General features: G+C 75.6%; 51 protein-coding genes, 8 pseudogenes and 1 riboswitch (1 of these 60 running past the window's edge). Of the genes and pseudogenes, 24 read left to right on the plus strand and 35 right to left on the minus strand.

Annotated elements, in window-relative coordinates; genetic code table 11:
- Positions 1–69, minus strand: partial view of a YbjQ family protein gene (locus tag QMQ26_RS29110; protein WP_100839642.1) — the 5' end (the start) only. The gene continues 303 nt to the left of window position 1, outside the view; 69 of the gene's 372 nt are visible here — the first part of the coding sequence; it begins with the start codon at positions 67–69; its stop codon lies beyond the left edge, outside the window.
- Positions 70–211: 142 nt separating this feature from the next.
- On the opposite strand from QMQ26_RS29110, the gene QMQ26_RS29115 reads away from it, so the two are divergent.
- Both QMQ26_RS29115 and QMQ26_RS29120 read left to right on the plus strand, forming a co-directional pair.
- A complete protein-coding gene (locus QMQ26_RS29115) occupies positions 212–1,129 on the plus strand; it encodes a hypothetical protein (RefSeq protein WP_159073294.1) in 918 nt (305 codons plus the stop codon).
- A gap of 17 nt (positions 1,130–1,146) precedes the next feature.
- Positions 1,147–1,935, plus strand: coding sequence for an aminoacyl-tRNA hydrolase (locus QMQ26_RS29120; RefSeq protein ID WP_282203291.1), 789 nt, complete (start codon positions 1,147–1,149; stop codon positions 1,933–1,935).
- A 111-nt stretch (positions 1,936–2,046) separates the two neighbouring features.
- Here QMQ26_RS29120 and QMQ26_RS29125 read toward each other — a convergent pair whose 3' ends face one another.
- Together QMQ26_RS29125 and QMQ26_RS29130 are read right to left on the minus strand one after the other, a co-directional pair.
- Positions 2,047–2,379: an amidase family protein gene (locus QMQ26_RS29125; protein WP_282203292.1), complete on the minus strand. Its 333-nt coding sequence runs from the start codon at positions 2,377–2,379 to the stop codon at positions 2,047–2,049.
- 71 nt (positions 2,380–2,450) lie between these two features.
- Entirely contained in the window at positions 2,451–3,788 is a 1,338-nt protein-coding gene (locus QMQ26_RS29130; protein WP_282203293.1) for an amidase, read from the minus strand.
- Positions 3,789–3,918: 130 nt separating this feature from the next.
- Here QMQ26_RS29130 and QMQ26_RS37550 point away from each other — a divergent pair, with 130 nt between their 5' ends.
- A complete protein-coding gene (locus QMQ26_RS37550; protein ID WP_318552073.1) occupies positions 3,919–4,272 on the plus strand; it encodes a LacI family DNA-binding transcriptional regulator in 354 nt (117 codons plus the stop codon).
- Positions 4,272–4,937, plus strand: coding sequence for a substrate-binding domain-containing protein (locus QMQ26_RS29135; protein WP_318552074.1), 666 nt, complete (start codon positions 4,272–4,274; stop codon positions 4,935–4,937). The genes QMQ26_RS37550 and QMQ26_RS29135 overlap by 1 nt, the downstream gene beginning before the upstream one ends.
- On the opposite strand, the gene def is transcribed toward QMQ26_RS29135, so the two are convergent.
- Both def and QMQ26_RS29145 read right to left on the minus strand, forming a co-directional pair.
- Positions 4,916–5,545, minus strand: a complete 630-nt coding sequence (gene def / locus QMQ26_RS29140) for a peptide deformylase (RefSeq protein ID WP_404814222.1) — start codon at positions 5,543–5,545, stop codon at positions 4,916–4,918. The two genes, QMQ26_RS29135 and def, sit on opposite strands and share 22 nt — an antisense overlap.
- Before the next feature lie 119 nt (positions 5,546–5,664).
- On the minus strand, positions 5,665–6,264 hold the full coding sequence (locus tag QMQ26_RS29145; protein WP_282203295.1) for a superoxide dismutase: 600 nt from the start codon (positions 6,262–6,264) through the stop codon (positions 5,665–5,667).
- 320 nt (positions 6,265–6,584) lie between these two features.
- A riboswitch (cobalamin riboswitch) is annotated at positions 6,585–6,808 on the plus strand.
- Between the two features lie 47 nt (positions 6,809–6,855).
- On the opposite strand from QMQ26_RS29145, the gene QMQ26_RS29150 reads away from it, so the two are divergent.
- Positions 6,856–7,959 carry a Nickel transporter NicT gene (locus tag QMQ26_RS29150; RefSeq protein ID WP_282203296.1) on the plus strand — a complete coding sequence of 368 codons (1,104 nt, stop codon included), beginning with the start codon at positions 6,856–6,858 and terminating at the stop codon, positions 7,957–7,959.
- 7 nt (positions 7,960–7,966) lie between these two features.
- Here QMQ26_RS29150 and QMQ26_RS29155 read toward each other — a convergent pair whose 3' ends face one another.
- The 5 genes from QMQ26_RS29155 to tsaD all read right to left on the minus strand — a co-directional run bounded on the left by QMQ26_RS29155 (position 7,967) and on the right by tsaD (position 13,016).
- Complete coding sequence (locus tag QMQ26_RS29155; RefSeq protein WP_282203297.1) at positions 7,967–8,437, minus strand: Fur family transcriptional regulator; 471 nt, start codon at positions 8,435–8,437, stop codon at positions 7,967–7,969.
- An 81-nt stretch (positions 8,438–8,518) separates the two neighbouring features.
- On the minus strand, positions 8,519–11,176 hold the full coding sequence (alaS, locus tag QMQ26_RS29160; protein ID WP_282203298.1) for an alanine--tRNA ligase: 2,658 nt from the start codon (positions 11,174–11,176) through the stop codon (positions 8,519–8,521).
- 33 nt (positions 11,177–11,209) lie between these two features.
- On the minus strand, positions 11,210–11,416 hold the full coding sequence (locus tag QMQ26_RS29165) for a hypothetical protein (protein WP_282203299.1): 207 nt from the start codon (positions 11,414–11,416) through the stop codon (positions 11,210–11,212).
- Positions 11,413–11,970: a GNAT family N-acetyltransferase gene (locus tag QMQ26_RS29170; RefSeq protein WP_282203300.1), complete on the minus strand. Its 558-nt coding sequence runs from the start codon at positions 11,968–11,970 to the stop codon at positions 11,413–11,415. Before QMQ26_RS29170 ends, QMQ26_RS29165 begins: the two co-directional genes overlap by 4 nt.
- Positions 11,967–13,016 (minus strand): tRNA (adenosine(37)-N6)-threonylcarbamoyltransferase complex transferase subunit TsaD, encoded by a 1,050-nt coding sequence (gene tsaD / locus QMQ26_RS29175; protein WP_282206639.1) that lies wholly within the window; start codon positions 13,014–13,016, stop codon positions 11,967–11,969. The genes QMQ26_RS29170 and tsaD overlap by 4 nt, the downstream gene beginning before the upstream one ends.
- A gap of 174 nt (positions 13,017–13,190) precedes the next feature.
- Between tsaD and QMQ26_RS29180 the strand changes: the two genes are divergently transcribed.
- Positions 13,191–14,114, plus strand: a complete 924-nt coding sequence (locus QMQ26_RS29180) for a MucR family transcriptional regulator (protein WP_282203301.1) — start codon at positions 13,191–13,193, stop codon at positions 14,112–14,114.
- Positions 14,115–14,801: 687 nt separating this feature from the next.
- Here QMQ26_RS29180 and QMQ26_RS29185 read toward each other — a convergent pair.
- Both QMQ26_RS29185 and QMQ26_RS29190 read right to left on the minus strand, forming a co-directional pair.
- Positions 14,802–15,385: pseudogene (locus tag QMQ26_RS29185) on the minus strand (iron-containing redox enzyme family protein); the annotation flags it as partial.
- A gap of 44 nt (positions 15,386–15,429) precedes the next feature.
- The gene (locus QMQ26_RS29190) at positions 15,430–15,717 is read right to left on the minus strand and encodes a GlsB/YeaQ/YmgE family stress response membrane protein (RefSeq protein WP_100839635.1); all 288 of its coding nucleotides are present in this window, start codon (positions 15,715–15,717) and stop codon (positions 15,430–15,432) included.
- A gap of 285 nt (positions 15,718–16,002) precedes the next feature.
- Between QMQ26_RS29190 and QMQ26_RS29195 the strand changes: the two genes are divergently transcribed.
- A complete protein-coding gene (locus QMQ26_RS29195) occupies positions 16,003–16,476 on the plus strand; it encodes a hemerythrin domain-containing protein (protein WP_282203302.1) in 474 nt (157 codons plus the stop codon).
- Positions 16,477–16,866: 390 nt separating this feature from the next.
- Here the strand turns inward: QMQ26_RS29195 and QMQ26_RS29200 are convergent, their stop codons facing one another.
- Positions 16,867–17,757 (minus strand): helix-turn-helix domain-containing protein, encoded by an 891-nt coding sequence (locus tag QMQ26_RS29200; protein WP_282203303.1) that lies wholly within the window; start codon positions 17,755–17,757, stop codon positions 16,867–16,869.
- Positions 17,758–18,180: 423 nt separating this feature from the next.
- Between QMQ26_RS29200 and QMQ26_RS29205 the strand changes: the two genes are divergently transcribed.
- Together QMQ26_RS29205 and QMQ26_RS29210 are read left to right on the plus strand one after the other, a co-directional pair.
- The gene (locus tag QMQ26_RS29205; RefSeq protein WP_282203304.1) at positions 18,181–18,465 is read left to right on the plus strand and encodes a carboxymuconolactone decarboxylase family protein; all 285 of its coding nucleotides are present in this window, start codon (positions 18,181–18,183) and stop codon (positions 18,463–18,465) included.
- A gap of 25 nt (positions 18,466–18,490) precedes the next feature.
- Positions 18,491–19,341, plus strand: a pseudogene (locus QMQ26_RS29210) (aldo/keto reductase).
- 103 nt (positions 19,342–19,444) lie between these two features.
- Here the strand turns inward: QMQ26_RS29210 and QMQ26_RS29215 are convergent.
- Positions 19,445–20,425: a site-specific integrase gene (locus tag QMQ26_RS29215; RefSeq protein WP_282203305.1), complete on the minus strand. Its 981-nt coding sequence runs from the start codon at positions 20,423–20,425 to the stop codon at positions 19,445–19,447.
- A gap of 487 nt (positions 20,426–20,912) precedes the next feature.
- Between QMQ26_RS29215 and QMQ26_RS38425 the strand changes: the two are divergent.
- Positions 20,913–20,957, plus strand: a pseudogene (locus QMQ26_RS38425) (hypothetical protein); the annotation flags it as partial.
- 384 nt (positions 20,958–21,341) lie between these two features.
- On the opposite strand, the gene QMQ26_RS29225 reads toward QMQ26_RS38425, so the two are convergent.
- The 5 genes and pseudogenes from QMQ26_RS29225 to QMQ26_RS29245 form a co-directional block, all read right to left on the minus strand.
- A complete protein-coding gene (locus QMQ26_RS29225) occupies positions 21,342–21,761 on the minus strand; it encodes a hypothetical protein (RefSeq protein WP_282203306.1) in 420 nt (139 codons plus the stop codon).
- Positions 21,758–21,895: a hypothetical protein gene (locus QMQ26_RS29230; protein ID WP_282206709.1), complete on the minus strand. Its 138-nt coding sequence runs from the start codon at positions 21,893–21,895 to the stop codon at positions 21,758–21,760. Before QMQ26_RS29230 ends, QMQ26_RS29225 begins: the two co-directional genes overlap by 4 nt.
- 143 nt (positions 21,896–22,038) lie before the next feature.
- Positions 22,039–22,854 (minus strand): ferritin-like domain-containing protein, encoded by an 816-nt coding sequence (locus QMQ26_RS29235; RefSeq protein ID WP_282203048.1) that lies wholly within the window; start codon positions 22,852–22,854, stop codon positions 22,039–22,041.
- Positions 22,855–23,062: 208 nt separating this feature from the next.
- Positions 23,063–23,647, minus strand: a pseudogene (locus tag QMQ26_RS37555) (ferritin-like domain-containing protein); the annotation flags it as partial.
- A 192-nt stretch (positions 23,648–23,839) separates the two neighbouring features.
- Complete coding sequence (locus tag QMQ26_RS29245; protein ID WP_282203307.1) at positions 23,840–24,082, minus strand: chaplin; 243 nt, start codon at positions 24,080–24,082, stop codon at positions 23,840–23,842.
- Between the two features lie 580 nt (positions 24,083–24,662).
- Between QMQ26_RS29245 and QMQ26_RS29250 the strand changes: the two genes are divergently transcribed.
- Together QMQ26_RS29250 and QMQ26_RS29255 are read left to right on the plus strand one after the other, a co-directional pair.
- On the plus strand, positions 24,663–25,613 hold the full coding sequence (locus QMQ26_RS29250; RefSeq protein ID WP_159073291.1) for a hypothetical protein: 951 nt from the start codon (positions 24,663–24,665) through the stop codon (positions 25,611–25,613).
- Positions 25,614–25,688: 75 nt separating this feature from the next.
- On the plus strand, positions 25,689–26,273 hold the full coding sequence (locus QMQ26_RS29255; RefSeq protein ID WP_404813982.1) for a sortase domain-containing protein: 585 nt from the start codon (positions 25,689–25,691) through the stop codon (positions 26,271–26,273).
- Between the two features lie 483 nt (positions 26,274–26,756).
- On the opposite strand, the gene QMQ26_RS29265 is transcribed toward QMQ26_RS29255, so the two are convergent.
- Together QMQ26_RS29265 and QMQ26_RS29270 are read right to left on the minus strand one after the other, a co-directional pair.
- Positions 26,757–27,314, minus strand: a complete 558-nt coding sequence (locus tag QMQ26_RS29265) for a GNAT family N-acetyltransferase (RefSeq protein WP_282203309.1) — start codon at positions 27,312–27,314, stop codon at positions 26,757–26,759.
- 2 nt (positions 27,315–27,316) lie between these two features.
- A pseudogene (locus QMQ26_RS29270) lies at positions 27,317–27,520 on the minus strand (tRNA (adenosine(37)-N6)-threonylcarbamoyltransferase complex transferase subunit TsaD); the annotation flags it as partial.
- 165 nt (positions 27,521–27,685) lie between these two features.
- On the opposite strand from QMQ26_RS29270, the gene QMQ26_RS29275 reads away from it, so the two are divergent.
- The 3 genes from QMQ26_RS29275 to QMQ26_RS29285 all read left to right on the plus strand — a co-directional run bounded on the left by QMQ26_RS29275 (position 27,686) and on the right by QMQ26_RS29285 (position 30,225).
- Complete coding sequence (locus QMQ26_RS29275; RefSeq protein ID WP_282203310.1) at positions 27,686–28,537, plus strand: MucR family transcriptional regulator; 852 nt, start codon at positions 27,686–27,688, stop codon at positions 28,535–28,537.
- A 134-nt stretch (positions 28,538–28,671) separates the two neighbouring features.
- A complete protein-coding gene (locus QMQ26_RS29280; RefSeq protein WP_282203311.1) occupies positions 28,672–29,331 on the plus strand; it encodes a hypothetical protein in 660 nt (219 codons plus the stop codon).
- Between the two features lie 168 nt (positions 29,332–29,499).
- Positions 29,500–30,225 carry a YcnI family protein gene (locus tag QMQ26_RS29285; RefSeq protein WP_282203312.1) on the plus strand — a complete coding sequence of 242 codons (726 nt, stop codon included), beginning with the start codon at positions 29,500–29,502 and terminating at the stop codon, positions 30,223–30,225.
- 100 nt (positions 30,226–30,325) lie between these two features.
- Here QMQ26_RS29285 and QMQ26_RS29290 read toward each other — a convergent pair whose 3' ends face one another.
- The 3 genes from QMQ26_RS29290 to QMQ26_RS29300 all read right to left on the minus strand — a co-directional run bounded on the left by QMQ26_RS29290 (position 30,326) and on the right by QMQ26_RS29300 (position 32,969).
- Complete coding sequence (locus QMQ26_RS29290) at positions 30,326–31,225, minus strand: alpha-N-acetylglucosaminidase C-terminal domain-containing protein (RefSeq protein ID WP_282203313.1); 900 nt, start codon at positions 31,223–31,225, stop codon at positions 30,326–30,328.
- A gap of 473 nt (positions 31,226–31,698) precedes the next feature.
- Positions 31,699–32,322, minus strand: a complete 624-nt coding sequence (locus tag QMQ26_RS29295; protein WP_282203314.1) for a phosphatase PAP2 family protein — start codon at positions 32,320–32,322, stop codon at positions 31,699–31,701.
- Positions 32,319–32,969 carry a DedA family protein gene (locus tag QMQ26_RS29300; RefSeq protein WP_282203315.1) on the minus strand — a complete coding sequence of 217 codons (651 nt, stop codon included), beginning with the start codon at positions 32,967–32,969 and terminating at the stop codon, positions 32,319–32,321. Before QMQ26_RS29300 ends, QMQ26_RS29295 begins: the two co-directional genes overlap by 4 nt.
- A 184-nt stretch (positions 32,970–33,153) precedes the next feature.
- On the opposite strand from QMQ26_RS29300, the gene QMQ26_RS29305 reads away from it, so the two are divergent.
- From QMQ26_RS29305 to QMQ26_RS29315, 3 genes are read left to right on the plus strand one after another with little or no spacing between them, the layout of a single operon-like run.
- Positions 33,154–33,831, plus strand: coding sequence for a response regulator transcription factor (locus QMQ26_RS29305; RefSeq protein WP_100839617.1), 678 nt, complete (start codon positions 33,154–33,156; stop codon positions 33,829–33,831).
- On the plus strand, positions 33,824–35,359 hold the full coding sequence (locus QMQ26_RS29310; protein WP_282203316.1) for a sensor histidine kinase: 1,536 nt from the start codon (positions 33,824–33,826) through the stop codon (positions 35,357–35,359). Before QMQ26_RS29305 ends, QMQ26_RS29310 begins: the two co-directional genes overlap by 8 nt.
- Positions 35,356–36,120, plus strand: coding sequence for an ABC transporter permease (locus QMQ26_RS29315; RefSeq protein ID WP_282203317.1), 765 nt, complete (start codon positions 35,356–35,358; stop codon positions 36,118–36,120). The genes QMQ26_RS29310 and QMQ26_RS29315 overlap by 4 nt, the downstream gene beginning before the upstream one ends.
- A 59-nt stretch (positions 36,121–36,179) precedes the next feature.
- Here the strand turns inward: QMQ26_RS29315 and QMQ26_RS29320 are convergent, their stop codons facing one another.
- The 6 genes and pseudogenes from QMQ26_RS29320 to QMQ26_RS29345 all read right to left on the minus strand — a co-directional run bounded on the left by QMQ26_RS29320 (position 36,180) and on the right by QMQ26_RS29345 (position 43,402).
- A complete protein-coding gene (locus QMQ26_RS29320) occupies positions 36,180–36,689 on the minus strand; it encodes a hypothetical protein (protein ID WP_100839614.1) in 510 nt (169 codons plus the stop codon).
- Between the two features lie 146 nt (positions 36,690–36,835).
- Positions 36,836–37,249, minus strand: a pseudogene (locus QMQ26_RS29325) (Uma2 family endonuclease); the annotation flags it as partial.
- A gap of 83 nt (positions 37,250–37,332) precedes the next feature.
- Positions 37,333–38,796 (minus strand): FAD-binding protein, encoded by a 1,464-nt coding sequence (locus QMQ26_RS29330; RefSeq protein WP_282203318.1) that lies wholly within the window; start codon positions 38,794–38,796, stop codon positions 37,333–37,335.
- Positions 38,797–39,138: 342 nt separating this feature from the next.
- On the minus strand, positions 39,139–41,004 hold the full coding sequence (locus QMQ26_RS29335) for an AfsR/SARP family transcriptional regulator (protein WP_282203319.1): 1,866 nt from the start codon (positions 41,002–41,004) through the stop codon (positions 39,139–39,141).
- A gap of 286 nt (positions 41,005–41,290) precedes the next feature.
- A complete protein-coding gene (locus QMQ26_RS29340) occupies positions 41,291–41,641 on the minus strand; it encodes a hypothetical protein (protein ID WP_282203320.1) in 351 nt (116 codons plus the stop codon).
- Between the two features lie 402 nt (positions 41,642–42,043).
- Positions 42,044–43,402, minus strand: coding sequence for a helix-turn-helix domain-containing protein (locus tag QMQ26_RS29345; RefSeq protein WP_282203321.1), 1,359 nt, complete (start codon positions 43,400–43,402; stop codon positions 42,044–42,046).
- 507 nt (positions 43,403–43,909) lie between these two features.
- On the opposite strand from QMQ26_RS29345, the gene QMQ26_RS29350 reads away from it, so the two are divergent.
- Both QMQ26_RS29350 and QMQ26_RS29355 read left to right on the plus strand, forming a co-directional pair.
- Entirely contained in the window at positions 43,910–44,320 is a 411-nt protein-coding gene (locus QMQ26_RS29350) for a spore-associated protein A (protein ID WP_282203322.1), read from the plus strand.
- A gap of 207 nt (positions 44,321–44,527) precedes the next feature.
- Positions 44,528–44,998: a hypothetical protein gene (locus QMQ26_RS29355; protein ID WP_100839609.1), complete on the plus strand. Its 471-nt coding sequence runs from the start codon at positions 44,528–44,530 to the stop codon at positions 44,996–44,998.
- Between the two features lie 64 nt (positions 44,999–45,062).
- On the opposite strand, the gene QMQ26_RS29360 is transcribed toward QMQ26_RS29355, so the two are convergent.
- The 4 genes from QMQ26_RS29360 to modA form a co-directional block, all read right to left on the minus strand.
- Positions 45,063–46,004 carry a DMT family transporter gene (locus QMQ26_RS29360; RefSeq protein WP_282203323.1) on the minus strand — a complete coding sequence of 314 codons (942 nt, stop codon included), beginning with the start codon at positions 46,002–46,004 and terminating at the stop codon, positions 45,063–45,065.
- Between the two features lie 276 nt (positions 46,005–46,280).
- Positions 46,281–47,387, minus strand: coding sequence for an ABC transporter ATP-binding protein (locus QMQ26_RS29365; RefSeq protein WP_404813983.1), 1,107 nt, complete (start codon positions 47,385–47,387; stop codon positions 46,281–46,283).
- A 23-nt stretch (positions 47,388–47,410) separates the two neighbouring features.
- The gene (locus QMQ26_RS29370; protein ID WP_100839606.1) at positions 47,411–48,259 is read right to left on the minus strand and encodes an ABC transporter permease; all 849 of its coding nucleotides are present in this window, start codon (positions 48,257–48,259) and stop codon (positions 47,411–47,413) included.
- Positions 48,256–49,050, minus strand: a complete 795-nt coding sequence (gene modA / locus QMQ26_RS29375; protein WP_282203325.1) for a molybdate ABC transporter substrate-binding protein — start codon at positions 49,048–49,050, stop codon at positions 48,256–48,258. Before modA ends, QMQ26_RS29370 begins: the two co-directional genes overlap by 4 nt.
- Before the next feature lie 280 nt (positions 49,051–49,330).
- Between modA and QMQ26_RS29380 the strand changes: the two genes are divergently transcribed.
- Positions 49,331–50,716 carry a cytochrome P450 gene (locus tag QMQ26_RS29380; RefSeq protein ID WP_282203326.1) on the plus strand — a complete coding sequence of 462 codons (1,386 nt, stop codon included), beginning with the start codon at positions 49,331–49,333 and terminating at the stop codon, positions 50,714–50,716.
- A gap of 109 nt (positions 50,717–50,825) precedes the next feature.
- Here the strand turns inward: QMQ26_RS29380 and QMQ26_RS29385 are convergent, their stop codons facing one another.
- On the minus strand, positions 50,826–51,407 hold the full coding sequence (locus tag QMQ26_RS29385) for an LppU/SCO3897 family protein (RefSeq protein WP_282203327.1): 582 nt from the start codon (positions 51,405–51,407) through the stop codon (positions 50,826–50,828).
- 614 nt (positions 51,408–52,021) lie between these two features.
- Between QMQ26_RS29385 and QMQ26_RS29390 the strand changes: the two genes are divergently transcribed.
- The 3 genes and pseudogenes from QMQ26_RS29390 to QMQ26_RS38435 all read left to right on the plus strand — a co-directional run.
- The gene (locus QMQ26_RS29390; protein WP_282203328.1) at positions 52,022–52,804 is read left to right on the plus strand and encodes an MHYT domain-containing protein; all 783 of its coding nucleotides are present in this window, start codon (positions 52,022–52,024) and stop codon (positions 52,802–52,804) included.
- Positions 52,805–53,202: 398 nt separating this feature from the next.
- Positions 53,203–53,967, plus strand: a pseudogene (locus tag QMQ26_RS38430) (nitrate- and nitrite sensing domain-containing protein); the annotation flags it as partial.
- A gap of 839 nt (positions 53,968–54,806) precedes the next feature.
- Positions 54,807–54,953, plus strand: a pseudogene (locus QMQ26_RS38435) (hypothetical protein); the annotation flags it as partial.
- Positions 54,954–55,093: the final 140 nt, after the last annotated feature.

The following is a 55,093-nucleotide window of genomic DNA, read 5'->3' on the forward strand; positions in this document are numbered from 1 at the left end:
GTTCGTGGTCACCACCAGTACGCCGCCCGACGGGTCCTGCCCGCCGCCGAAATCGTTCAGTTCGCTCATGCCACCAGCCTCCCGCCCGGACGGCCCGCCGGCCGCCCCGGCGCGCCGGGCGATCGCGCTCCGCGCCCGCGCGCCACCGCCGCCGGGCACCGGATCACGAGAGCTGATGGACACCGGGCACCGGGTTTGTCAACCTTGTCGCATGGGCGAGCGAAGCGATCATCCACAGGGGCCGCACGCGGCGGAGGAATCCGGCGCGCAGGAGATCGAGGCCACGGTGGTGCTGGGGCTGCGGATCACCGACTGGCCGGCACTGCGGGCCGCCGCGCGGGCGGCCGTCGAGGAGCTGGACTTCGACGGCATCGATCCCGAGGGCCAGCGCGCCCAACTGCTGCGCGAGGTCGCCGAGGACCCCAACGCGGCCCTCGGCGCGCTGCTCCACCCCGACCGGCTGGTGGCGTCCCTGCCCGGCATCGAGGCGCTCGGCGGCACCCTGGAGATCAGCGTCACCGACGACTTCGCCCCCGACTTCGCCGAGCTGTTCCCGCTCGACGACGACGGCGACACCGGCGACTGGACGCTCACCCCGCGCACCGCCTGCCTGCTGCACACCCAGCTGATCGGCCTCGCCGACGCCGCCTACGAAGACCTGGAGGACCACGGCGACGACCCCGTCACCGTCGCCGACGAGGGCGAGTGGACGGTCCTCGGCCGCCTCCCGCAGCGCACCTGGAACCTGCACCGCGGCTGGCGGCGCGCCTTCGCCCGGGCCTTCGACGACCTCGCCGACGACCTCGCCATCGGCGAGTGGCCGCTGCCCCGCTGCCCCGCCGAGGACGTCGCGCTGCGCCTGGCCCTGGCCGACGCCCGCGCCCTGCTCGGCGCGCAGCCCGAGTCGGTGGCCGACATGATGGGCGACCTGCCCGCCGACCTGTACGACTACGACTGGGACGGCTGCGGCGACGAACTGTTCGGCGTCTACGGACCCGACGAGGAGGACAGCGACCTCGACGCGGACCAGCGGATCGACCGGCTGCTGGCCGCCACCCACCCCGAGGGCTGGTTCCTCGGCTACGAGGACGCCGAGGAGCGCGACCCCGGCCGGGGCTACCGCCGCTGAACTGGCATGCTGGACGGGTGAGCTCACCCTTCGACCTCCCCGCCCGGCAGCCCGAACCCTCCGCTTCCGCCGCCCCCGCTCCCGCCGCCCCCGCCGTCGGTGGGCACGCGGAGGACCGCGACACCCGCCCGCAGTACGTGCTGCCGCTGGTGGTCCGGCTGGAGCGGGCCGACCCGCCCGCCCGGACCGACGCGCTGGAGACCTCCGCGCGCGCCGTCCTCACCCTGCTCGCCGACCCCCGGGTCACCGACGCGGACGGCGAGTGGGCCGAGCGGGTCGCCGCCTGGGAGGACGCCCGGATTCGCAAGGTGGTCCGGCGCGCCCGCGGCGGCGAGTGGCGCAAGGCCGCCGAACTCCCCGGCATCACCGTCACCGGGGAGAGCGCCGACGTACGGGTGTTCCCGCCGATCCCGCTGGACGGCTGGCCCAAGGAACTCGCCAAGCTCCAGGTCTCCGGCACCGACCTCGACGACCCGCGGCCCCCCGGCCCCGCCCCCGAGGGCGTCCCCGTGCTCTGGCTCAACCCCGCACTCGAGATGAGCGCCGGCAAGACCATGGCCCAGACCGGCCACGCCGCCCAACTCGCCTGGTGGGAACTGGACACCCCCCAACGCGAGAAGTGGGCCGCCGACGGCTTCCCCCTGGCCGTCCGCACGGCCCCCGCCCCCGCCTGGCCCACCCTCACCGACGGCCGACTCCCGGTGGTCCGCGACGCCGGCTTCACCGAGATCGCCCCCGGCAGCGCCACCGTCGTCGCCGACCTCGGCGAGCACTACCGCCCCGCCCCGCGCCTGCGGCGGCAGTGAGCGGACCACGCTGACCCCGGCCCGGCAACGTGGCAGGCGAGGTGTGCCCGGGCGGGCCTCCGGAGGAGGCGGGCCACGGCCGGGTGGGGTGCCGCGCCCCGGCAGGTGCGGCTACTTCGGTGCGGCGGGCAGGCGCGGGGTGCGCGGTGGTTCGGTGCGGCGGGTGCCGGTGGCCTCGAAGGCGGCGGCGAGGGTGAGCAGGGTGTTGTCGTCGTAGGCGCGGCCGGCGAAGGTGAGGCCGACGGGCATGCCGGTATCGGCCATGCTGCCCATCGGCACCGTCACGGTGGGGATGCCGAGGTGGCGGGGCACCAGGTTGCCGTTGGCGACCCAGACGCCGTTGCGCCAGCCCAGGTCTGCGGATTCGGCTCGGACGTCCATGTCGGCGGGGGCGACGTCGGCGACGGCGGGGAAGACCACGGCGTCCAGGCCGAGCCCGTCCATCCACTGCTCCAGGTCGGTGCGGCGGGTCTCTTCCAGTCCGCGCAGGCCCGCCTCCAGGTGCGGCAGTTCGGTCAGGGCGGCGTACGGGCGCTCGCGGACCAGGCGCGGGTAGTCGTCGATGGTGTCGGCGAATCCGGTGTAGCGGTCCGGGAGTTCGCCCGGGTGCTTGGGCCAGATCCGGGCGGCGTCAACCCCGGCCAGGCCGGGCAGCGCCGGGTCGCCGTTGGCGCGCAGGAAGTCGTCCCAGGCCCAGGCGGAGAGGTCCTCGATCTCGACGGTGAGGAACTCGGGGGGACCAGGCCGCGGGTGAACACCGAGGGCGCGCCGGGGCGGTCGGACTCGTAGTTGGTCACGGCCGGGAAGTCGACCTCGACGACCTCGGCCCCGGCGGCCTCCAGGTCGCGGCGAGCGGCCTCCCACAGGGCGATCACCGAGGGGCGGGTCTCGACCGGGCGGCCGGTGGAGCCGCCGATCCCGCCGTCGGGGTTGGTCCCGGCCGCGGGGTCGGCGTTGATGTACATCCGGGGGACGCCGACCCGCTTGCCGGCCAGCGAGGCCCGGGCCGCCCGCGGGTCGGCGGGGGCGAGCGCCGGGTAGGAGTCGGGGCGCACCGCGGAGGCCGCGGGCAGCGGGATCCAGGGCTGGGCCCGCCACAGGTCGCCACGGGTCTCGGGGTCGTCGGCCACCACCACGTCGAGCAGTTCGAGCAGGTCGGCCATGGTGCGGGTGTGCGGGACCACGACGTCCATGGTCGGGACGAGCGGCCAGTTGCCGCGCACCGAGATCACGCCGCGGCTGGGCGTGTAGGCGCACAGCGCGTTGTTGGAGGCGGGGGCCCGGCCGGAGGACCAGGTCTCCTCGCCGAGGCCGAACGCGCCGAACGAGGCGGCCGTGGCGGTGCCCGATCCGTTGGAGGAGCCGGAACCGTAGGCGCTGGTCAGCCAGTCGGCGCTGTAGGGGCTCTCGGCGCGGCCGTACAGGCCGCGCTGCATGCCGCCGTTGGCCATCGGCGGCATGTTGGTCAGGCCGATCAGGACGGCGCCGCCCGCGCGCAGCCGTTCGATCGCGAAGGCGTCGTGCCGGGCGACGAGGTGCTCGAACGCGGGGGAGCCGGCGGCGGCCGTCAGGCCCTCGGCGAGATAGCTGTTCTTGGCGGTGTACGGGATGCCGTCCAGCGGGCCGAGGACCTCGCCGCGGGCGCGGCGCCGGTCGGAGGCGGCGGCCTCCTCGCGGGCCCCCGGGTTCAGCACCACCAGGGAGTTGAGGGCGGTGGGGGTGCCGGGGCGGTCGTACGCGTCGATCCGGGCGAGGTAGGCGTCGAGCAGGTCCACCGCGGTGGTCCCGCCCCTCTCCAGCGCCGCGCGCAACTCGGCGATACCGGTCTCGACGACGTCGAAGAGGCGTGTCATACGGGTCTCCAGGGAGGTGCGGTCGGAGGGGCGGCAGCACGCGCCGGGCCGTGCCGGAACGTTCCGGCGATGGCAGCCTAGAGATGCCGGAACGTTCCGGCAAGCCTGCCGGTGACTAGACTCCGGGGCTGTGACCAGCCGATCCGTGACCCTGCTCGATGTGGCCCGGGCCGCCGGGGTCTCCAAGAGCACCGCCTCCGACGCCCTCCTGGGCTCCGGCCGGGTCGCCGGGCCCACCCGCGAACGCGTCCTGGCGGCCGCCCGCGACCTCGGTTACCGGCCGAACCCGGCCGCGCGCAGCCTGCGGCGGGCCAGCACCGGTGCGGTCGGGCTGTACCTCCCGCGCACCGCGACCCGGCTCGACTACTACCTGCGGCTGGCCTTCGGCGCCGTCGAGCGCTGCCAGGAGGACGGCCGCGACCTGGTCCTGCTCGCCCCGGCCCCGGGGCGGCGGACGGGCTGGCGGCCAAGGTCGACGGCCTGATGGTGATCGACCCCGAGATCGGCGACGAGGCGGTGCCGCGCCTGCTCGGCGCGGGCGTCCCCGTGGTCACCGGCGAGCGCTACCTCGGCCGGGGGAACGCACCCAGCGGCTCGGTGGTGTGCGACAACGCGGGCGCACTGTCCGCCCTCCTCGACCACCTGGCCGGGCGCGGCGCCCGCCGCCCCGCGCTGCTGGCCCCCGGCCCGGAGTCCGACTGGGCCGCCGCGCTGCGCGCCGCCGCCGACGCGTGGTCCCACCGGTACGACACCCCGGTCGAGGTCCGTACCGTGCCCTTTGCCGCCACCCCGGCCGAGGTGCGGCACGCCGTCGCGCCGCTGCTGGCCGGTCCGGGGCGGGCCGACGCCGTGGTGTGCGCCCCCGACGGCGCGGTGACCGGCGTGCTGGCGGCGGCGACGGCGGCCGGGCTGCGGGTGGGGGAGCAGGTACTGGTGGCCGCCTGCGTGGACGGTGCGGCGGCGCGGGAGGCGGACCCGCCCGTCACGGCGGTCGACCTGCGCCCTGCCGCGTACGGCAGGGCCTGCGCGGCGCTGCTCGCCGATCTGCTCACGGGCACCGTCCCGCCCGGCACGGTGCGCGGCCACGACTGGCGGCTCGTCGAGCGCCCCTCCACCGCGGGCGGGGGTCAGGCCCCTTCGAAGGCGTAGGAGTCGAGCGCGGCGGCCCGCTCCGCGCGGGCGGCGAGGACGGCCTCGCGCTGTTCCGCGGACTCGGCCAGGACGGCGCGGCGTTCGCGCTTGCCGAGGCGGTCGACGTACAGCAGGCCGTTCAGGTGGTCGGTCTCGTGCCGGAGGCAGCGGGCGAAGTAGCCGGTGCCGGTCAGGACGAGCGGGTCGCCGTGCAGGTCGCTGCCGCGGGCGGTGGCCCGGTCGGGGCGGGCGAGGCCGCGGCGCGGGCCGGGGACGGACAGGCACCCCTCCTCGGCCTCGACCAGGCGGCGCGGCTCGGGCGCCTCGTCCAGGACGGGGTTGACGAGGTGCCCGACGTGGCGCACGCCGTCGTCGTCCGGGCAGTCGTAGACGAACACCCGCAGGTCGACGCCGATCTGATTGGCCGCCAGGCCGACGCCGCGCGCCGCGTACATGGTGCGGAACATGTCGTCGACCAGCCGGGCGAGTTCGGGGGTGCCGAAGTCCTCGACCGGACGGCACGGCCGGTGCAGGACGTCCTCGCCGGCCTCGGTGATCCGCCGGACCCGGCCGCGTCCGGCCTCGGGCGCGAGTGCGGGGTAGGGGGCGACGGGGGTTCCGAGCAGCCGGACCCGCCGGTCGGTCGGAGCGGGGCGCGGGCCGGTCACGGCTGTCCTTTCGGGAGCGGGAGGGGGCGCGGGCGGCGCGCCGGTCCGCGACCGGCCCGCCGCCCGGCCGTCGGTGGTCAGCCCTGGGTGGCGGCGTAGCGGGCGCTGACGTCCTGCCAGTTGACGACGTCCCAGAGGCGGGTGACGTAGTCGGGGCGGACGTTCTTGTACTGGAGGTAGTAGGCGTGCTCCCAGGCGTCGAAGGCGAGCAGCGGGGTGGTGCCCTGGCCGACGTTGCCGTGGTGGTCGTAGACCTGCTCGATGATGAGGCGCCGGCCGAGCGGTTCCCAGGAGAGGATGCCCCAGCCGGAGCCCTGGACGCCGACGGTGGCGGTGGTGAGCTGCTTCCGGAACGCCTCGAAGGAGCCGAAGTGCTCGGTGAGGGCGTCGGCGAGCGGGCCCTCGGGGCGGTCGCCGCCCTCGGGGGAGAGGTTCTGCCAGAACAGCGAGTGCAGGACGTGGCCGGAGAGGTTGAAGGCCAGCGTCTTCTGGAGGCCGACCAGGCCGCCGAGCTGGTCCTTGTCGCGGGCCTCGGCGAGCTGTTCCAGCGTCGAGTTGGCGCCGTTGACGTACGCCTGGTGGTGCTTGGAGTGGTGCAGTTCCAGGATCTCGGCGGACATCGCGCGCTCGAGGGCGGAGTAGTCGTACGGGAGGTCAGGCAGCGTGTAGGCACCCACGGCGGGGAAGTCCCTTCGACAGTACGGATGGTGTCGTGGCAACACTATTGCGTATTACTTGCAACAAGGAAGATCATGCATCAGCATGTCGTGTGCGGGGCCGGTCCGTCCGTCGTGCGGGGCACCTGTCCTTCCGCCGACGATCGTCTTCCCAACCGGCGCCCGCCGGGACGCAGCGCCGGCCCCGTACCTGCACCCGCACCCGCACCCGCACCCGCACCCGCACCCGAGCCTGCCGTGCCGGTCCGGCCGCCCGTCGGCGACACCTTATTGCAATCAATATGCAATTGCGCATGGTTGTCGACAGTGCCGCGCGCCCCCTACGCTCGTGCCGCCGTGGTGTTCGGGAATCCGGTGCACCGTGCTCGTCACGGGAGTCCGGAGCGGCCCTCGCCACTGTCATGGGGAAGCGTCCTCCCCGGGCCCGCTCGCGGGCAGCCACCGGGTCACCGGGAAGGCGGGAGGAGGGCGTGCTCCGCCGTGCCCGGAAGCGGGCGGGTGGGAGAACCTGAGCCAGGAGACCGGCCACGGCACCACGTTCCCCGGCCGCTGGCCGGGAGCGCCCCCATCGAGGAGCTGGAGAGGCCGCCCATGACCGTCACCACCGACACCGCGAGAACGCCGCTGCCGCCGCGCTGGCAGCGCCAGGACACCGTGCGCACCGCCGGACTGCTGGGCGTCGTCCTCGCGATGCACGTCGTCGCGTTCGGCACCCTGCTCCTGCTGGTCGCCCCGAACCACTACGCCGTGGGCACCCAGGTGTTCGGCGTCGGCCTCGGCGTCACCGCCTACACCCTGGGCATGCGGCACGCCTTCGACGCCGACCACATCGCGGCGATCGACAACACCACCCGCAAGCTGATGGCCGACGGCCAGCGCCCGGTGTCCGTCGGCTTCTGGTTCGCCCTCGGGCACTCCAGCATCGTGATGGGGATGGCCGCGCTGCTGGCGGCGGGCGTCAGGTTCGCCGGGACCCTGGTGGACGAGGACTCCTCGGTGCACGGCGTGCTCGGCGTGATCGGCACCAGCGTCTCGGGCGTCTTCCTGTACGTCATCGCGGCCATCAACCTGGTGGCGCTGGCCGGGATCCACAAGGTCTACAAGGAGATGCGGGCCGGCCGCTACGACGAGGCGCAGCTGGAGAAGCACCTCGACGAGCGCGGCTTCATGAACCGCATCCTGGGCCGGGTCACCAAGTCGATCCGCCGCCCGTGGCAGATGTACCCGCTGGGCGTGCTGTTCGGCCTGGGCTTCGACACCGCCACCGAGGTGGCGCTGATGGTGATGGCCGGCTCCGGCGCGGCCTCCGGCCTGCCCTGGTACGCGATCCTGTGCCTGCCGCTGCTGTTCGCCTGCGGCATGAGCCTGTTCGACACCCTGGACGGGACGTTCATGAACTTCGCCTACCACTGGGCGTTCTCCAACCCGGTGCGCAAGGTGTACTACAACCTCACCATCACCGGCCTGTCGATCGCGGTGGCGTTCTTCATCGGCACCATCGAGCTGGTGAGCGTGCTGCACGAGAAGCTCGACCTCACCGACCCGGTGAGCGGCTGGATCGCGGACATCAGCCTGGACAACGTCGGCTACGTCATCGTCGGCCTGTTCGTCGTGGTCTGGGCGTGCGCGCTGGCCTACTGGCGGTTCAGCGACGTCGAGCAGCGCTGGGCCGCGCGGGCCGCCGCCAAGGTCTGACCCGGCGTCAACCGGTGGCCGGGCAGGTGGGGCACCGGCCGCTGAGCACCAGCGTCTCGACCCGGAAGCCGGTGTGCGCCGCCGCCGCCGACAGGCCGTCGTCCAGCAGCGCCACCGGGAACTCGGCGACCGCGCCGCAACCGGTGCACAGCGCGTGGTGGTGCGGCTCGCCCGCCATCCCGAAGGCGAGCTCGCCCCCCAGCCCGCGCAGCGAGTGCAGCAGGCCGAGCCCCACCAGCCGCTCCACCGTCCGGTAGACGGTGGACAGGTCGATGCGGCGCCCGCCCGCCGCGACCCGGGCGTGGATCTCGGTGGCCGTCAGGTGGCCGCCGTGCGAGCGGACGGCCTCCAGCACCCGCACCCGGGGCTCGGTGCACCGGCTGCCGCCCTCGCGCAGCAGCCGGCGGCAGACCTCCTGCCCGCCGGGCTGCGCCGGGTGCGCGGCGCCGGGCGGTGCGGCAGCGCTGCTCTGGTCCATGGAGCCCCCTTCGATGTCCGGTGGGCCGAGTATGGCAAAGGCTGACAATCCCCGGCGACAGCCGCATACCGGCCGGTCGGGTCACCCAACGGCCAGCCGCTCGGGGAGCGTTGCGGCGGCCCGCTCCAGCTCGTCCGCACCCAGGCCGCCGCCCTGCGCGGTGTCGGCGTTGCCGCCGCCCCGGCCGCCCAGCACCTCCCGGAGCAGGTCGGCCGCGTGCAGTCCGGCGTCGCGGCCGGTCCGGTTGACCGCGACCACCAGGTGGCCGCCCTTGGGTCCGCTGCCGGTGACGGCCGCCACCCCGGGGCGGTCGGCGGGCAGCCGGTCGCGCACCGCCCGGGCCAACTGCCGCGTCTCGCCCGGGTCCCCGCCGTCCGCCAGCCGGGCCAGCAGGACGCCCCGGACGTCCTCGGCGGTCGGCGCGGCCTCGGCGGCCCGCCGCTCCAGGGCCTGCTGCCGCAGGCGCTCGGCCTGCTGGTCGGCGGCCTTCAACCGGGCCGTCAACGCGGCGATCCGGTCGGGGAGTTCGGCGCGCGGGGCCTGCAACTGCTCGGCGACGCGGGCCACCAGGTCGCGCTCGCGGGCCAGGTAGCCGAAGCCCTCCAGCCCGACCGCGGCCTCGACCCGGCGCAGCCCGGCGCCGACGGAGGACTCGGCGGTCAGCGCGAGCACCCCGATCTGCGAGGAGTGGTCGACGTGGGTGCCGCCGCACAGCTCGCGCGACCACGGCCCGCCGATCTCCACCACCCGCACCCGCTCCCCGTACGTCTCGCCGAACAGGGCGAGCGCGCCGAGCTCCCGGGCCCGCTCCAGCGACATCCAGGCGGCCGACACCGGCAGGTCGTCGCGCAGCGCCCGGTTGGCGACCTCCTCGACCTCGGAGCGGGCGGCGGCGCTCAGCGCGGAGCGCCACGGGAAGTCCAGGCGCAGGTAGCCGGGCCGGTTGTAGGAGCCGGACTGCAGCGCGGTGGGGCCCAGCACCCGGCGCAGCGCGGCGTGCAGCACGTGGGTGCCGGAGTGGGCCTGCCGGGCGCCCAGCCGCCAGCCGGCGTCGACCTCCGCGTGCACCGGCGTGCCCGTGGCCAACTCGCCTGCCAGCACGCGCACCTGGTGGGCGACCAGGCCGGGCAGCGGCCGCTGGACGTCGATCACCTCCGCGTCCGTGCCGTCCGGGCCGGTCAGGTGTCCGGCGTCGGGGGCCTGGCCGCCGGACTCGGCGTAGAACGGGGTGCGGTTCAGCACGACGGTGCCGATCGCGCCGGCGGGGAGGGTGGCGACGGGCGTGCCGAGGGCGTCGAACAGGGCCAGGGCGGTCGACTCGGTGGACAGCGTCTCCCAGGCCAGCCAGTCGGTCGGCCCGTGGTCGGCCAGCAGCGCCCGGTAGGCGGTGGTGTCGGCGTGGTGGGCCTTGTTGGCGCGGGTGTCCTGGCGGGCGCGCTCGCGCTGGGCCTCCATCAGGGCGGTGAAGCCGGCCCGGTCCACGGCCACGCCCTGCTCGGCGGCGATCTCCAGGGTCAGGTCGACCGGGAAGCCGTAGGTGTCGTGCAGCCGGAACACCTCCGCGCTGTCCAGCGCCGGGGCGCCGCTGTCCTTGGCGCGGCGGATCGCGGTGTCCAGCACGGTGCTGCCCTGGCGCAGCGTGGAGCGGAAGACCTCCTCCTCGGCGCCGGCCAGCTCGGCGATCCGCGGGTAGTCGGCGGCGGTCTCCGGGTACGAGTCGGCCATCCGGTCGCGGGCCACCGGCAGCAGTTCGGGCAGTGCCGGGTCCTGGTACCCCAGCAGCCGCATCGCCCGCACCGCGCGGCGCAGGACGCGGCGCAGCACGTAGCCGCGGCCCTCGTTGCCCGGTGCGGTGCCGTCGACCAGCAGCATCAGCGCGGTGCGGACGTGGTCGGCGACCACCCGCAGCCGCACGTCCGCCTGCGGGTCGGCGCCGTAGCGCACGCCCGCCAGCCCGGCGGCCCGGTCCAGCACCGGGCGGAGCTGGTCGGTCTCGTACAGGTTCGGGACGTCCTGGAGCAGGGTGGCCATCCGCTCCAGGCCCATGCCGGTGTCGATGTTGCGCCGGGGGAGCTCGCCGAGGATCGGGTACCCCGTCTTCCCGGCGCCCGCGCCGCGCTCGTACTGCATGAACACCAGGTTCCAGAACTCCATGAACCGGTCCTCGTCCACGGCCGGGCCGCCGTCCCGGCCGAGCGCCGGGCCCCGGTCGTAGTACAGCTCCGAGCACGGGCCGCACGGGCCGGGCACGCCCATCGACCAGAAGTTGTCGGCGTCGCCGCGCTCCACGATCCGCTCGGCGGGCAGGCCGGAGATCCGCGCCCACAGGTCGGCCGACTCGCGGTCGCTGTGGTGGACCGTCACCCAGATCCGCCCCGGGTCCAGCCCGAACCCGCCGTCGGCCGGCGCGGCCGTGGACAGCTCCCACGCCTGGGCGATCGCCTCCTCCTTGAAGTAGTCGCCGAAGGAGAAGTTGCCGTTCATCTGGAAGAACGAGCCGTGCCGGGTGGTCTTCCCGACCTCCTCGATGTCCAGCGTCCGCACGCACTTCTGCACGCTGGCGGCGCGCGGCCACGGCGGCTCGGCCTCCCCGGTGAAGTACGGCTTGAACGGGACCATGCCCGCGTTGACGAACAGCAGGGTCGGGTCGGGGGTGGGCAGCGGCGCCGACGGGACGACGGTGTGGCCGCGGGCGGCGAAGTGGTCCAGGAAACGGCTGCGGATCTCGGCGGTCTGCACGGTGTCCCTCCGGGGGCGGGTGCGGGGTCTCGTTCAGGGAAGGTAGCGGCGGGCGAACTCGGGCAACGCGTCGTCCGTCCCGGCCACCGCCCGGCCGCCGCACAGGCGTTCGGCCTGTGCGGACATCGCGAGCGCGGTCGGCGGCAACCGGTCGGCGGCGTCGGGCGCGACCAGCCGCAGCGCCCGCCGCAGCAGCCGCAGGCGGGCGGTGCGCAGGCGGGCTCGGGTGCCGGGGCTCACGGCCGGGCCCGGGCGGGGTGGCGGGGGCCGAGCAGGACGGCCGGGTCGTCGGCGCCCGGGTCCACCCGGTGCCAGCCCTGCCACAGGTAGAAGTCCAGCGGACCGCCGGGAAGGGCGGTGGTCAGCAGCCAGCAGCGCCCGTCGACCACGTCGGCGGTGACGGCCGCGAGCAGAGCGGCACCGATGCCCCGCCCGGTGTGGCCGGGGCGGACGGCGAGTTCGTCGACCACCCGGGCGCCGCACAGCCAGGCTCCGGTGCGCCCGGGGCCGAGCGCGGCCGTCACCCGGGGGTGGCAGCGGTCGGTGGGGAACGGGGTGGGCGTGGTCCAGGCGGTGGCGAAGCCCAGCAGCCGGCCGTCCGGGCCGAGGGCTGCCGCCGCGGTGAAGCTCGGCCGCAGCACGTCCTGCGCCAGCCGCTCCAGGTACGCGTCGGCCCGCTGCGCGGGCTCGTGCCAGGGCGGGCCGCCGAACGCGGCCGCGTACACCGAGCGGACCTGCGCGGCCGCACCGAGCAGGTCGCCGGACGGCAGCAACCGGACCTGGGGCGTGGTCATGCGGCCTTCCTGGCGCGGGGGGTGAGGGCGGCGTGCTCCAGCGGGGCGGACGGGTCGATCGAGACGTCGAGTGGGGCGGGTGCGGCGCCGGAGCGGGCCAGCAGGTCGCCGATGGCGGCGACCATCGCGCCGTTGTCGGTGCACAGGCGCAGCGGCGGGACGCGCAGGGTGATGCCGGCGGCGGCGCAGCGCTGTTCGGTGAGGGCGCGGATGCGGGAGTTGGCGGCGACGCCGCCGACCACGACGAGGGTGGTGATGCCGTGGTCGGTGCAGGCGCGGACGGCTTTGCGGGTGAGGGTGTCGGCGATGGCCTCTTGGAGGGAGGCGGCGGCGTCGGGGACGTGCGGTTGCGTTCCGGTGGCGCGGTGGGCCTCGACCCAGCGGGCGGCGGCGGTCTTCAGGCCGGAGAAGGAGAAGGCGTAGGGGTCGTCGTGCGGTCCGGTGAGCGGGCGGGGCAGCCGGACGGCGGCCGGGTCGCCGGTGCGGGCGGCGCGGTCGACGGCGGGGCCGCCGGGGTAGGGCAGGCCGAGGACGCGGGCGGTCTTGTCGAAGCACTCGCCGGCCGCGTCGTCCAGGGTGTCGCCGAGGTGGACGATCGGGTCGCGGGCCAGGTCGCGCACCAGCAGCAGCGAGGTGTGGCCGCCGGAGACGATCAGCACCACGCAGGGGTTCGGCAGCGGCCCGCCGTCCAGGGTGGCGGCGGCGACGTGCCCGGCCAGGTGGTGCACGCCGTACAGCGGCACGCCGAGCGAGAAGGCGTAGCCCTTCGCCGCGGCGACGCCGACCTGGAGCGCGCCGGACAGGCCGGGGCCGGTGGTGACGGCCACCGCGCCGACGTCGGCGAGGGTCAACCCGGCGCGCTCCAGGGCCTCGCGCACCACCGGGGCCATCGCGTGGACGTGCGCGCGGGCGGCGATCTCCGGGACCACGCCGCCGTAGCGGGCGTGCTCGTCCATGCTGGAGGCCACCGCCTGCCCGAGCAGCACCCCGTCCCGCACCAGCCCCGCGCCCGTCTCGTCGCAGGACGACTCGATCCCCAGCACCACCGGCGACTTCGCCACCCGCCCGCCCTCCCTCTCTGCAAGCTCTATGTACTTGCACATAGTGTGCAATAAGAGCGTAGGGGGTGTCGCCGGCGGCGTGCCGCACCTCCGGGGGCGGCAGTCGCCACTGATGCACTTGGTAAGCAGTTGCACACTCTGGGCAATAAGGTGGGGTGGGTGGATTCTCCGGGGACCGCCGACCGGCGGGGCGAAACGGGAAGCGGCGGGGTCGGGACCGGGGTCGGCCATCCGGACTTCGGCACGCTCGTGCGCGACGAGGACGCCGACCTGGTGGTGTGCCACGTGTGCGGGCGGGGCTTCCGCGCCTTGGGCTCGCACCTGCGCAGCCACGGTCTGAGCGCCGACGAGTACCGCGCCCGCTACGGACTCCGCCGCCTGCGCTCGCTCAGTTCGCACGCGGTGGCCGGACGCCGGTCCGTGCGGCAGGCGGCGGCCTTCCGCACCTCGCCCGAGCTGCGCGAACAACTCGCGGCCGGGCACGCCATGGCCCGCTCCGGAGAGCTCCGGCGCGCCGTGGCCGGCGGGCGGAACGGACCGCAGCCGGAGGAACTGGTCCGCGCCCGCTCGGCGAACCTGGCCACCGGCCGCTCCACCCAGGTCGCCCGCCGAGGGCAGCGGCTGCGAGCGGCCCTCCACCAGCTCGGCTTCACCGACCTCGGCGAAGCCCTGCGGACCCTGTACGTCCGGGAGGAGGGAAGCGTCGAGCGGGTGGCCGCCCGCCTGCAGGTGGGACGGACCGCACTGCGCCACCTGCTGGAGGAGCACGGCATCCCCCTGCGCCCCACGGGTGTCAACTCCGCGGCCGGGCGCCGCTCCAGGACCGCCATCAACGACGAGCGCACCGCCCGTCTCGTCGGGGCCCCGGACATCGGGCCGTGGCTGCTCCGGCGCCGGGCGGCGGGCGCGACCCTGCGCGACCTCGCCCTGGAGACCCGCCGCAGCATCCCCTGGATCACGGCCCGTCTCGGATCGTGCGCGGTCGAGACCGTCGTGCCCGCCCAAGACGCGGGCTCCCGAAGCGAGGTGCTCCCGCCGGGAGCGGGCCCGCACGTCCAGGCGGTCGGTGAGCTCATCGAGTAGGAGCAGTCCCGCGGCCTGGGGCAGGGCACGGGCCGACGGCGCCTGCCGGCGTTCGCCGCCGGACGGTACTGCGTGCTACAGGTCGGCGAACTCCCATGGGCCGCACCGCTCAAGGGGGCTCGGATACCGTCGCGCGATCCGATCCCCCGGCGCCAGAGGGACATTGAGGTGCATGTGCCCGAGCGGGGCATGAGCGAGATCGCCCCCGGCAGTGCGACCGTCGTCGCCGACCTCGGTGAGCACTACCGCCCCACCCCGCGCCTGCGGCGTCCGTGACGCGCCGGCCTGGGTCGTGACTCGGTCCGGGCGGCGGCGGTGCGGTCGGAGGCGAGGCCAGTGATGGTGAGGTGGGGGCTCGGGAGCGTGTCGCGCCGACGGGTCCAGTGGGCCGGGTGCTTCCACCGCCTGTGAGCGGCAAGGGCGTGTTCGACACTCGTGGTGGAGGCGCATCGCTCGTGCCCGATCCGGGGCCGGCTCCGGGTGCGACCAGCGTAGTGGTGGGGTTCCGGTCCCGGTGGGTGACCGGCGGGCCGGCGCGTTGACTTCGGCGACCTGCCGCGCGGTGAACGAGGGCGGTCGTCCCGCGCGCCTGCGGCCGGCCAGGGCAAGCAGGGCACCGGCGGTGAACCGGCCCCTGCCGCAGTGTCGTTCGACGGGGGCGCTCCGGGGGGGCGGTGCTGTCGCGGCGGGCCGGAGGGCTGAGCGTCCGGGCCGCCAGGTGTCCAGCAGGCGGGCCGCGAGCCGGTCCTCCAGGAGCACGGTGGCGTCCGCGCCGGAGGCCACACGTCGGCTGCCAGGTGGGGTTCGTCCTAGAGGAGTCCGCCGATGACCTCGCGGCGCACGACCTGCCAGCGGACGGCGTCCGCCTCGACGTGCTCGGCGTAGAACCGCACGGCGCCCGCGCCCGCCCCGGCGCGCCCCATCGCGGCGGCCAGCCGGCGCGAGCCGGGCGGGGAGGTGACCTCGACGCAGGCGACATGGCCGACCAGGGCGCCCCGCAGCGCCCGGCGCAGGCCGAAGAGCGTCATCAGGTCGACGGTGGCGAGCACGTCGGCGGCCGCGACCGGCAGGCAGTGGCCGTAGGCGGTGTCCAGGTCCGGGTCGGTCATCAGGTCGGCGAAGAGCCGGGCGTGGACGTCCTCCACCCGGCCGGCGCCGAACTCGTCGTACTGGATGGCCCCCATGGCGGCCTTGGCCCGGCCGCGCAGGCGGGGGATGAGCCAGGCGTGCGGGTCGGCCTCCTTGAGGTGGTACAGCGAACGCAGCGCGGCAGCCCCCGGGACCGGGGGCTGCCGCGCTGCGCGTGCCGGGTGGATCAGGCGTGACGGTGGTGGTGGCCGTGGTGCTTGTTGCCGGTCACCAGCCGGTAGACGGCGAGGAGGATGACCGAGCCGGCGATGGCGGCGACCCAGGTGGAGAGGTCGAAGAAGCCGTCGATGGAGTCGACGCCGAAGATCACCTTGCCGAGCCAGCCGCCGAGCAGGCCGCCCGCGATGCCGATCAGCATGGTGATGATGATGCCGCCCGGGTCCTTGCCCGGCATCAGGGCCTTCGCGATGGCACCCGCGACCAGGCCGATCAGTATCCAAGCGAGGATGCTCATGTGGTTCTCCCGTTCCTACGAGCGTTGTCGGTGACGGGATTCGTCTTCACGCTGCCGGGATTTCCAAACGCCCGACTTCGATCGCGGCGACTTCGCGGACCGGTTCGCCGTCGAGGCGGGCGTGGCGCACGGGCGCAGAGGATCTGCCGGTGGCGCGGTGAGGACGAGGTGCCGGTACGGGTGGGTGCGTGTCGCGCTCCGGAGGGGGCAGACGTGTCCGTGTCCTGGCCCGCCGTCAACTGTCCTTTCCCGTAGGACTTTCCCACCGCCACCGAAAGGGTCCCGATGGATGCCATCGTGCTGTTGAAGGACGACCACAAGACGGTCGAGAAGCTGTTCAAGGAGTTCGAGAAGGCCGGTGAGAACGCGCACAAGCACAAGCGGGACATCGCCGACCAGGTGATCCGGGAACTCACCGTGCACACCTGGATCGAGGAGAAGATCTTCTACCCGGCCGCCCGGAAGGCTGTGCCGGACACCACCGACCACGTGCTGGAGAGCGTCGAGGAGCACCACGTGGTGCTCTGGATGCTCTCCGAACTCGCCGGACTCGACCCGGCGGACGAGCGCTTCGACGCCAAGATGACGGTGCTGATGGAGAACGTGCGCCACCACGTCGAGGAAGAGGAGGAGGAGTGGTTCCCCGAGGTCCGCAAGGCCATGGGCCGCAACCGCCTGACCGAACTCGGCGAGGAGATGACGGCCGCCAAGGCTGACGCGCCGAACGACCCGCTCCAGGTGCCCAGCGCCCGCGAGTAGCCGCTCGTCCGCTCCACCCGACGGACCGCACCCCGCCCCGGCCGCCTCCGCGGTGCCCGCGCCGACCGCAGTCCCGGTCCACCCGGTCCGGCTCCCCGACCGTCGCAGGCCCGCCCTCTCCGCCCGGTGCCGGTACGGCGCGGCGGTGGCGGCCGGGTACGGGAGCGGAGGCTGGGGGCGTCGGTCGCCTTCCGTCGGATCGCAACCGGTGTGCCGTTCGCGGTCCGCACCGCCCACCTCGGCACTACCGCAACTGGTGCACTCTGGCGGCGAGTTGGACCTGGATGCCGAACCCGCCGCCCGCGCCGCCCGCGCCACGCGGCGCCCGTGAGCGCATCGCGCCGAGTCCGGCCCGGCGGCCAGGCTTCGGGCTTCTGCGGTGCGTCCAGGTCAAGTCCTGCGCGTGGGTGCCTCGTTCGTGGGCCGGGGGCTGGTCCAGCCGGCGAGGAGGTCGAGGGCTTCGGCGTCGCGGCTGCCGGGGGCGACCCCGCAGACGATGAGGAACAGGCCGTCGTCGGCGGTGAGTTCCATGGTCTCGTAGGTGAACGTCATGTCGCCGACGAGGGGGTGAGTGAGGCGTTTGGCTCCGGCGCGGTGGCGGCGGACTTCGTGGCGGGCCCATCGCCGGCGGAAGGTGTCGCCGCGGGTGGACAGTTCCCCGATCAGGTCGGACAGGGCCTTGTCGTAGGGGTTGCGACCGACCTCGGCGCGCAGGGTGGCGACGTTCTGGTCGGCGACGGCGTCCCAGTCGGGGTAGAACTCGGCAGCGGCGGGGTCCAGGAAGGTGAAGCGGGCGGAGTTGGCGGGCCGGGCGGGGCTGTCGAAGACGGGCGCGAACAGCGCGCGGGCGAGGGCGTTGCCGGCCAGCAGGTCCAGGCGGGCGTTGCGGACGTAGGCGGGGACGCCGTTCATCGCCTCCAGCATGTTCCGCAGTTCCGGGCGCAGGGTGCGGCGGGCGGGATGGCGCGGGGTGCGGGCTTCGGCGGCGGTGGCGTTGGCGGCGCGGACGAGGTCGAAGAGGTGGGCGCGTTCGGCGTCGTCGAGGAGGAGGGCGCGGGCGAGGGCGTCGAGGACGCCGTCGGTGGCACCGCGGGCGTCGCCGCGCTCCAGGCGGGTGTAGTAGGGGACGCTGACGCCCGCGAGCTGGGCGACTTCCTCGCGGCGCAGGCCGGGGACGCGGCGTGCTCCGCCGAGCGGGGAGGGCCTGAGGCCGGCCTGTTCGGGGGTGACGCGGGCGCGGCGGGTGGTGAGGAAGTCGCGGATCTCGGTGCGTCGGTCCATGCCCTCGACCCTACGACCGGCCGCGCTGCCGGATGCGGGGGCGGGGGACCTTGTCAGGGTCTGCTTGACCGTTCCGCGGGCAGTCGGGGCGCGGTTGGCTGGAGGGCGTGACCGATCCGTCCGTCCGAGGAGTCGCCCCGATGCCTGCCACCGCCCCCGCACTCGGCCGCTTCCCGCTCCCCGCCTCCCGCGGCCTGCCACCGGCCCGGTTCCGGTGCCGGGCGCCGGGCACCGGGTTCGCGCCGGGGCGCTCCGGCGGCCGCTTCGCCCTCGGCACCCGGGCCGGCCCGGCCGCCGCCGCGGTCCTGTCGGCGGTGGGCGCCCCGTCTGCCGGGCGCCGTCCGGGGCAGGGCCGACCCCGGTCCATCCGCGACACGCTCCGCCCTGCCCGGCGGTGCCCGTCGAAACCAGGAGAGTGAATCCATGCGAGCGACCATGCTGTACGGAGCCGGTGACGTCCTGCTCGCCGACGTCTGGCAGCACCCCGGCCCGTCCCCGCGCGAGCGCAACCTGATCATCGTCGCCGCCCTGGTCGTCCCCTGGCGCGACGCCCGGCTGCGCCGCTCCCTCGACAACGGCCCCGCCCGCGCCGAACTCGCCGAGACCACCACCCACCCGGCCTGCTACGCCGGCTGGCCCGCCGCCATGGGCGCGACCACCGTCCCGGCCCGGGCCACCGAAGCAGACGACCGTCCCACCACCCCCTGACCGGCCGACTTCTCAGGAGAGTCCCATGCAGTACGTCACCTTGAACAACGGCGTCGAGATGCCGATCCTCGGCTTCGGCGTCTACCAGATCCCGCGGACAAGACCGAGCAGGCCGTCACCGACGCCCTCGCCGCCGGCTACCGGCTGCTGGACACCGCCGCCGCCTACGGCAACGAGGAGGCCGTCGGCCGCGCCGTCAAGAACAGCGGCATCCCGCGCGAGGAGCTGTTCGTCACCACCAAGCTGTGGGTCCAGGACGCCCCCGCCCAGGACAACACCCGCCGCGCCCTGGAGACCTCGCTGGCCAAGCTGGGCCTCGACCGCGTCGACCTGTACCTGATGCACCAGCCCTACGGCGACGTCTACGGGCAGTGGCGCGCCATGGAGGCCGCGCAGCGCGAGGGACTGACTCGGGCGATCGGCGTCGCCAACTTCCACCCCGACCGGCTCCTGGACCTGATCCTCAACAACGAGATCACCCCGCAGGTCAACCAGATCGAGACCCACCCCTTCTTCCAGCGCGGCGCCGACCACGACCTGATGCGCGAGCACGGCGTCCAGCACCAGGCGTGGGGCGGCTTCGCCGAAGGCAGGAACGGTCTGTTCACCCACCCCGTCCTCAGCGGGATCGGCGAGGCGCACGGCAAGTCGGTCGCCCAGGTCGTGCTGCGCTGGCTGATCCAGCGCGACGTCGTCACCATCCCCAAGTCCGTCAACCCCGACCGGATGGCGCAGAACCTCGACGTCTTCGACTTCACCCTCACCGAGGAGGAACTGGCCCGGATCGCCGCTCTCGACACCGGCAGGACGCTGTTCTTCGACCACCACGACCCCGAGAAGGTCGCCTGGCTCAGCAAGCGCCGCCTGGACGGCTGACCGGCACCCCGGCCCCGACGCCACCCCACGCCCGGGCCCCGGCACCGACCCCGCGGGTGCCGCAGCGGTCCTGCTCGCGAACTCCTCCCGGCCGATGGGGGCGTCATCGGGGGCCGCGGCGAGCCTGCCGTGGTCCTCGCTCGGGGTCGGCGGGGTCGGTGGGGTGGAGTTCGATGGCGCGGCGCAGGGGTTCCATGCGTTGGGGGAGGGGGTGCCAGCCGGGTTGGCCGGCCATGTCGGTGTTGAGGTCGTGGATGGCGCGGGCGTAGGCGCGGGCCAGGCCGCGGAAGTGGAGGGGCAGGCCCGGGCGGGGGTGGCCGCTGGGGGCGATGCTGACCCACAGGGCGTCGGTGGTCTCGTTGCCGGGGCCGGGGGGTCGGGTGGCGTCGCGGACGGTGAGGCGGGCACGGGCGGTGAGCCACTGGCGCAGCGCGGCCCGGGTGGTGGCGGAGAGGGCGACGGTTTCGACGCTGGGCGGGGTGTGGGGGTCGCGGTGCTGGGGGAGCCGGGTGAGGCGGACGGTGCCGCGGCGCAGGTCGACGTCGCGGGTGCGCAGGGCGCAGAGTTCGCCGGCCCGGCAGCCGGTGTCCAGCACGGTGGCGATGATCGCGAGGATGCGGGTGCGGGCGTCGCCCTGGCCGGGGCGGGCCGCGTGTTCCAGGTGGGCGAGGAGGATGCCGCGGGGGCGGGCGGCGACCACCGACCGGAGCGCGACCTTGGGCAGGTCGCGCTCGGGGAGGGTGAGGGGGATGCCTGCCTGGACGCCGAGGATGCGCAGGCAGTCCTCCCGCACGCGGACGGACGCGGGCGAGGGCCGCTCCGGTCGTGCGGCGGGTCTGCGCCGCAGCAGCCCCCGTTCGGCGGCCGTGAGGTAGGCGGCGAGGGTGTCCGGGGCGAGGAGCGCGGCGAGCGAGCGGGCGGCCGTCGGCGGGATCGCGCCGCGTTCCAGGGCGGTGCGCAACTCCCCGGCGACCCAGCGCAGTTGCTTCGCGCGGGAGGCGCCCGTGGGCGGTTCGCAGGCGCGGTCGACCACGGCGTTCAGGGCTTCGAGGGAGGGGGCCGCTGCCGTCGGGGTGTCCGCCACGGGGCCACCCTAGCGCCGGGCGGGGCGGGTCCTCGGGCGGACGGCCCCCGGCACGTCCTCACGGACGAACAATAACTGGCTTGAAGCGCGACCGTCCGATCAGGAACGATCAGGTGGTGGCCGTCCTCCCCGGCCCGTCCCGTCTCAGTGGTGACCGTCCTTCGGCAACGGGCGAGGGGCCCGGAGCCGGGCCGGGAGGGAGTCCTCGGGCGTGCTGGACGCCACGGCGGTCTCCTTCCCGGGGCACGCCGAAGGCGCGGGACGGGCATCCGAGGGGACGTCAGGAGGCGTGCGGGCAAGCGGTGGTAGGAGAGGCCGTCCGTACTGCCGGAAGCGGTTCGGGGCCGGGAGGACACCGCGGCAGGCAACCGGGGGAGGGAGCCGCCGGGTGACACCGGGTGACTCGCCCAGGTCCGTGGTGGTGAGCGCGTCGAGTGCGCCGCTCCTGCTGCCCGACGCACTGCCCGCCGAACGCCGCGACGCCTTCGTGCCTGCCGCGTTGCTCGGCCTGCCCTACGACGGGGCCGCCGAACTGACGGATCGCCCGGGCGGGGCTGTCCGCTCCCGGGTCAATCGGGCCCGTGGCGCCCTGATTCGCGGCTTCGCCGACGCCGAGCACCCCGACCGGGCGGCCGCCCCGGTCGACCGCGCGGCTTGTACGGACTCCCGCTCCACCTGCGGGGGCATCGGCCGCACGCCCCGGCGCCACCGTCTTGGTCGTCGTGGCAGCGAGGCGCGGCCACGACGAGTGGACCGTCGGGGCCCGACTCGCCGTCCTTGCGCGGTCGCCGCCGACGGGACCGGACGGGTCACCTGCACGGGCGACAGCGACGCGCCCGCGATCCGTCCGGCCGTCGACCGCACCGGCACCTCGGTCACTGGTGCCGGTCGGACGCGGTCGGCCCCTCCGGGGTGCTCAGGCGGCGGGTGGGAGGTCGGTCGGACGGCGGCGCGCGGTGGCCAGCAGGGGGACGAGGGCGAGCGCCGCGACGGCCTGGGACCAGGCGGTGAGTGTCTTGTCGGTGAACCAGACGGGCTCGTACATGTTCGGCAGCGGACCCAGTGGGCCGACGTCGACGTAGCGGTAGAGGAGCAGGGCGCCGAGGCCGCCGACGGCGACCAGCCAGGCGAACAGGTCGCCGAGGCGGTGGCGCCAGACGAGGACGAGCAGCACGGCGAGGGTGGCGGCCCCCGCCTCGACGCGGAACAGGGTGCCCTGGCTGACGCCGGCGCTGACGGCGTCGTACCGCCCGGCGAGGCGGGCGTGCTGGACGGCGTCGACGGCCAGGCCCGCGGCGGCCACCAGCCGCAGGGCCGCCCGGACGGCGCGGGTCACGGCCGGGACTGCTTGACGGTGAGGGTGTCGGGGCCGGACTCGAGGTCCTTGATCGACACGGTGGTCGCCCCGGTGCTGCCGGAGCACCCGGCGGCGGCCAGGACGGCGGCCAGGGGCCGGCTCGTACGGGTCATGGAAGGACCTCTTCTCGGGGCGACGGGCGACGGGCGACGGGCGACGGGCGACGGGCGGCGGGCGGCGGGCGGCGCTGGGTCGGGTCCGGATGCGGACGTCCGGGCCCGGTGGGGGTATCGGGTCCGGCGCGCGGGGGACTCGTTCAGACGGTGAGGAGGGTGGGGTTGGCGGCCTTGTCGACGGGGAGGAAGTCGTCGGGGACGGGGTACTGGCCCAGGACGTAGTGGAGGATGGCGGCGTGCATGGCCTCGACGGGGGCGATGGTGGCGGCGGTGGCGATGCCGCCGGGGCTGGTGACGTTGTAGGTCGCGAACAGGTAGGTCTGCGCGGCCTGGTTCTCGAGTTGGAGGGCGAGTTGGGCGACGTCGCCGACGGTGGCGGCCTTGCCGAGGGCGTCCAGGGTGGCGGGCTGGTTGGAGAGCGGGACGTCGGTGATCGCGGGTTTGCCCGCGCCGGTCAGCACGGCGTTCCAGGCCTTGGCGTGGTCGGCGTGCTGGCCCATCGCGGTGGTGATGAAGGTGGCCACGGCGGGCGGGACGGTGCCGAGCTTGCCGGCCTTGGCGGCGTCCAGGGCGGCCTGGTAGGCGCCCACGGCCTGGTTCTCCAGCGCGGTGGCCAGCGCCACCACCTTCAGGTCCCCGGTGTACTGGCCCGACGCCGAGCCGGACGCGGCACCGGAGGCGGGCGCGGAGGAGGCGTTCGGGGCGGGCGAGGTGGCGGACTTGCCGCTGGAGCAGGCGGCCAGGGTCAGCGCGGCGGCGGCCCCGCCCACACCCAGCAGGAAACGCCGACGGCCGGGGCCGGGCTCCTGGAGGGCGGGCCGGGTGCGCAGCTCGGCGGCCAGGTCGAGGGCGCCGGCCCGCATCGCGGGCAGGGTCTCGCGGTGGGCCTGCTCCATGTCCCACGTCAGGCGCGCCAACTGCTGTTCGCTGATCGGCAGTTCCCAGTCGGTGCTCACTTGACGGCCCCTCGGTGATCGGCGAAGCGTTCTCGGTCTTGTAGAAGGTGTCGGGGAAGCCGACGCTGCCCGCGGCGGCGGGCAGCTTGGCCGGGTCGACGGGGATGGCGATCAGGTCGGCGGCGTTGCCCGCCAGCAGGGCCTGCACGGCCAGCAGCACCGCGCGGTGCTGCGCCTCGACCGGGGCCACGGAGGCGAAGAGCTTGCGCAGTTCGGGCGAGGAGACCTGGGAGACGTTCTTGGTGTAGGTCTGCGCGGCCACGTCCTCCAGGGTGATGGCCAGCTTCACCACGTCCGCGGGGCCCTTGATGGTGGGCAGCGTCTGGTCGACGACCGTCTTGTACTTCGGGTCGGGCTGGTTCTGGGCCTTGCCGCCGGCCTGGGTGGCGGCGGAGTTGAAGGCTTGGGCGTGGGCTTGGTGCTGGGCGGTGGTCTTGGTGATGAACGCGGCCACCGTCTTGTTGCCGTCCTTGATGAACGGCAGGGCGGCGGCGCTCTGGTAGACGCTCACCGCGAGGTTCTCGATCGACGCCGCGGTCTGCAGCGCCATCACGTCGTCCGCGCTCGCCGAGGCCGAGGCGGCCAGCGCCCGCGAGGTGCCCCACAGCGCGGCGGCCCCCGCCGCGCCGGCCAGCACCCCGCCGCGCTGCCACCAGCGCCGACGCGGTTCGGTCACCTGCTCGAACCCGGTCAGCGCGGCGCGGGTGATCCGCTGCGCGTCGCTGTTCAAGTCCTCCGACTGCTCGGTGAGTTCCGCGAGCAGCCGGGAGTCGATGTGCTCTGTGGCCATCATGCCTCGTCTCGGTCCGGGGCCCGGCCAACTCCGCACCCCACTCGCGAGTCCTTCGGCACCGGACCGGGCGCAGCCTGCCCCCACCGCCCCCTATTCACCTGTTCGAATGAATGCCGGGTCGTCTCGGTGACGGCAGGGGCGCGCCCCGCACACCCGTCCGGATCGGGGTGCGCGGGGCGCGCGAAGCAGGTGTCAGCCCACGTTGGCGCAGGAGTTGCCGAAGGCCGGGTTCAGCAGGCCGACGACGCCCACGCTGTTGCCGCACAGGTTGACCGGGACGTGGACGGGCACCTGGATCAGGTTGCCGGAGAGCACACCGGGCGAGCCGGCGGCCACGCCCTCGGCCCCGGAGGACGCGGACGCCGCGCCCGCGGCACCGAGCAGGGCGGTGGCGGCCACCGCAGTCAGCGTGAGGGAGGTGCGGATGACGGACATGTCGGGCTCCTTGCCTGAGGACGGTGCCGCCTCCGGACGGGGGCGACACCCGGCATTCGCCGCCGCGCCGGCCCGGGCTGGGTGGACGGCCGCCTGTTCACCCCAACGAGTGCACCGGCCCCCGGCCCGTCGGAGCGCGGGTCGGTACGGCCGCGAGGCGTGTGCCGCTCCACCGGCCGCCGGCAGCGTGCACCACCGCTGACCGCCCGCGGACGACAGTGGCCCCCGGCCGAAGGTGGCCGCGCAGCGGGCCCGGCTTCCCTCCCTTCCGCTTCTGCTTCCGCCGCTGCCGGTCGGGGCGACGCGGTGGCGGCCCGACGGCCGTCGAGATCCCGCGTGGAAAAGTCGGATGTCCCACCGGTTCCTCGAAGGGGATCTCGGGGTTCACCCGGGTGCTGAGGCGTAGAGCTGGGCCGCCACCCGATCCGACCATCACCGCACGTCCTCGGTTGACTGCGGAAGGTAGTTCTTGGTGTGCCGAGGACGCGGATCTCCGCCGAACGGCTCCGACATTCCCGCCGACGGCACGGCCACCGGCCGAAGGCCCTGCGGGGGCCCACCAGATCTGAGAGGAACCTTGATGAACAGTCTCGTACAGAGCCGTGTGACGCGTGTCGCGGCGTGCACCGCCACCGTCCTGCTGGCCGCCGTCTCCGCCGGCGGCCTCGCCTTCGCCGACGGCATGGGCGACAAGGACGGCAAGAACGCCGGTTTCGGGCCGGGCCCGGTCGGGGAGCGCACCATCCAGCCGTTGAAGAACCAGTGCGCCACCGGCGAGCCGCAGGACCTGTGCCGCAACATCGGTGTCACGGACGGCTGGTACGACGGCAAGGACGTCAAGTTCCTCTACACCCAGAACTTCTTCTGCGACACCGCGGTCGCCTCCGGCGCCTCCAACGGCTGCGAGGTCGGCGAGAAGTTCAAGAACGTGCCACCCGGCACCACTTCGGAGAAGTTCACCGACCCGCTGTTCATCCCGGTGCCGCTGTTCAGCCCGGCGCCGCCGGTCCAGTGTCCGACCGGTCCGTGCATCGACCACCCGGACAACATCGACCTGTCCCGGCTGGCCGGCGCGCTCGGCAAGCCGGCCGACCAGTTGAAGGACGTGCCGCTGCCCGGGCACGACCACATCATCGCGGACCGGAACATGGACCGCCCCGAGTGGTGGCCCGTCTACGTCGTGGGCGTCACCAACCCCGAGTCCTTCAAGGAGATCGAGAAGGGCAAGGACCTGGCCACCCTCAAGCGCCTGGCCGCCGACCCCAACTCCGGTGTCACCGCGCCGATCCCCACCAACGTCTTCCTCTGGTTCCAGACCCTCGCCGGCACGGACGGTGACCACCCGGTGGTGCCGGTCGGCTCGATCGCCGCGGGCGCCGGCTCCACCCAGGGCCTGCAGCACACCGGTCTGCTCGCCGGCGGGTCCGCCGCCCTGGCCACCGCCGCGGGCGCGCTCCTGTGGTCCCGCCGCCGCAAGAACGCCTCCGCCGCAGCCGCCCGCCCGGCCGCCGCGGCCCCCGCGGAGAGCTGAACCCGCTGACGTGAACGGCCTTCCGTCACGCGGCGGCGAGCGCCACGACACCCGCGTCGTGGCGCTCGCCGCCGCGTGCGCCCTCGCGGGCGTCCTCGCCCTCGGCTTCGCGACCACCCACCAGAGCACCCCGCCGCCCGCTCCCGCGGCCGCGGGAACTCCCAGGCCGGCCGACGCCCCGCCCTCCCGGCCGCCGGGTCCGCCGCCCACGCCCACCGGCCTCGACATCCCCGACATCGGCGTCCACACCGCGCTGGACGCCCTGACCACCGACCGGGACGGCGTCCTGCAACCTCCCGACCGCCCCGACCGGGCCGGCTGGTACACCACCGCCCCCGCCTGGCAGAACCCCCTGGTCATCACCGGCCACGTCGACTACCCCGCGTCGGCCCCGCCGTCTTCTACCGCCTGGGCGAACTCCACCCCGGCCAGCGGCTCACCCTCACCACCACCGACCGGCACACCCGCACCTACACCATCGACGCCGTCCGCTCCTACGCCAAGGACGACTTCCCCACCCAGCAGGTCTACGGCCCCACCAGCACCCCCCAACTGCGCCTGATCACCTGCGGAGACTGGGACGCCGAGGCCCGCGCCTACCGCGCCAACACCATCGCCTTCGCCACCCTCGTCCCCGACCCGGACACCGCCGCCGGTTGACGGCGTCCCGCCGCCCCGTCCACGAGCGCTCCCGTGGGGGTCGAGCGCGGCGGCCCGCTCCGCGCGGGCGGCGAGGACCGCTTCGCGGCGTTCGGCGGACTCGGCCGGGACGGCGCGGCGTTCGCGCCCGCCGAGGCGGTCGACGTACAGCAGACCGTTCACGTGGTCGGTCGCGGGCCGCCGTCAGCGGTTCGGGCAGCGCCGGGTCCTGGCGCCCCGGCAGCCGTACGGTGTGCACCGCGCGGCGCGGCAGAGGTGGCAGCGGACCTCGTCGCCCGGCGCAGTACGCGGGAGGCGGCTGCGGAACTCGGCGGTGAGCACGGTGTCCCTCCGGGGCGGTCGGTCGACGGTCGGTCAGGTCAGACGGTGCCGGGCCGCCTCGGGCAGTCCGCCCCCTGCCGCGACCGCCGGGCCGCCCCCGCACAGGCGCTGCGCCTCGGCGCAGAGCGCAGGTGCGGAGGGTGGGGCGCGCGGACGGTGCCTTCACGGCCGGGGCGCGGCGGGGTGGTGGGGGCCGAGCAGGACGGCCGGGCCGTCGGTCTGCGGGTCGGCCCGGTGCCAGCCCTGGCGGAGGTAGAAGCCCAGCGGGCCGTCGGGCCGGGCGGTGGTGAGCAGCCAGCAGCGTCCGTCGACCGCGTCGGCGGTGACGGCGTCCAGCAGGGCGGTGCCGATGCCCCGTTCGGTGTGGCCCGGGCGGACGGCGAGTTCGTCGACCACCCGGGCGCCGCAGAGCCAGGCTTCCGTGCGTCGGGGGCCGAGCGCGGCTGCCACCCGGGGGTGGCAGCGGTCGGTGGGGAACGGGGCGGGGGTGGTCCAGGCGGTGGCGAAGCCCAGCAGCCTGCCGCCCGCGTCGGTGGCCGCCGCCGCGGTGAAGCTCGGCCGCAGCGCGTCCTGGGCCAGCCGCTCCAGGTAGGCGTCGGCGCGGTGGGCGGGCTCGTGCCAGGGCGGGCCGCCGAACGCGGCCGCGTACACCGAACGGACCTGGGCCGCGGCGGCGAGCAGCTCGCCGGATGGCAGCGGCCGGACCTGGTACGGCGTCATGCCGCTGTCCTGGCGAGGGGGGTGGGGGTGGCGTGCACCACCAGGTGCGCACGGGCGGAGGTCTCCGGGACCACGCCGCCGTAGCGGGCGTGCCCGCCCAGGTCGCCGGCCGACGCCTGCCCGAGCAGCACCCCGTCCCGCACCGGCCCCGAGCCCGTCTCGCCGCAGGACGGCTCGATCCCCAGCACCACCGGCGACTCCGCCACCAGCCCGCCCCCACTCCGCAAGAGGTCCGCACTTGCACACAGTGTGCAACAAGGGCGGGGCGGGTGTCGCCGCCCGCGCTCGCGACCCGGGCTGCCGTCGGGCACTCTTGCGATAAGTAGGCAGTTGCATACTCTTTGCAATAAGGTGGCGATGTGGACCCTTCGGTGATCGCAGGCGGCCGGACCGGAGCGCGGGCCCCGGGCGGCCGGCCGGCCGGACCCCGCACCGACCACCCGGACTTCGGCACGCTCGTACGCGACGAGGGCGCCGACCTGGTGGTGTGTCACGTGTGCGGGCAGGGCTTCCGCGCCCTGGGCTCCCACCTGCGCAGCCACGGCCTGAGCGCCGACGAGTACCGCACCCGCTACGGCCTGCGCCGTCTCCGCTCGCTGAGTTCGCGGGCCCTGGCCCGACGCCGGTCCGTGCGCCAGGCGGCGGACTTCCGCACCTCGGCCGAGCTGCGCGAGCGGCTCGCGACCGGCCACGCCATGTCCCGCTCCGGAGAACTCCGGCGGGCCGCGGCGAACAGGGCGGGCAAGCCGCAGCCGGAGGAACTGGTCCGCACCCGCGCGGCCCAGCTGGACGCCGGACGCCGCACCCAGTCCACCCGCAGGGCGCGACGACTGCGCGAAGCCCTCGACGAGTTGGGCTTCGACGACCTCGAAGACGCCCTGCGCACCCTCTACGTCCGCCGGGAGGGCGGCGTCGACGCGGTCGCCGCCCACCTGCGCGTGGGACGGGCCAGGGTGCGCGCCCTGCTGGAGGAGTACGGGATTCCCCTGCGCCCCACGGGGGTGAACTCCGCCGCCGGACGCCGCTCCCGGGTCGGGCTCAACGACGCGCACGCCGCCCGCCGGGTCGGCGCCCACGACATCAGGCAGTGGCTGGCCGAGCGCCGGGCGGCCGGCGCGACCCTGGGTGACCTCGCCGGGGAGACCGGGCGCAGCATCCCGTGGGTCGCGGCCCGGCTCGACGGGCGGCGGTCGGACGGTGCCGTCCGCTCCTACCGCCCGTAGTCCCCCCGCCCCCCGCCCTCCCCGCCGCTCCCGTCCGAGGCGTCGGAGTTCCCGCCCGGGCCGCCGCGGACCGCTCGGGGCGCTTCTCGAAACAACGCCGACCGCGCGGCGGGACCTGTCAGAATGGGCCCGCCATGGCAGCCGCCCCCCGCCTCCAGCAACCCCGTCCGGCCGCGCTCGACGTGCGGCTGGTGCGCGCCGCCGCGTTCGCCACGGCGGGCGCGGTGCTCGGTTCGGCCGGGCACGCCGCCGGGTGCGGCGGCCTCGCCTGGCGGCCGCTCGCGGCGGGCTGGCTGTTCGTGTTCTCGGCGTCGGTGGTGGTCGCCGCCCGGCGGCGCGGCCCGCTGGCCGCCACCCTGGCCGCCGCACTCGGGCAGGTGCTGTTCCACCTGCTGTTCCGACTCGCCGAGACCCCGCCCGCCCAAGCCGTCGGGTCGGTACCCGCCCGGGCGGCGGTCGCCCACGCCGGGCACGGCGCGGGAGGGTTCGCGCCGGCCTCCGGGATGCTCGCCGCGCACCTGGCGGCGGCCGTCGCCGTCGGCCTGCTGCTGCACCGGGTCGAGAGCGCGCTGGGCGGCCTGGTCGGCCTGGCCCGGCGGATGCGCGACACCGCCCGGCGGCGGGTCGCGCGGGTCGCCGTCCTGCTCCGGACCCTGCTGCGCGCGCCGTCCCGCCCGGCGGTCGCCGTCCCGCGCCCGGTGCGGCGGTCGGCCGGGCCGCTCGGGAGGCTGCTGATCGACGAGGTCGTGGTGCGGCGCGGGCCGCCCCGGGCGGGGACGGCGCGGCGGGCGTAGGAGCAGGGCTCCGCGCGCGCCACCGCGCCCCGCCGCCACCGGGTCGGCCGCCGCGTGCGCGCCGGGCCGCCCCGCGGGCTCCGCCTCCCCGGACCCGCCCGCCCGTCCGCCGCTCGCGGACCGGGGCGCGGCGGGCCGTTCTCCCACGCCCCAGGAGGGGACATCCCCATGCGTTCTGTTTCCGCCCGCCGCCTCGCCGGCTCCGTCGTCCTCGCCGCCGCCGCCGTCGCGGCGGCCGCCGTCCCGGCCTTCGCGCACGTCACCGTCCAGCCCGGCACCGCCACCCAGGGCTCGTATACCGCCGTCGCGTTCCGCGTGCCGGACGAGAGCGACACCGCCTCCACCACCGCGCTGGAGGTCGACCTGCCCACCGACCACCCGGTGGCTTCGGTGTCCGTCCAGCCCGTGCCCGGCTGGACCGCCGCCGCCGAGAGGACCAAGCTGGCGACCCCGCTCAAGACCGACGACGGCGACGAGATCACCGAGGCCGTCACGAAGATCACCTGGACCGCCGACGCCACCGGCAAGATCGGGCCCGGCCAGTTCCAGGAGTTCAAGGTCTCGCTCGGCCCGCTGCCCACCGACACCGACAAGCTGGTCTTCAAGGCCCTGCAGACCTACGACGACGGCACCGTGGTGCGCTGGATCGAGGAGGGCAAGGAGGGTCAGCCCGAACCCCAGCACCCCGCCCCGGTGCTGACCCTCACCAAGGCCGGCGCCGGCACCAGCGCGGACGCCCACGGCATGGCCGCCCCCGCGGCGGCTCCCGCCGCGGCCCCGGCGCACGCCGGCTCCGACTCCACCGCCCGAATCCTGGGCGTGGTCGGCATCGTGGTCGGCGTCGCCGGTGCCGCCCTCGGCGCGCTCGGCCTGCGCCGCCGCCCGTCCGCCTGACGGCCCCGGGGCGGGTGCCGTCCCCGGACGCCGAAGCCCTGCCCGCCACCGTGGGAACGGTGGCGGGCAGGGCGGTGCCGCGGTCGGCCGGGAGGCCGGCCTACTGCGGCAGCGTCCACCGCTGGTTGGGGTTGGCGGTGCAGCCGGAGAGTTCGACGGCCGTCCCGGCGGTGGTGGCGCCGCCGCGGACGCTCATACACGTGCCGCGGGCGCGCAGGGTGCCGTCGCCGACGAGCTGCCAGGTCTGGGCGGCCGTCCGGTTGCAGGGCCACAGTTGCAGGCCGGTGCCGTCGGTGCTGCTGCTGCCGGTGACGTCGGCGCACTTGCCGGCGATGCCGGTGACCGCCCCGGTGGGGGCCGAGGCGGGCAGCGAGGCGGCGATCGCCGAGGCGATGGCGTACGCGTCGCCGGTCGGCGTCGTCGGGTAGGTGTTCGTCGACTTCGCCCAGGCGTCCTCGATGGCGAAGAAGTCCACCGGCGCCGGTGCGCTGCCGGTGACCAGCGCGGTGTCCGGGGACGCCAGGTAGGCCGACCACGCCTTGGCGTGGACGTCCGCCACCGGACCGGACCAGTCCCGGGTCGCGTAGTCGTGCAGGCCGTTGGCCTCGGAGACGTTCCGGCCGCCCCAGGTGGTCAGCAGCGACCGGGCGTCGTACTGGAGTTGGTCGCGTTCGGCCGGTGTGGCGCCGAAGGAGACGGCCTGCGCGATCCACGGGCCGACCATGAAGCGGGCGTCCGTCCCGGTGAGCCTGTCGAGGTCGGCCTCGTCCGTGTTCCACTCGGCCGCCAGGGCGCGGAACCCGGTCAGGTCGCCCGCGCGGTGGGCGTCGCCGATCAGCGGCAGCAGGTCCCGGCTGCGGTTGGCCAGCGCCTGGCGGGCCGTGTCCACCAGGTCGTACCGGTAGGCGTCGCCGGAGCGCAGCGCCGGGTCCACCTTCAGCAGGGCGTCGAGGGCCGCGCGGACGGTGCCGGGGTCGTAGCGCATCCAGTCGTAGCGCATCCAGGAGGGCGTTCCGGAGCCCGGCCGGCACGGTCAGCGACGGCCGGGCGGTGAACAGGTCGTCCTGCGGCGCGCCCTGGACGGTCCCGACGACCGGCATGCCGTACGGGCCCTGGCGCAGCAGGTTCCAGGCCGCGGCGGCCTGGGGGTCGGGGCGGTGGCGGCCAGTCCGACCGTGGTACTGGCCGGGGACATGAGCACGGCGCCGATTTTTCGACGAAGGGTGGTTCTCATGACACCTCCGTGACGGTTCGGATGGGGCGAGACGGGAGCGGACGCGACGCGACGGCTCCGGGCGGGGAGGCGCGAAAGCGAAGCGGCGGTGCCGGCGGCGGGCGGCCGGTGGGCGACCGCCCAGGCGACGACGGACCGTTAGAAGGCGTACGGGGCAATGCCGTTGGCGGCCACCGCGGCGGCGAGGGCGCCGAACGCGGTGGCGCAGGCCGTGACCGGGGCCGCCGCGCACCGGGCGCTCACGCGGTCAGCCACCGGCGCAGCCTGCCGTCGCGGGCCCGCTCCACCAGGGGCGCGCCGCGTCCGGCGAGCCGGGTGAGGCCGTAACCGGCGGCGGTGCCCAGGAGCGCGCCGAGCAGGACGTCGTGCGGGTAGTGGACGCCGGCCAGGACCCGTTCCGCGCCCATGGCGGCGGCCGACAGCAGGGCGAGCGCGCCGAGGCGGCGGTCCACCAGCCACAGGGCGGCCGCGCCCGCGAAGACGATGACGGTGTGGTTGCTGGGCAGCGACCAGTCCCCGGCGGCCGGGCAGGCTTCCAGGGTGCGCCCGGCGTCCAGGACCTGGCACGGGCGCGGCTCGCGCAGCACCGACTTCAGGACCAGGTCGGCGGCGAAGGCGGCGGCGACGGTGAGTGGTGCGGCCAGCGCGCGGGCCACCGCCGTGCTGTCGGCGCGGCGGGCGCGCCACCAGGCCAGCACCATCAGGGCGGCGAGCAGCAGCAGCCCGAGGGTGGAGTAGAGGGTGACGGTGTGCTGGAGCGGGACGGGCAGACGCTGGGCCCAGTGGTCGATCCGCAGGTACAGGCCGCCGTCGAGGGGACGGCCGTCGAGCGCGAGCGGCTGCGCGTGCGCGGGGGCGGTCATCGGGACCCGGCCCGGCGGCGCGAGCGCAGCAGCTCCAGCGCGAGCGGCAGCAGCGAGACGACGATGACGAGGGCGACGATGGGCAGCAGGTAGCGGTCGACGTTGGGCACCGAGGAGCCCAGCGCGTAGCCGGCCAGGACCAGGCCGACGGTCCACACCAGGCCGCCGACGACCTGCCAGAGGGTGAAGGTGCGGGCGCTGACGCCGAGCGCGCCGGCCAGCGGGTTGAGGACGGTGCGCACGACGGGCACGAAGCGGGCCAGGACGACGGCCTTGGCGTGGCCGTAGCGGTCGAGGATCTCCTCGGCGCGCTCGGCGCCCTCGTGCAGGCGCCTGCCGCGCGAGCGGGCGAGCAGGGCGCGCCCGCCGCGCCGTCCGATCAGGTAGCCGGTCTGCGCCCCGGCCAGGGCGCCGACCACGGCCGCGGCGAGGACCTGGGCGAGGTTCAGGTGGGGGCCGCTGTGCGCCCCGGTAGTGCAGAGCAGGCCCGCGGTGAACAGCAGCGAGTCGCCGGGCAGGAAGAAGCCGACCAGCAGGCCGGTCTCCGCGAACATCACCACCGCGATGCCCAGCGCACCGAACGCGCCCAGCAGCGAGCCCGCGTCCAGCGGGTTGACGGCCAGTAGGGCCGACGAGGAGAGCAGCACAGGAGCGCCTTTCCGATCGGGGGCCGCGGGCAGGTGCCGACGCGCCTTCCGCGGGCGGGTGTTCCCCCGCGCGGCGTCGTGCCCGAGCGGCCGCGTCCAGCATGTCCGAGCGGCGCTGAAGGGTTCCTGAAGACCTGAAGGCGGCTTCAGCTTCCACCCGGCGCGACCTGCCACCCTGGTAGGTATGCGCGTACTGGTGGTGGAGGACGAACGGCGGCTGGCCCTGGCGCTCAAGCACGGCCTGGAGGTCGAGGGCTTCGAGGTCGACGTCGTGCACGACGGGCTGTCCGGTCTCGCCCGGGCCACCGACCACTCCTACGACGTGGTCGTCCTCGACATCATGCTGCCGGGCCTGAACGGCTACCGGGTGTGCGCGCGGCTGCGGGCCGCCGGCAGTGACGCCGGCATCCTGATGCTCACCGCGAAGGACGGCGAGTGGGACGAGGCCGAGGCGCTGGACACCGGGGCCGACGACTACCTGTCCAAGCCGTTCTCCTTCGTGGTGCTGGTCGCCCGGCTCAAGGCGCTGGCCCGCCGGATCGGCTCCCGCGCGCCGCAGCGCACCGTGTTGGGCGACCTGGTGGTCGACTCCGCCGCCCGCACCTGCACCCGCGCGGGCACCCCGGTCGCGCTCACGCCGCGCGAGTTCGCCCTGCTCGACCACCTCGCCCGCCGCGCGGGGGAGGCCGTCTCCAAGCGCGACCTGCTCGAAGAGGTCTGGGACGCCGCCGCCGACGGCGACCCCAACACCGTCGAGGTCCACATCAGCGCGCTGCGCCGCAAGATCGACACCCCGTTCGGCCGCGCCGCCGTCCAGACCGTGCGCGGCTCCGGCTACCGACTGGCGGCCGACGGTGGCTGACGAGCGCGCCGGCGCCCCGGCCGCCGGCCACCGGGCCGCCCGGCTGTGGCGGCGCCTCACCGGCCGGCCCCGCGTCGCCGCGCTGCTCACCCGCCTCGCCCCCGGCTCGGTCCGCACCCGCACCACCGCCGCCGCGTGCGCCGCCGTCGCCGCCGTGCTGCTGGTCGCCTCCGCCGCCGTGGTGCTGCTGCTGCACGCCAACCTGGAGCGCGGCGTGGAGGCCGGAGCCCGCGAACAGGCCCAGGTGGTGGCCCGGCTCGCCGCCGACGACCGCCTGCCCGACCCGATCCCGCTCGACCACGGCACCGACTTCGCCCAGGTCACCGACGCCTCCGGCCGGGTCGTCGCCGCCAGCCAGAACCTCGCCGGCCACCCGGCCCTGACCCCCGACGGCAGCGACAGCGGTCACGCCACCTTCGACTTCGGCGTGCTCGGCAACGAGCACCACCAGCGCGTCACCACGCTCACCGCCGACACCCCCACCGGGCCGGTCACCGTCCGCGTCGGTGCCTCCCTGCACACCGCCGATACCGCCGAGGACCTCACCACCGCCGCCCTCGCCGCCCTGAGCGCACTCCTGGTCGCCACCGTCGGCGTCGTCACCTGGCGCGCCACCGGCCGGGCGTTGCGCCCCGTCGAGGCGATCCGCTCCGAGGTCGCCGCGATCGGCGACCGCGACCTGGACCGTCGGGTCCCCGAGCCCGGCGGCGACGACGAGGTCTCCCACCTCGCCCACACCATGAACGCGATGCTCGACCGCCTGGAAGCCGCCGGCCTCCGCCAGCGGCGCTTCATCGCCGACGCCTCCCACGAACTGCGCAGCCCGCTCGCCGTCCTGCGCACCCAACTGGAGGTCGCCCACACCCACCCCGACCCGGCCGTGCGCGCCGACATGGTCGCCGGAGCCCTCCAGGACACCGACCGCCTCCAGTCCCTCGCCACCGACCTCCTGCTGCTCGCCCGCCTGGACGCCACCGGCCACGACGGCCCCCGCGAGGACGTCGACCTCGCCGAACTCGTCCGCACCGGCGCGGAGAACCGCGCCCGGCCGCGGGTCCGCGTCGCACTCGACCTCGCCGACCGGCCGCTGGCCACCGGCAACCCGCTCTGGCTGGGCCGACTGCTCACCAACCTCCTCGACAACGCCCGGCGCCACGCCGCCCGCCGCGTCCTGGTCCGCCTCGCCTTCGACGCCGCCGCCGGACAGGCCGTCCTCGACGTCACCGACGACGGCCCCGGCATCGCACCCGCCGACCGCGAGAAGGTCTTCGAACGGTTCACCCGGCTCGACGACGCCCGCAGCCGCGACGACGGCGGCACCGGCCTCGGCCTGTCCATCGCCCGCGACATCGCCACCCTGCACGGCGGCACCCTCACCGTCGAGGACGGCCCCGGCGGCGCGACGTTCCGCCTGCGGCTGCCCGCCCGGGTCAGCGCACCCGCCGCGCACGGCAGACGCGGGGCCGACCACCGGCAGACGGGTCCGCCGTCCGCGCAATCCGGTGGACCGTGCGGGAGGACGCGATGAGCTCCGGCGGACAGCTGCTGCCGGTGACGCCGGCGCTCGGCGCCGCGTGCGCGGTGCTGCTGGCGGCCGCCGCCCTGGTGGCGGGGCGCGGCGGGCTGGGCCACGGCCGGGCGGTGCTGCGGGCCGGGGTGCGGGCGGCGGTGCAACTGGCGGCGGTCGCGCTGGTCATCGCCTGGGTGGTGCGCTCGCTGTGGGCGGCGGCGCTGTTCGTGCTGCTGATGTTCGCGGTCGCGGCGCGGACCGCGGGCCGGCGGGTCCTGGAGGGCCGGGCGGACGCGGGCCGGTGGCGGTGGGCCTGGGCGGCGGTGCCGATCGCGGCCGGGGTGGCGCCGGTGCTGCTCCTGCTGGCGGCGACCGGCCTGCTGCCGCCGCGCGGGCTGAGCGTGGTCCCGGTCGCGGGCATCCTGATCGGCGGGGCGCTCACCGCCACCTCGCTGTCCGGCCGCCGGGCGCTGGACGAGCTGCGGGCGCGGCGCGGGGAGGTGGAGGCCGCGTTGGCGCTGGGCTTCGAGGAGCGCGACGCCCGGCTGGAGATCTGCCGCACCGCGGCGTCCACCTCGCTGGTGCCGGCCCTGGACCAGACCCGCACCGTGGGCCTGGTGACCCTGCCCGGGGCGTTCGTCGGGATGCTGCTCGGCGGCGCGGGCCCGGTGCAGGCGGGCGCGGTGCAACTGTTCGTGCTGGTCGCGCTGTTGGCGGTGGAGGCGGTGGCGGTCACGGTGGTGCTGGAGCTGGTCGGCCGCGGCCGGCTGGGCGGGTGAGCGGGCCGCCCCGGCGCTTCGGGGCGGGCCCGCGACCGTCGCGGTGGTGCGGCCCGGGCTCAGCCGCGGCGGGAGGGGGTGCCGGCGAGCCTGGCGAGCAGGGCGATCACGTTGATGCGCGCGGTCTTGTCGTTCGTCGCCGCCTGGTGGGCGTCGATCATCTGCTGGTCCACGTCGTCGCCCGGTGCGGCGAGGCCCACCCGCATCAGGTCGACGGTGTACGCGACGTACCGGGCGTGGTCGGCCGCGGCGGTGGTGGCCGTGACGTGGTCGATGCGGGCCGGGTCCACGCCGCGGATCAGCGCGGGGGTGGGCGGCGGGCCCAGCACGTCCGCGATCCACTGCACGAGGGCCTCCCGGGAGCAGCCCGGTTCCAGCGCGCAGGACTCCGCGGCGGCGAGCGCCAGCCGGATCAGCAGCTGGCCGAACCACTGGCCGGCCTCGGCGGGAGGCGTCCGCCCGCCGGCCGGTGGCATCACGGACTCGTACAGGCCGGCGGTGTCGCCGGCCCGTACGGCGGAGATGACGGCGCCCACGGCCGTGTCGATGGCATCCTGCTCGCTGGTCACGCCGCTGGTTCCCCTCGGAAGTCTGTGACGGGTTATCAACGTAGCGTGCCCACGGGCGGATGCGTGCCGCTTCTCCCGGTTGCCGGTACGCCGCGCTGTTGCGGACGGGCGCAGGGACGGGAGCGGCCGGACGCGCCGGAGTCCGGTCAGACCGCGCCGAGGTCGATCTCGACCGGGAACGGGACGGTGGCCCTGACCGTGCCGGTGAAGACGTCCGCGTCGCGGTAGGAGCGGGTCGCGGGGTCGAGGAGGTGGGTGTGGACGAGCGGGACGCCGTGGGGGGTCTGCTCGATCCGCCAGTAGAAGGCGATGCCGGCCCGGGCGTACTGGTTCACCTTCACGACGCGGTCCGTGGTCTCCGAGCCCGGTGACACGACCTCGACGACCAGCAGGACGTGCTCCGGGCGGGTGGGCGTGAGGTCGACGGTCTCGGCGCGGTAGACCACCACGTCGGGCCGCCGGTTGGTGAGCGGCACGTCCTGCAGGCGGACGTCGAAGCCCGTGTCGGCGTTCCACTCCGGCCCGGCGGCCGCGTCCAGGGCGTTCGCCAGGAGCCGGGCCCAGCGTACTGTCCGGCACCTTCGGGAAGCCGCCCCGGGCCGGGCGGTTTTCTTCGGGTTTCTTCCGGTCCCGAGAAGGGTGTTCAGAATATTCCGGGGCCGGGGTTGAGGATGTTGCGCGGGTCGAAGCGGGTTTTCGCCCGTTGGAATGCGGGCCACGCGTCGCCGTAGTGGGCGATCCAGTCGGCCTTGGTGAATTCGAGTGCGCCGATGGGGTAGCGGGAGCCGCCGGTGGCGCGGGCCTTGCGGTAGAGCTCGGCATTGCGGCGGAGCCGGTCGGCGGCGAATGCCGGGTTCGGGCCGGGGACGGCGGAGTTGTCGAGGATGTCGAACAGGTACATCCAGGGGGTCGCGTCCGCCCGGGGGCCGCGGAAGGCGGGGTGGTCGACGCCGGTCCGTTTCGCGGGGATGAGCAGGAGGGTGGAGCCGGGGGCGAGGTCGTGCGGGCTGAGGCCGCTGAGGACGTCCCGCAGGAAGCGCTCGACCGTCGAGCTGTTGAGCCAGACGTCGAACCAGGGCTTGACCAGGCGTCCGTAGTCCAGGGCGGCTTCCAACTGGGCGACCTGCCGGTTGACCTGGGTGACCCAGTCCGGGTGGCTCAGGTCGGTGACGGCGGCGTCGGACGGGGGCCGGCTGAGGCCGCGCAGCAGGTGCCGGCCGTCGGGCGGGGAGCCGGGCGTGAAGGGGACGCTGACGAGGAGCTGCCCCACGAAGGACGTCCCGGCCGGGGCCCAGAGGACGTAGGCGCCGAGCACCTCGCCGCGTTCGGTGAGGGTCCGCAGGTCGCCGACGGCCGCGTCGCCGGTCGGGTAGGTGAACTGGTAGGTCCGGACCGAGGGTTGCGCCGGCACCAGGTCGAGCCTGGCCCGCACGATGATGCCGCACTGCCCGAGTCCGCCGAGGGCGGCCCGGAAGAGGTCGGCGTGGCGGCGGTCGGAACAGACCAGGACCTCGCCCCGCCCGGTGACGATCTCCAACTCCTGGACGTGGTCGATCTGCAGGCCGCGGGTGGACCCGGCCCCCGGGGACGCGCCGCCGACCGCGAGGGTGCCGGCGACGGTGAGGTCGGTGTAGCCGGTGAACACCGGCGGTGTCAGGCCGCGGGCGAACGCGGCCGTCATCAGCTCCGTCCACAGCACGCCGCCGTCGACGTCGGCTCCCCGCGGACCGACCCGGTGGACCCGCCCGAGCCCGCGCATCTCGACGACCAGGCCGTTCTCGTTGAGCGACTGCCCGTGGGTGGTGTGGCCCCGGCCGCGCGCCGACACCTTGATGCCGCGGTCCGCGCAGAACCTGACCATCCTGGCGACGTCGTCGACGGAGCCGGGCCGCAGGACCGCGCCCGGCGTGCGGGCCACGATGCGCCCCTGGTCGACGCTGTCGGCGGCCCTGCTGCCGGCGTCGAGCCGGAGCTCGCCGTCCAGGCGTGGCACCCGGTCGAACGGGCCCGCGGCCGCGGCCTCGGCGACCCAGGCCCCGGTGGCGGCGCTGAAGCCGACCGCCGCCACCCCGAGCGCCGCCCCCCTGACCAGCGCGCGGCGCGACATCCCCGGTGCCGTCCCGGGTGCCGTCCCCGGTGCCGTCCCGGGTGTCATCTCCGGCGTCGTCTGCGGTGTACGGGTTTCCCTTTCCAACGCTTTCCCCCTGTTCAGGTCGCGAGGGCGCGGTCGACCGGGTGCGGGCGGCGTGCCCTGCCGTGGCCCGGAACGCCCACGCGGCGAGCGAAACAGCTGGAGGCTAACACCGGATTGTGGAGTGCGTATACGTAGAAAAGGGTTTTCCGATGGGAGCAAGGGTTATTTTTCATGCGCACGCCAATTCGGAAAAGCGGATTCCGTTCCGGGGCGGGCGCGGGTGAGGGGAAAGGGCGGCGGTCGGTGACCCGTGGGTCAGCCGACCAGGGCGGCGCGGCGGGGGGTGCGGGGGCCGGGCCGGGCGGTGTCGGGTAGGCCGGGGTCAGGCCGGGCGGGGGAGGGGCGGTGGCGGGCGAGTTCGCGGGCGTAGGCCCGCATCAGCGGCTCGTAGCGGTAGCGGCCGGGCTCCCGGGCGGTGAGCAGACCGGCGTCGGCGAGCCGTTCGAGGACGCGTTCGGCGCGGACCGGGGACTCGCCGAGCAGCCGGGCGGCGGTGGCCAGGCCGACGGTGCCGGTCGGCGCGAGGGCGAGCAGGTGGAAGGCCCGGACGGTGGGCGGGTCGAGGGCCGCGCAGCCCGCCGTGAAGACGGCCCGGACGTCCAGGCTGCCCAGCCGGAGCTCGTCCAGGGCCCGGTCCTCGTCCGCGAGCCGCTCCACCAGGTGCCGGACGGCCCAGGACGGCCGGGCGGCCAGCCGGGCCCCGCAGATCCGCAGCGCGAACGGCAGCCCGCCGCAGACGGCCGCGAGTTGGGCCAGGGCCCGCGGTTCGGCGGCCGTCCGGGCCGGGCCGAGCAGCCGGGCCAGGAACTCCCGGGACTCGTCCGCGGGCAGCGGCCCGAGGTGGACGGGGTGGGCCCCGCCGAGGTCGGGCAGCCGGGTGCGGGCGGTGACCAGCGCGGCGTTGCCGGGGCCGGCGGGCAGCAGCGGCCGGACGTGGGCGCCGTCCCGGGCGTCGTCCAGGACCACCAGCGTCCGCCGCCCGGCCAGCAGCGAGCGGAACAGCGCCGTCCGGGCCTCGGTGTCGGCCGGCACGACGGCGGACGGCACCCCGAGGGCGAGCAGGAAGCCGCCGAGCACGGCGTGCGGGGTGGCAGACCGCGGCCGACTGCCGCGCAGGTCGGCGTAGAGGGTGCCGTCCGGGTACCCGGCGCGGGCGGCGTGCGCGGCGTGCTGGGCCAGGGCGGTCTTGCCCGCGCCCGGCTGGCCGCTGACGACCGCGATCAGCGGGGCCCGGCACCCGGTGTCCCCGCCCACCTCGGCCAGCCGGGCGGCGAGGTCGGCGGTCTCGGCGGTCCGGCCGGTGAAGTCGGTCAGGTCCGGCGGCAGTTGGAAGGGGGTGACGAACCCGGCACGGGCCCGGGCGGGCCGGGCGGGCGCGGCCAGGGCCGGGTCGGCGCGCAGGATCGCCCCGTGCACGGCGCGCAGCTCGCGGCCCGGGTCGACGCCCAGCTCCTCCGCCAGGACCTGGCGGACCCGCCCGTACACGGCGAGCGCCTCCGACTGGCGGCCGCTGCGGTACAGGGCCGTCATCAACTGCGCCCAGAGCCGCTCCCGCTCCGGGTGCGCGGCGGTCAGCGACCGCAGCTCGCCGAGCAGTTCGGTGTGCCGGCCCAGCGCCAGCCCGGCCTCGGTACGACCCTCCACCACGTCCAGCCGGGCCTCGGTGAGCCAGCCGGTCTCGGCCCGGCGCAGCGTCTCGGAGGGGATGTCGACCAGGGCCGGTCCGCGCCAGAGCGCCAGCGCCTGCTCGTAGTGGGCGGCGGCCCGCTCCGGATCGTCCTCGCGCAACCGGGCGTGGCCGAGGTCGCGCAGCCGGGTGAACCGGTCGGCGTCGAACTCCTCGGCGCGGACGTCGAGGAGGTAGCCGCCCGCCTCCGTGGCCAGCCGCTCACCGGCCTCGCCGAGCGCCTTGCGCAGCCGCATCACGTAGTTGCGCAGCGTGGTGGCGGCGGTGCGCGGCGGACACCCGTCCCAGACCGTGTCCGCGAGCACCTCGGTCGGCACCACCTGCCCCCGCCGGACCAGCAGCGCCGCGAGCAGCGCCCGCTGCTTGGCCGCCGGGACCGGATGGCTCCCCCCTTCGTCCCGTACGAGCAGCGGTCCGAGAATCCCGAACTCCATCCCCCGTGCCTCCCCTGACACCTCGGCCTGCTTCGCCGGACGGCGGGGCCCGTCCCCCGACGGCCACCCGGCGTGATCCGTTCTATGCCCGGGCGGTTTTGACCGGCGGATCTCGCGGTGTCGGTCAATCAATTCCGGTCTTCGGGACGGTCTCCGGGACCGAGGCGGCGGAGGTGGGACGGTGGGGTGGCGGGTGGCGAGGGTGGGGCCGGCTGCGGATTGACCGGGGGGTCGGGGCTGCTCGGTCAATCAATCCCGTTCGACGGGTGGCTCAGCCTCGGTGGTTTCAGCCGCTGGTCCAGATGGTGTCGAGGTAGCCGCCGCCGCAGAGCCGGGCCGGGGTGCACGGGGTGCACGGGGTGCACGGGGTGGCCGCGACCGGGGTGGCGTAGCCGTCGTGCGGGGGACCGACACGACGGACGCGTTCCGCACGAGCCCGGCCTCGCCGACGCAGCTCTGCTCGAACTCGTTGCCGCCCGCGAGGGTGGTGGGTCGGAGTGTCCGCGCGGGTGCGGCCGACATCGGCGGAGGCCGTGGTGGCAGTGGCAGTGGCGGTGGCCGGGGCGGTGAGGCCGAGGGCGCGTGCGGCGGCGGTGGCCAGGACGTCTGCGCGACGCGGGAAGTGGGTGGGTCTCACCGTTCTCCTCGGGTGGCGGAAGGCGGTTGCGGACACGACGGCGACGGCGGGCCGGCGCCCGCCGCCGCCGGTTCACATCCTGCACGCCCGCCGTAGCGTCTGAGTCGCGCGGGGATCGCGGCCCCTCCCGGTGCGCGCTTTCCGGCGGTCGCCTCGCCTGGTGGACGGGTACTCTCCCGGGGCGCCGCCCTTCCCCGGCCCGCGCTCCGGCCGCCGCCCCCTGCCGGCGCGCGTTCTCCGGCCGTCGGCGTTCCGGATTGCGCCGTCTTCGGCGGGTCTCGTCCGGGGCCGGGGTCACCGCGCGGCGGGCGGGGTCCGGGATGTCGCGGTCCGGCTGCTGCGTCGCGCTGCTGCCGTCGCGCGGCTGCAGGGCGGAGGGAGCCGGACCGGTGGGAGTGGGGGTCAGCCGCGGGCGGTGTCCGGGTAGCGGCAGGCGGCCTTGCGGGCGCGGGCGAGTTCGGTCTCGCCGAGTTCGGCGACCTGGAGGGGGGCGGTGGCCGTGCGGGGGACCAGGCGTTGGTCGGCGACGCTGCTGGGGCCCTCGCCGCCGAAGCAGGCGACGGCCACCATCTCCACGGCGGTCTGCGGGTCGGTGCCGTCCGGGGGCGGGCCGGGCTGCCAGGGCACGGGGAACCCGGCGGAGGCGTCCGCGGACATGCCGATCTGCTGCCACTGGGACGTGCTGCCCGTCCTGGGCAGGTACGCGGCGTAGCCGACGATGCCCAGGCGGTCTCCGGTGGCGTGGAGTTCGTAGCGGCCGGGCGTTTGGCCGGAGCCGGGTGCCGGTGTGACGGTGAGTGTGATCGAGGCGGGCGGTGCCACCGCATCGGGACAGTCGGTGGGTTGGAGGTCGGCGGGCGGGTTGCCGTGGATCACGGCGGAGGAGACGTAGCCGCCGGTCGCGGTCCTGAACCAGCGGACGTCGGGCGAGCCGGAGGTGGCGTCGATCACCGTGTCGCCCAGGCAGAAGCCGGTGAGCTGGAGGCGGCAGCCCGCGGGCAGTTGGAGGACGACGTCGGCGCTGAGGCTGGCTCCGGCGCGCAGCCGGGTGCTCTCGATGTAGGTCGTGCCGGAGAACACGGCCGTGGACGGTGTGGCGGTGGCGGCCGGACAGTCGGCCGCGTTGGGGTTCGGCGTCGCGTTCGCGGCGGAGACGGTCGAGGTCAGGGCGTTCTCGGTCGCGCTCCGGCTGCGGCCGAAACCGGACGTCCGTGCCGCGACCAGCGCCAGGACGACGGTGAGGACGAGCAGGGCGGCCGTGCCGGCGGTCGTCCAGCGCGGCCGTCGACCGTCGTGCACCGTCTCGGCCGACGGGTGTCCGGACAGCGGCACCGCTCCGGTGACGACGTCGCCCGAACCCGAACCCGAGTCTGAGCCCGAGCCCGGGGCGTCGTCCGCCGTAGCCCCCTCAACGGTCGGCTTCTCCGCAGCCGCCGGTGTGGTATCCGCCGCATTCTCCGCGGCCGGGGACGGGGACGGGGTCCCGGCCCCGCGGCCGAGTTCACGGTCGAGTTCGTTCCAGCGCCGCGTCCACTCCTCGACGTCGCCGCCGCAGGCCCCGACGTAGGCCTGGGTCACCTCCAGGCTGGGCAGCCGGACGCCGCCGGCCGCGTCGCTGAGGGTGGTGGCGCCGAATCCGGCCCGTTCGGCGAGCACGCGGTAGGTGGGGTTGCCGGCCCGTTCCCGGACCAGCCGGAGGTCGTGGGCGAAGGCGGGGACGGGCCCGTCGGCGGGATCGACTGGACGCGGTCTGCGGGCCACGGGCTCTCCTCACCTGGCGGATCGACAGTTCGTTCCGGGGAACTTCCGATGAGGCGGGGAGTTCCTTCACCATGTGCACGGACAGCGGAGATCCGGGCAGGCCGGACAGCCGCCCGGGGACGGTGCACGTGTGATCATCATAACTCCCGCCGACGTGGCGTCAGCGGGAGTCCGGGCGATTTGCCCGTGATGCGAACGACGGTGAGGTCCCGTCAGGAGCCGCCCCCGGGCAGCCGGTCGCTCAGCCGGCCGGCACCCGGGCCACCGCCACCACCTGGAACTCCACCGCGGCCGCCGCCTTCGCCGTCGCCTCCGGGCCGGCCCCGATCACCTGCCGCCGGTGACCGGCGTCCACGGCGCACCGGACGCCGCCGACGTCGACCGGGCCCGGGAGGCCGCGATACGGCCGCGCTATCCCGGCCTCCTAGCGTCCCGGACAAGTGCGGACCTCGGCGGAGGCCCCACCGACTCCCCGTCAGAAGAAGCACGTTCGAAGGAGAACACCCGTTGCGCAAGCTCATGGGCCGCGCCACCGCGGCCGCCCTCCTGTCGGCGGCCTCGGTGGCCGGCGTGGTCCTGGCCCCCGGCACCGCGGAGGCGGCCTCCTACAACAGCGCCTGCGGCAGCGGGTACCGGGAGATCGACCACCTCACGCTGAACGGCTACGGCACGGTCTTCCTGACCTACAGCAGCTCGACCGGGAAGAACTGCGTCGTGACCGTCCGGAACCAGCCGGGCGCCGCCCTCTACATGAACGCCCTGGTCAGGCTGGCCGGTTCGGCGGACTGGATCGGCGACTACGGCGACTACACCACCTACGCGGGCCCGGTGTACGTCTCCGCGGCCGGCCGGTGCATCGACTGGGGCGGCGAGATCGAGACCGCCTACGAGTACCGCCTGAGCGTCCACTGCGGCTGAACTCCCGTACCGGCAGACCCTCTCCACCACAGCGCCCCCACCGCAGCGCCCCCACCGCAGCGCCCCCACCGCAGCGCCCCCACCGCAGCGCCCCCACCCACCGAGCCCGGCCGGACGCCTCCGGCCGGGCTACGGCGGCGCTACCCCGGACCGGTAGGAAGGGGGCCGTCCGCACCGGACCGCGCCCCGACCCCCAGGAGTACCCCCATGCGCAGGACGTTCTCCGCCCTGGCCGCCGCCGGCCTCATGCTCCTCGGCGGCATCTCCCTCGCGCCGCAGGCGAGCGCCGCCGATACGTACGGCTGCAGCGGCAGTCTGGTCGGCACCTACGACCTCAAGACCGACAACGGCACCGGCACCAAGTACGGCGAGCTGTACCTCTACTACTCCAGCGCCAACGGCGGCACCAACTGCGCGGCCGCCGTCGACACCCACTTCGCCTCGGGCGTCACCAAGTACCAGGCCGTCTACCTCTGGCGCTGCGTGGCCGGCACCCACGCCGGTGACTTCTGCAGCTACGACCAGTCCGACAGCGACGACGGCAACTTCACCTGGTACGCCGGCCCCGCGAAGGTCACCGGCACCGCGAACCGCTGCGTCATGGTCTACGGCCGCGTCGACGACCCGAACAACAGCAAGGTCGCCGACACCACCGTCCTGGCCTCGCACTGCGGCTGACCGGACGGAGGGACGGACGGGCAGGCGGGCGGGCGGCGAAGAGCCGCTCGCCCGCCCGTTCCGTTCAGCCCGCGCGCAGCTCGGCCCGGGCCAGCGCCGTCACCGACAGCAGCAACACCGCCGTGCCCAGCAGCGCCGCCGGGGTGAGCGGTTCGTCCAGCACGGCGGCGGCGAACACCGTGGCGCTGAGCGGCTCGATCAGCGCCACCACCGAGGCCGTCGCGGCCCGGATCACCGCCGCGCCCGCGAAGTACAGCGCGTACGCGAGCGCGGTCGGCACGGTGGCCAGGTAGCCGAGCAGCAGCAGCGTCGAGGGCAGCGCGCCGGTGGACGGCAGCGGGCCCTCGGCCAGCGCGAACGGGAACAGGCACACCGCGCAGACCGCGAACGACCACAGGGTGGTGGTCGCCGGGTCGTCCGGGACGGCGGTGCGCGAGGCCCGGTGGCGGGTGGCCACCGTGATCGCCGCGTAGCCCGCCGCCGAGGCCAGCGCCCAGGCCAGGCCCGCCGGTTCGACCCCGCCGGAGCCGGAGCCGGAGCCGTCGCCCAGCACCAGCACGCCCAGGCCCAGCACCGCCCCGGCCACCGCGGCCAGTCCGGCCCGGCCCAGCCGCTCACCCATCAGCAGCCGCCCGCCGAGCGCCACCAGCACCGGCGCCGCCCCCAGCGTGACCACGGTGGCGACGGCCAGCCCGGTGTCCCGGACGGCCAGGAAGTACGCGCTCTGGAACAGGGTCAGCCCCAGCCCGTTGAGCAGGACCCGGCCTGCGGCGGGGCGCGGTGCGGGCCGGTCCGCCCGCCCGGTGAACGGGCGCAGCGCCAGCAGCACCGCCACGCCGCCGACCGAGCGCCAGAACGTGAGCGCGAGCGGCCCCAGGCCGCTGCGCGGGAACAGCAGCGCGGCCGCCGCCCCGGCGGTGCCCCAGGCGGTGGCGGCGAGGGCGACGTAGAGCAGGCCCCGCCGCGCGGGCAGGGCGGAGGAGTGCGAGGAAGGGAACGAGGACACGGGTGGACTCCCGGAAAGCCGTCATGGTCGGTGGGCCACGGAAGCGGGCGGCACCGACCGGCCCGGGGCGGCCGTCCGGAGGGGACGACGGGCCCGGGCGGGCTCAGGAAGTGGCCGGCCGCCCGCTCAGCGAGCGGGAGGGGGCAGGACGCCGCGATGCATGGCCGCCACTGTACGCGAGGGCGTGCGGCCCGCGGACCGCACGCGGGCCGCACGCGGGCCGCCCGCTTCACGGCACGCGAACGGCGCGGTCCACGGCCCGGGGGAGCGTGCGGTTCAGGCCGGGTAGGCGTGGGTCTGGGTGGCCTTGACGGCGGCCCAGACGCGGGTGCCGGGGGTGAGGTCGAGCTCGGCGGCGGCGGTGGGGGTGAGGTCGGCGGCCAGCGGGAGGGGGCCGGTGAGGTCGACCCGGAAGCGGTCGCCGTGCAGGTCGAGGCCGGCGACGGTGCAGGGGAAGAGGTTGCGGGCGCTGGTCTCGGGGCGGTGCCGGTGCAGGGTGACCGCGTCGGGCGGGAAGGCGACGAACGCCGGGCCGGTCACCTCCTCGTCGGTGCTGAGGACCTGGCCCTCGGGGAGGGTGACCTGCCGGCCGGCGGCGGTGCCCTGGTAGAGGTTGAGGCCGACCAGCCGGGCGATGTAGTCGGTGCGCGGGTGGCGGGCCACCTCGGCCGGGCGGCCGGTCTGCACGACCCGGCCGGACTCGATCACCACGAGGCGGTCGGCGAGCACCATGGCGTCCAGCGGGTCGTGCGTGACCAGCACCGCGACGGCCTCGAACTCGGCCAGGTGGCGGCGGAGTTCGGCCCGGACGTCGAGCCGGGTGCGGGCGTCCAGCGCGGCCAGCGGCTCGTCCAGCAGCAGCAGCCGCGGCCGGACGGCCAGCGCCCGGGCCAGCGCGACCCGCTGGGCCTGGCCGCCGGAGAGCTTCGCGGGGCGGTGTCCGGCGTGCTCGGCCAGGCCCATCCGCTCCAGCCAGGGCAGCGCCTCGGCGCGCGCGGCGGCCCGGCGCAGACCCCGGCTGCGCGGGCCGAAGGCGACGTTGTCGAGCGCGGACAGGTGCGGGAAGAGCAGGTAGTCCTGGAAGACCACGCCGATCGGCCGCTGCTCGGCGGGCCGGAACACGCCGTCCGCGGGGGAGTCCAGCGGAGTGCCGTCCAGGTGCAGGTGCCCGTCGGTGAGCGGCAGCAGCCCGGCCAGGGCGCGCAGCGCGGTGGACTTGCCCGCGCCGTTCGGGCCGAGCAGGGCGAGCACCTCGCCGGGCTCGGCGGCCAGCGGCACGTCGAGGGTGAACGTGCCCCGGGTGACGCGCAGTTCGGCGTCCAGGGCGGGAGCGGGAGGCTTCTTCGCGGGGTTCGCGGGGTTCGCGGGGTTCACGGGGTTCACGGGGTTCACGGGGTTCACGGGGTTCACGGGGTGGACATCCAACGGTCGCGCAGCCCGGCGAGGACGGCGACGGAGACGGTGAGCAGGATCAGGCTGAGCGCGATGGCCGCCTCCGGGTCGGACTCCATGGCCAGGTAGACCGCCAGCGGCATGGTCTGGGTCCGGCCGGGGAAGTTCCCGGCGAAGGTGATGGTCGCGCCGAACTCGCCCAGCGCCCGGGCCCAGGCCAGCACCGCACCGGCCCCGATGCCGGGGGCGACCAGCGGCAGGGTGACCCGGCGGAACGCGGTCAGCCGGGAGGCGCCGAGGGTGGCCGCGGCCTCCTCGTAGCGCGGGTCGGCGGCGCGCAGCGCGCCCTCCACGCTGATCACCAGGAACGGCATCGCGACGAACGCCTCGGCCACCACCACGCCGGTGGTGGTGAACGGGAGGGTGACGCCGGTCCAGGCGTCCAGCCAGCGGCCCAGGATGCCGTTGCGGCCGAGCACCAGCAGCAGCGCCACGCCGCCGACCACCGGGGGCAGCACCAGCGGCAGGGTGACCAGGGCGCGCACCAGCCGCCGCCCGGGGAACTCGGTGCGGGCCAGCAGCCAGGCCAGCGGCACGCCCAGCACCAGCGCGACGCCGGTGGCCAGGGTCGCCGAGAGCAGCGAGAGCTTGAGCGCCTGCCACACCTCGGTGCCGGTCAGCAGCGAGGGCAGCGCGCTCCACGGCGCGCGCACCAGCAGCCCGAGCAGCGGCAGGACCAGGAAGGCCAGGCCGAGCAGCGCGGGCAGCAGCAGCGCGGCGGGGACCCGCCCGGCCCCCCGGGGCCGCCGCCGGCCCCGGGGGTGTGGTGCGGGTGTGGTGCGGGGGGTGCCGGGCCGGGTCACGGCGCCTGGAAGCCGGCCTCGGTGAGCACCCGGCGGGCGTCCGCGGAGCCGACGTAGCCGAGGAACGCGGCGGCGCCGTTGCTGTTGGGCGCCTTGGCGAGGGCGGCGATCGGGTAGTCGTTGACGGCCTGCGCGGCCTCCGGGAAGTTCACGCCCTCGATCTTGTCGGCGTCGGCCTTGACGTCGGTCTGGTACACCAGCGACGCGTCGACCTCGCCCAGCTCGACCTTGGTCAGGGCGCCCTTGACGTCCTGCTCGTAGGTGACGGGGGTGAGCTGCACGCCGGCCGCGTTCAGCGCGGTGACGGCGGCGGCGCCGCACGGCACCTCCTTGGCGCACAGCGCGGTCTTGACGCCGGTGAGGTCCTTCAGGGCGGCGATGTGCTTGGGGTTGCCCTTGGCGACGGCGATCTCCAGCGTGTTGCGGACGAACACGGTCGGGTCGCCGCCGGTCAGCTTGGCGTCGGTGACGGTCTTCATGGTGGCCGGGCTGGCCGCGGCGAACACGTCCACCGGCGCGCCGGAGACGATGCTCTGGGCCAGCGCGGAGGAGCCGCCGAAGTTGAAGGTCACGGTGGTGCCCGGGTAGGCCGCCTCGAAGCGCTTGCCCAGCTCGGTGAAGGACTCCTTCAGCGAGGCCGCCGCGAACACCGTCACGGTGCCCTTGACCTCGGGGCGGGCGGGGGCGGAGCTGTTCGAGGCGGAGCCGCTGCCGGAGCTGCTGCACGCGGTCAGGCCGGCCGCGAGGGCGAGGACGGCGGAGGCGGCGAGGAGTCGTCTGACGCTGCGCATGGATGGTTTCCCCTGGTCGTGGTGGGCGGTGGCGGGCCGGAGCGGAGTGCGAGGGTGGGGTGCGATCAGGCGATCATAGTGCCGCAGCTGCGGGGTCCAGGACTGCTGTCTCATCGCACAAGCGACCTTAAGCCGAACTTAAGGGTTGCATGTGCAATACCTCAAGACCCCGCCGTCCCCGCCGCGCTGCCCCCTCGCCCCCCGACGGCCGCCCGGGAGATACTGACGCGGTTTCAGCGAACCTCCACCGCGCGGGGGTTCGTCCGACGGAGGGGACCCCATGACCGCCACCCGCGTGCCCGGCCCGGCCGGGCTGCCGCTGATCGGCTCCCTGCTCGACCTCAAGCGCGACGCGCTCGGCACCTACCTCGCCGCCCGCCGCGACCACGGCGACGTGATCCGGGTGCAGGCCGGCCCGCCCGGGCTGCGCGCCGAGCTCTGGATGGTCTTCTCGCCCGAGGGCGCCCAGCAGGTGCTGGCCACCGAGGCCGCCAACTTCCGCAAGGACAACGTCTTCTACGGCGAGATCCGGGAGAGCTTCGGCAACGGCCTGCTCACCGCGCAGGACGCCGACTACCTGCGCCAGCGCCGCCTGGTCCAACCGCTGTTCACCCGCCGCCGGGTCGACGGCTACGCCGACGCGATCGGCGCCGAGACCGCCGCCCTGGCCGCCCGCTGGGCCGCCGCCCCCGACGGCGTCGTCGACCTCGGCGAGGAGATGAACCGCTTCGCGCTGCGCACCGTCGCCCGGGTCCTGTTCGGCCAGGACGTCGAGGAGGCCGTCGAGACGGTCCACCACGCCTTCCCGGTCCTGAACGGCTTCGTCCGCGACCGCGGCTTCTCCCCGCTGCGGCTGCCCCGGCAGTGGCCGCTGCCCGGGCACCGCAAGGCGCTCGCCGCCGAACGCGCCCTGTACGAGGTCTGCGACGGCATCATCGCGCGCCGCGCCGCCGAAGGGGCGGACGGGCGGGGCGGGGCCGACGGGAACGCCGAGGGCCAGGACCTGCTCGCACTGCTGGCCGCCGCCCGCGACGAGGACGGCAACCGGCTGGACCCCACCGAACTGCGCGAACAGGTGCTGATCTTCCTGCTGGCCGGCCACGAGACCACCGCCACCTCGCTCACCTTCGCCCTCCACCTGCTCGGCAAGCACCCCGAGCAGCAGGCCCGCGCCCACCGGGAGGCCGCCGAACTGCTCGCCGACGGCCGTCGCCCCACCGCCGCCGACTACGCCGAACTCCCTTACCTGACAAGGGTGCTGAAGGAGACCATGCGGCTCTTCCCGGCCGCGCCCTCGGTCGGCCGCCGGGCCGTCGAGGCCACCACGGTGGGCGGCGTCACCATCCCGGCCGGCGCCGACGTCCTGGTCGTCCCGTACGTCACCCACCGGCACCCCGGGCACTGGGAGGACCCGGAGCGCTTCGACCCCGAGCGCTTCACCCCCGAACGGGAGGCCGCCCGGCACCGCTACGCCTGGTTCCCGTTCGGCGGCGGCCCGCGCGCCTGCATCGGCCAGCACTTCTCGATGCTGGAGTCGGTGCTCGCGCTGGCCGCCCTGCTGCGCGAGTTCGAGGTCACCGCGATCGACCGGGACGTCCCGCTCGGCCAGGGCATCACCCTGGAACTGCACGGCCCCGTCCGGGTCCGGCTCACCCCGCGCGGCTGACGGCGGACGCCGCACCGCCCGCCCCCGACGCGGCGGGCGCGGGGACGGGCGGTGCGGGTGTTTGTCACGGGGTGCCGGTGTCACGGAGCACCGGCGGTGCGGGGGCGGCTCAGCGGGTGACGCCGGCCAGGCACAGGGTGTACGAGCTGCTGCCCTTGTCCACCCAGTAGCCGGCCTCGGCCTCGGGGAACGCCGTGCAGGCGTCGGCGTCGGAGGAGGAGAGCCGGCCCACGACCCGGAAGTCGGCGTCCGAGCCGCCGCAGTCGACGACCGAGACGTCCGGGGAGAGGGTGGACCCGCTGTTGTGGACGCAGTCGCCCACGTCGGCGTAGTCCGGGTCCTGCTGGATGCTGTAGAGCAGCGCGCCGACGGCGACCACGGGGATCAGCAGGCCGAGGACCTGCGGCCGCAGGTACAGCGGGCGGCCGGTGGGCAGCGGCGTGCCCGGGGCGCCCGGGACGGGGGCCGGCAGCTTCCGGAGCTTGAGCCAGACGACCAGGTTCATCAGCATGGTGACCGGGTTGATCACCGCGGAGGCCACGCCCCACCAGCCCTGCCACAGGCTGTCCGCGGTCATCCGCCGCAGGGTCGCCGTCCCGCAGTCCCGGCAGAACGGGCCGGGCACCCGCAGGAACCGCATCATCACCAGGAAGCCCTGGTGGCCGCGGACCGTGACGTTCGCGGCGGGCACGGAACCGCAGAAGCGGCAGAACGGGCCCGGCTGGGGGCCGGCCGCGGCGGGCGCCGCCCACCCGGCCGGTTCGGCGCCCGCGGGCGGCGCGGTGGGGACGGCCGCCGGCGCGGCGGGGTCGGCGGGCGGGGCGTGACGGGTACGGACACGGAGTTCCTCTGGCGGGGGCGTGCGGGAGCACGCGGGGAAGGCGGATGACGGCCGTCGGCCTCCGGCAACAGCGGGACTCCGCTGCGCCGCGCGACGGTTCGGCCGGAGAGTAGCGGGTCCGAACGACAGTGCGCACTCCGGTTTCGCCGGGCCGTTTGTGCTCGGCCGGCACGCGCCCCGTACGCGGTCCGGGCCCGGCCCGTTCCGCCGCCCGTTCGGCTGCCCGTCCGTCCGGCGCTCGTCCACCGCCCGGTGGGGCGCGGCGGGGGTCGGAACGTGCGCGGGGCGCGTGCGGGGGCGCGCGCGGAGGCACACGTCGTCGCGCCATTCGAGCACACAACGCCCATCGCACGTAGTGCTTTTCACATCTTCTGGTGACCATTCGTCAACTCTGGGTAGCGTCCACGATTCCTGGACCGCACGAGCTCGGGCGAGCGGCGTCCGTCCCTCGCAGGAGGCACCCGATGGGATCGATGGACCACTTCAGTTTCGGCTGGCTCACGCCGCTGCTCTCCTACGCGATGGCCTGCGCCGGCGCCGCCCTCGGCCTGCGCTGCACCCTGCGGGCGCTGTCCGCCACCGGCGCCTCCCGGCGGAACTGGCTGCTCACCGCCGCCGCCGCGATCGGCTCCGGGATCTGGACGATGCACTTCGTCGCGATGTTCGGCTTCACCGTGGACGGCACCGCTCTGCGCTACGACGTCCCGCTGACCGTCCTCAGCCTGCTGGTCGCGGTCGCCGTGGTCGGCCTCGGGGTGTTCGTGGTCGGCTACGGCCGCCACCGGGGCCGCAGCCTGCTGCTCGGCGGCCTCACCACCGGCGTCGGCGTCGCCGGGATGCACTACCTCGGGATGGCCGCCGTCCGGATTCACGGCGAACTGCGCTACCAGGCGGGCGCGGTGGCGCTGTCCGTGCTGATCGCGGTCGGCGCCGCCACCGCCGCGCTCTGGGCCGCCGTCACCATCCGCAACGCGTACGCGGCGGCGGCCGCCGCGCTGGTGATGGGCGTCGCCGTCAGCTGCATGCACTACACCGGGATGGCCGCCGTCCACGTCCACATGGAACCCGCCCGGACCGGGCTCGGCGGCGCCACCCCGCTGGAGTTCGTCTTCCCGCTCGCGGTCGGACTCGGCTCCTTCCTCTTCCTCACCTCCGCCTTCGTCGCGCTCTCCCCGACCGCGCAGGAGCACGCTGCCTACCGCGAGGCCGGCGAACTCGCCGTCGAGGAACTCGGCCGCGCCGCCTGACCCCCGCGCCCGCCTTTCCGCCGCGCCCGCCTTTCCGCCGTACCCGACCGCGCCCGCTTTTCCGCCGTACCCGACCGCGCCCGTACGCCCGCGGCGCGCCCGTCCCGCGCGCCCGCCCGCGCCCGTACGACCGCCGCCCCGACGACCCCCGAAGCCCGAAAGGCCGTCCCACACCCATGCGCGCAAGCCGAGGCACCTCCCGCAGCGGACCGCCCGCCCCCAGCCACCCGCGCGGCCCCGCCCGCACCCGGCCCGGCGCACCCCGGCGCGGGGCCCACGCCGGGCCGCCCGCCGACGAGACGCCGCTCACCGCCCCGGCGCCCGCCCGGCCCGGGCTGCGGCCGCGCACCGTCCGGGCCCGGATCGTCGCCGTGCTGATGGTCCCGGTGGTGTCCGTGATGGCGCTGTGGGCGTTCGCCACCGTCACCACCGCCGGCGACGTCCGGGACCTGCGGCGGATCAAGAGCGTCGACGCCGCCCTGCGCACCCCCCTCGACCGCACCGCCGCCGCCCTCCAGGCCGAACGCGCCGCCGCCGGACAGTTCCTCGCCGCCCCCGGCCCCGACCAGGAGGCCGCGCTGCGCGGCACCGCCCGGCAGACCGACCTGGCCGCCGCCCCGCTCACCCTGGCCCCCGACTACAACCGCGCCGACGCCGAAGGGCTCGGCCCCGAGGCCGCCGGCCGCCTCGACACCCTCGGCCGCGCCGTCGCCGCCCTCCCCGCGCTGCGCGCCCGCCTGCTCGACCGCGACGTCCCCTGGAGCGACGCCTTCACCGTCTACACCGCCGCCGTCGACGACGCCCTCGCCGTCACCGGCTCGCTCACCGCGCTCCAGGACCACCGGGTCGCCGCCGACGCCCGCGTCCTGCTCGAACTCGCCCGCTCCCGCGAGCAGCTCGCCCGCGAGGACGCCCTGCTGCGCGCCGCCCAGCGCGCCGGCCGGCTCACCGAGGCCGGGTACCGGCAGATCGTCCAGGCCGCCTACGCCCGCGCCCAGTTCGAGCGGACCGCCGTCCCCGACCTGCGCCCCGCCGACCGGGCCGCGCTCGCCGTCCTCACCGACGGCCCCGAGTACCAGGAACTGCGCCGCTACGAGGAGGCGCTGCTGGCCGCCGCCGACCCGGACGCCGCCCTCGCCGCCGTCCCCGCCACCCGCTGGGCCGCCGTCACCGACACCACCGGGCAGGCCCTGGCCGCCCTCGAACGGCAGGCCGGCGCGACCGCCGCCGCCCGCGCGGACCCGTACGCGCTGGGCCTGTTCACCCCCTCCGGCGCCACCGTGCTGCTCGGCCTGCTCGCGGTCCTCGCCTCGCTGCTGGTCTCGGTCCGGGTCGGCCGCGGCCTGGTCGCCGAGCTGCACGCCCTGCGCAACTCCGCGCTCGAACTCGCCGGGCGCACCCTGCCCGCCACCATGCGCAGGCTGCGCTCCGGCGAGGAGGTCGACGTGGACGCCGAGGTGCCGCCGCGCGAGCACGGCGGGGACGAGATCGGCCAGGTCCACCGGGCCCTCGACAGCGTCCAGCGGGCCGCCGTCACCGCCGCCGTCGAACGCGCCGAGGTGCTCTCCGGCGTCTCCGGCGTGTTCGTCAACCTGGCTCGCCGCAGCCAGGTGCTGGTGCACCGCCAACTCACCCTGCTGGACGCGATGGAACGCCGCACCGAGGACCCGGCCGAACTCGACGACCTGTTCCGGCTCGACCACCTCACCACCCGGATGCGCCGCCACGCCGAGGGCCTGATCATCCTCTCCGGCGCCGCCCCCGGCCGCGCCTGGCGCAAGCCCGTCCCGCTCACCGACGTGGTCCGGGCCGCCGTCGCCGAGGTCGAGGAGTACGCCCGGGTCGACGTCCACCGCCTCCCGCCCGCCGCCGTCACCGGCCCCGCCGTCGCCGACCTCACCCACCTGGTCGCCGAACTCGTCGAGAACGCCACCGGGTTCTCGCCCCGCACACCAAGGTCCAGATCCGCGGCGAACAGGTCGGCAACGGCTACGCCCTGGAGATCGAGGACCGCGGCCTCGGCATGGGCCCCGAAGCGCTCGCCGACGCCAACCGGCGGATCGACGCCAGCGAACAGGTCGACCTCTTCGACAGCGACCGCCTCGGCCTGTTCGTGGTCAGCCGGCTCGCCAAGCGGCACGGCGTCCGGGTCTCGCTGTGCCCCTCCGCGTACGGCGGCACCACCGCGATCGTGCTGCTGCCGCTCGACCTGCTCGACCTGCGCGACCTGCGTGACCCGCGCGAGGGTGAAAGCCGTTCGGGCGCGCGGGAGTTGGCTGCTGTTCCCGA

This window comes from Kitasatospora fiedleri (assembly GCF_948472415.1).
Taxonomy (GTDB): Bacteria; Actinomycetota; Actinomycetes; order Streptomycetales; family Streptomycetaceae; genus Kitasatospora; species Kitasatospora fiedleri.

Coding starts and splice junctions, on each gene's coding strand:
- QMQ26_RS29115 (WP_159073294.1), top strand. CDS start 212: ATGGGCGAGCGAAGCGATCATCCACAGGGGCCGCACGCGGCGGAGGAA.
- QMQ26_RS29125 (WP_282203292.1), bottom strand. CDS start 2,379: ATGGACGGGCTCGGCCTGGACGCCGTGGTCTTCCCCGCCGTCGCCGAC.
- QMQ26_RS29130 (WP_282203293.1), bottom strand. CDS start 3,788: ATGACACGCCTCTTCGACGTCGTCGAGACCGGTATCGCCGAGTTGCGC.
- QMQ26_RS29135 (WP_318552074.1), top strand. CDS start 4,272: ATGGTGATCGACCCCGAGATCGGCGACGAGGCGGTGCCGCGCCTGCTC.
- QMQ26_RS29150 (WP_282203296.1), top strand. CDS start 6,856: ATGACCGTCACCACCGACACCGCGAGAACGCCGCTGCCGCCGCGCTGG.
- QMQ26_RS29155 (WP_282203297.1), bottom strand. CDS start 8,437: ATGGACCAGAGCAGCGCTGCCGCACCGCCCGGCGCCGCGCACCCGGCG.
- QMQ26_RS29170 (WP_282203300.1), bottom strand. CDS start 11,970: ATGACCACGCCCCAGGTCCGGTTGCTGCCGTCCGGCGACCTGCTCGGT.
- QMQ26_RS29190 (WP_100839635.1), bottom strand. CDS start 15,717: ATGAGCATCCTCGCTTGGATACTGATCGGCCTGGTCGCGGGTGCCATC.
- QMQ26_RS29195 (WP_282203302.1), top strand. CDS start 16,003: ATGGATGCCATCGTGCTGTTGAAGGACGACCACAAGACGGTCGAGAAG.
- QMQ26_RS29200 (WP_282203303.1), bottom strand. CDS start 17,757: ATGGACCGACGCACCGAGATCCGCGACTTCCTCACCACCCGCCGCGCC.
- QMQ26_RS29205 (WP_282203304.1), top strand. CDS start 18,181: ATGCGAGCGACCATGCTGTACGGAGCCGGTGACGTCCTGCTCGCCGAC.
- QMQ26_RS29230 (WP_282206709.1), bottom strand. CDS start 21,895: ATGACCCGTACGAGCCGGCCCCTGGCCGCCGTCCTGGCCGCCGCCGGG.
- QMQ26_RS29245 (WP_282203307.1), bottom strand. CDS start 24,082: ATGTCCGTCATCCGCACCTCCCTCACGCTGACTGCGGTGGCCGCCACC.
- QMQ26_RS29250 (WP_159073291.1), top strand. CDS start 24,663: ATGAACAGTCTCGTACAGAGCCGTGTGACGCGTGTCGCGGCGTGCACC.
- QMQ26_RS29265 (WP_282203309.1), bottom strand. CDS start 27,314: ATGACGCCGTACCAGGTCCGGCCGCTGCCATCCGGCGAGCTGCTCGCC.
- QMQ26_RS29280 (WP_282203311.1), top strand. CDS start 28,672: ATGGCAGCCGCCCCCCGCCTCCAGCAACCCCGTCCGGCCGCGCTCGAC.
- QMQ26_RS29285 (WP_282203312.1), top strand. CDS start 29,500: ATGCGTTCTGTTTCCGCCCGCCGCCTCGCCGGCTCCGTCGTCCTCGCC.
- QMQ26_RS29290 (WP_282203313.1), bottom strand. CDS start 31,225: ATGCGCTACGACTGGATGCGCTACGACCCCGGCACCGTCCGCGCGGCC.
- QMQ26_RS29295 (WP_282203314.1), bottom strand. CDS start 32,322: ATGACCGCCCCCGCGCACGCGCAGCCGCTCGCGCTCGACGGCCGTCCC.
- QMQ26_RS29305 (WP_100839617.1), top strand. CDS start 33,154: ATGCGCGTACTGGTGGTGGAGGACGAACGGCGGCTGGCCCTGGCGCTC.
- QMQ26_RS29315 (WP_282203317.1), top strand. CDS start 35,356: ATGAGCTCCGGCGGACAGCTGCTGCCGGTGACGCCGGCGCTCGGCGCC.
- QMQ26_RS29330 (WP_282203318.1), bottom strand. CDS start 38,796: ATGTCGCGCCGCGCGCTGGTCAGGGGGGCGGCGCTCGGGGTGGCGGCG.
- QMQ26_RS29335 (WP_282203319.1), bottom strand. CDS start 41,004: ATGGAGTTCGGGATTCTCGGACCGCTGCTCGTACGGGACGAAGGGGGG.
- QMQ26_RS29355 (WP_100839609.1), top strand. CDS start 44,528: ATGCGCAGGACGTTCTCCGCCCTGGCCGCCGCCGGCCTCATGCTCCTC.
- modA (WP_282203325.1), bottom strand. CDS start 49,050: ATGCGCAGCGTCAGACGACTCCTCGCCGCCTCCGCCGTCCTCGCCCTC.
- QMQ26_RS29380 (WP_282203326.1), top strand. CDS start 49,331: ATGACCGCCACCCGCGTGCCCGGCCCGGCCGGGCTGCCGCTGATCGGC.
- QMQ26_RS29390 (WP_282203328.1), top strand. CDS start 52,022: ATGGGATCGATGGACCACTTCAGTTTCGGCTGGCTCACGCCGCTGCTC.